The organism is Allobrachymonas denitrificans DSM 15123 (assembly GCF_900110225.1).
GTDB classification, from domain to species: Bacteria; Pseudomonadota; Gammaproteobacteria; order Burkholderiales; family Burkholderiaceae_C; genus Brachymonas; species Brachymonas denitrificans.
The window spans coordinates 621,129-678,799 of record NZ_FOCW01000001.1; the positions used below are offsets into that span (position 1 = coordinate 621,129).

Sequence of the window (57,671 nt, forward strand, 5' to 3'; positions counted from 1 at the left end):
CAGCCATGTCCAGCACCAGCATCAGGTGCTCACCCGTATCCACTTCCGGATGCGATTCGGCGCGCTGCGGCACGCCCCACAGCGCATGCACTTCGGGCAGGATGCGCGCCAAGGCGCCGCAGGCACGCAGCACCTCGAACATGCGCGAAGGGCGGTTTTCCATCAGCCCGCGTGACAGCTCCTGCCACACGCGCTCGGCCACCAGGTGGTCCACCTCGCCGTTGTGCACCATCTGGCTCATCAGTTCCAGCGTTTCCGGTGCCACGGTAAAGTCCGAAAATCGCGCCGCAAAGCGTGCCACGCGCAGGATGCGCACCGGGTCTTCGGCAAAGGCTTCGGTCACGTGGCGCAGCACCTTCTGCTCCACATCGCGCCGGCCGTGGTAGGGGTCGACCAGTGCGCCGTGTTCGTCCAGGGCAATGGCATTGATGGTCAGGTCGCGCCGGGCGAGGTCTTGCTCCAGCGTGACATCCGGCGTGCTGTACACGGCAAAGCCCTTGTAGCCGCGCGCAGTCTTGCGCTCGGTGCGGGCCAGGGCATGTTCCTCGTGCGTTTCCGGATGCAGGAAGACCGGAAAATCCTTGCCCACCGGCAGGTAGCCGTTCTGCACCATCCGTTCGGGGGTGGCGCCGATCACCACCCAGTCGTGGTCCTGCACCGGCAGGCCGAGCAGGCCGTCGCGTACGGCGCCGCCCACCATGTAGACGCTGGCGCCGGGGATGCGGGCATGGATACGTCGGGTCATCGCTGCAGCCGGTAGGGTTCTTCGAAATCCAGAAAATCCTGTTCGGCCAGGGCTTCGTCCATCCATTGCTGCACGGACGGCAGGGCGCGCACGCGCTCCACATAGGCCGCGGCTTTGGGTGAGACAGGCAGCTGGTAGCTGTGCAGCCGCATGCAGACCGGTGCGAAGAAGGCATCGGCGATGCTGAAGGCGCCGAACAGCAGGGGGCCGCCGTGCTGCTGCAGCAGCGCCGTCCACATCTGTTCCAGCCGGGCCACGTCGGCGCGCAGGGCGGCGTTGTCGCGCCAGTGCAGGGCGCCGGTATCGGGCAGGCTGGCCTCGATGTTCATGGGGCAGGCACTGCGCAGGGCGGTGAAACCGCTGTGCATTTCGGCGCAGACGCTGCGGGCCTGGGCGCGTGCGGCGCGGTCCTGCGGCCAGAGCGCGTGTTGCGGGTACTGCTCGGCCAGGTATTCGGCAATGGCCAGCGTGTCCCAGATGGCGAGGCCGTCATCGACCAGCACCGGCACCTTGCCGGTCGGGCTGATGGCTTCAAGCGAGTGCTTGAAGCCGGAGCCGGGCGCAAAGCTGTCGAAGCGGTGCATCACTTCCTCGAAGGCAATGCCGCTCTGGCGCAGCAGCACCCAGGGCCGCATGGACCACGAAGAATAGTTCTTGTTGCCGATATGCAGTTGCAGCATGAGGTGCACCTCGCAGGTAGGAAAGGGAATGCCCTGACTGTAACCCAGGCACGGGCGTGCTGGTTTGAACCGATGCCTTCGGCAGGGTTTTGCGACTATGCTTGAGGCATTCCAGTCTTTGGCCGGGGGCGTTGGCGTAGGCTTTCCCCGGCAGGTGTGCACGCGCGGCAGCCATGCGCGCGTGCCTTGTTTTTTTATGGCGATAAGGGGCGCGCGCATGTCTTCCAGTGATTTGTCTTCCAGCAGCAGCGTGGATGAAGCCTTTGTGCAGGTCGGGCAGCAGGGCGGTGTACGCACGCTGTGGCTGAACCGTCCGCGTCAGTTCAACCCGCTGTCCGAGGGCATGCTGGACGCGCTGGATGCCGCGCTGGCCGATGCGGCTCAGGATGCTTCGGTGCGCTGCATCGTGCTGGCGGCGCACGGCAAGGCCTTCTGCGCCGGCCACGATCTGCGCGAAATGCGCAGCCAGTACCGCAAGGACTATTACCTGGAGCTGTTCAACCGTTGCGGCCGCACCATGCAGTCGCTGCAGCAGCTGCCGGTGCCGGTGATCGCGCGCGTGCAGGGCATTGCGACGGCGGCGGGCTGTCAGCTGGTGGCGAGTTGCGATCTGGCGGTGGCGGTCGACAGTGCGCGCTTTGCGGTTTCGGGCATCAATGTGGGCCTGTATTGCAGCACGCCGGCCGTGGCGCTCACACGCAATGTGTCGCGCAAGCGCGCGTTCGACATGCTGGCCACCGGCCGCTTCATCGATGCCGCTACGGCCGAGGACTGGGGCCTGGTCAACCGCGTGGTGCCTGAGGCCGAGCTGGATGACGCTGTGGCCTTCTACACCGACAGCATCTGCGCCAAGAGCCCGGCCGCCATCCGCCACGGCAAGGCCATGTTCTACCGCCAGCGCCAGATGCCGCTGGCCGATGCCTATCCCTATGCGGCCGATGTGATGGCCTGCAACATGATGGAGGAGGATGCGGCCGAGGGCATCGATGCCTTCATCGAGAAGCGGCCGCCGGTCTGGAAAACCTGATAACCACGAAAAAGGAGGAGAGTCCCATGTCCCAGAGTTCCCTGATGCAGTCCGTCGACGCCCGCAGCGCCAGCGCGCTGGCCAGCGGTGCCCTGCAGCCCGTGCAGTCCGAGCAGATCCGGATCGAGCAGGAGGGCCTGCCGTTTGTGGTGCGCTGGGTGTCGTCGCTGGCTGCCAAGGATGCGAGCAAGCCGGCCGCAATCCCCGGCGGGCCGCGGGATCCGAATTTCAATCCCTTTCTCAACCCCGATCCGGAGCTGACGGTGGGGCCGCTGGGCGATACCCATGTGGCGATCCTGAACAAGTTTCCGTTGAGCGTGCAGCATCTGGTGCTGGCCTGCCGCGAGTTCGAGGAGCAGCTGCTGCCGCTCACGGCGGCCGATTTCACCGCGCTGGCGCGCGTGATGACGGAAGCGGGCGGACTGGGTTTATACAACGGCGGTACGGCCGCCGGTGCCAGCCAGCGGCACAAGCACGTGCAGTGGATTCCCTCTACCGATGACAATGCCGGTCTGGCGCTGTTCAGCGCCGGTCTGCCGCAGGATCTGCCGCCCCTGGGCGTGGCCCGCCACCCGGCGCTGTCGATGCAGCACTGCTTTGTGCGGGTGCACAGCGGCCCCGGCATGGCCGTGGAGCAGGCCGCCGCCAATCTGCAGCAGGCCTGGGAGAAGGGCTGCGCCGAACTGGGCCTGCAGCCCGGCGCGGACCGCCTCATGCCGCCCTACAACATGCTGGCCGGTGATGGCTGGATGCTGCTGATCCCGCGCAGCCAGGAGCAGTACGAGGGCATTTCGTTGAGTGCGATCTGCTTTGGCGGCACGCTGTACACCCGCACGCGCGAGCAGGTGGATCTGGTGCAGCAGGCCGGGCCGCTGCAGGTGCTGGCGGAGGTGGGTTTCGGGCGGTTGTGACCCTGGCGCCGCAGCGCGCGTGCGCCTGCCGCAGGGCCGTGAAAATGCGGGTGTCCACGCCGCAAGGATGCTGCTAGCATGCCTCCATGCACGCTACCGTTGTGCCAGTCTGGCACGGGGCGGTGCGAGGGAGCGGATCATGGCGCTTGCAAACGGAACAACCCTCGGTCTGGCACTGTCGGGAGGCGGCTTTCGGGCCACGCTGTTCGGCCTGGGCAGCCTCTGGCGCCTGAATGATGCCGGCCTGCTGGGGCGGCTGGACCGTGTCACCAGCGTGTCCGGCGGCTCGATCATGGCGGGTATTCTGGCCAGCCGCTGGCACGCGCTGGATTTTCATGATGGCAGGGCGCGCAATTTTCGCGAGGAGGTGGTGCAGACGGTGCAGCAGTTCTGCGCGCTGACCGCCGATGTGGAGGCCGGCCTGCTCGGCTGGATCACCCCTTTTCGCTCGGCGGCTGATTATTTGTGCCGCCACTACCGCGACGAGCTGTTTGGCGACCTGCGCATGCATGATTTGCCGGCGCGGCAAACCAGTCAGGTGCCGCTGTTCGTGTTTTATGCCACCAACCTGCAAACCGGGCGCAGCTTCCGGTTTCGCCAGGACATGCTGGCCGACTACCGCCTGGGAACCAACCGCGTGGCCAATCCCTTGCTGGCCACGGCGGTGACGGCTTCCAGTGCCTTTCCGCCGATCTTTTCTCCAGTCACCCTGGATACCGACCCGGCTGACTGGCAGGATGCGGATTGGGAACTGGACAGTGGCTTGTTGCGCGACTTGCGTCGCGAGATCGTGTTGGCCGACGGCGGCATTTACGACAACATGGGCCTGGAATCGCTCAATGAGGGCATCCAGCTGGTGAGCGACGCCGGCGCGCCGTTCACGATGGAGGCTTCGGTACGGTCCGACTATTTCAGCCAGCTCTCGCGTATCCGGGATATCTTCATCGACCAGGGGCGGGCCTTGCGCAAGCGGCAGCTGGTGGAAGAGTTTGCGCAAGGCCGCCGGCGCGGTGCCTACTGGGGAATTGGCACACAGATTGCGGATTACGGTGCGAGCGGGGTGCTTTCTGGCGACAACCCCATGACACGCGGACTGCAGACCGTGCCCACGCGGCTGGCCAGTACGGATGCGGCTACACAGGGGGTGCTGATCAACTGGGCCTATGCGTTGGCGGATGCAGCGCTGCGCACTCGCGCACGCCTGCCGCTGGCGCCCGCCTCGGGCTGGCCGCTGCCGGAATTTGCACCGCATTGACGCAGGGAGCCGGCCATGTCGTTGCACGGGAGAGATCGCCTGTTCCTGAAGGCCTGGGGGCTTGGGCTGGCGGATCTGGATTTTGCGCGTTGTCTTGCGGTGGCCGGGATGGGGTCTGCGGCGCCAGCGGGCGATGAGGGGCGGGGCGGTGGTCCGGACCCGTACCGGCTGGAATGGGCCTGGCCGGGCGTTGCAGGCGTCCTGTCGCGCGGGCGCTCTGAAAGTCCCAGCGAGGCCTGGCAAGCAGCGGTACTGAGAGCTTTGCCGGCGCCGGAGCGCTTGCTGGAGCGCTGGCATGCCCTGGTGCGGGAGCATCGGCGGCTTGCTTTCAGGATCGTGCGGCAATCGATCCCCCGAGGGCATAAAGTAGCGTACGCAGCCCTGCCCTGGGCGCAGGTGGCCATCCTGGCACAATGGTTGCTGCTGCCGGACGAGGTGGCAGGGGTACACATCCGCGGCGGGCCGGGCTGGGCCGAGATGCAGGCCCTGCGCTTTCCCTTGACCGTGTCGGCATTGCCCGATGATCCGGCGGCGGCGCATCTGGGGCGCCTGAATGATTTTCAGCCGGCGCATTGGCCTTTCCGTTATGTGCCGGCGGCACCGGATGCCGAGCGGCATGCATTGCTGGTGTTCGGACAGCCGCTGGAGCGGGCGCTGGCAGGCTTGCTGCAATCGCCGCTGCAACTGAAAGCCAGGCTGGTGCTGGTCAACGGTCATGACGCGGGGCGGCCGGGGGCCGCAGCCCTGGTGCAGGCTTTGGTGTCCCGCGTGTCTGCCAGCGGCATCGTGCTGCTCGCGGAGCCCTTGCCGCCAGGCGAGCTGGCTGAGCGTGTGCGGGAGGCATGCCTGCAGATGATGCAGGATCGCCCGCTTGATCTGGTGGTCCGCGCGGTGTTCGGTCACGCTGCGCTGTTGGCCGCCGGAGCAGGCTTGCTGCAGCACTGGCGCATGCGCGCGCAGATGGCAGAGCTGTCCGCCAGGCTGGTGCGACAGCCAAGGGGCGCCAGCGTGAAGATGAGCACGCAGGCCATGCATCAGCTGGGAAGCGCTGATCCCGTTCCGGTGGGGGGAGCGCCTGATGCCTTGCAGACGGAGGCGCATGAACTGGGCAAGGCCATCCGGCGTGCCAGTGTGCGCCATCGTTATGCAGGCGAGGCGCATGAGGCGAGTGCCATGACCGAAGCCGCTCAGGCATTGCGGCAGGAGGCGGCGCAGGCGCAGGCCGAACAGGTGGCAGCTCGCCATCTGCAGCAACAGAGTTGGGTGAAGTCCAGGGACGGCCGGCTGCGACAGATTCGCAATGCCTATGTTCTGGGCGAGCCGGTGCTGCTCAAGGTGCGGATCGGCAGCCAGCAGGCCAGCGGCTGGCAAAGCGGGAGCCATGCTTTCCCGGATCGGGAGTTGCCGCCGAACGAGGGCAGCCACCGGCTCACCGTGCTGTTCCACGAGCCCGGTCAGCTTGATGCGCCGCTGCAGCAGGACATTACCCTGCCTCGCACCGGCGAAAGCACGCAGGCCTTGTTCGACTTTGTGCCGCGGCGCGAAGGGGCGTTCCTGGCGCGCATTGCCGTTTTGCACCGCAACCGGGTGCTGCAGACGGCCCAATTGCGGGCACAGGTGGTGCCGTCGCGCCAGGCTGCGGGACGCAGGCGGATCATACTGGAAACCGAAGCCGAGGTGCGCCATGACTGGAGCAGCCTGGACGCACGCAGGCGCTTTGATCTGGCGCTGGTGGCAGGTGCACCGGATGCAGATGGCACGGCCCGCGCGACATCGGTGAGCGGTGGCAAGGCCTGGGCCACGGACCTGACCGGCGTGCAGCAGGTTGCGGGAGAAATCGGGACCCTGCTCTCGGCGGTGGCGCACAACACGCAGGGTCACGGTCAGGGGCTCGATGCCGAGGACAATCCGCAGTTGTTGCTTGATTTGGCATTTTGCGGGCGGGAACTGTATGCGCAACTGGTACTGGATCAACTCGCGCAGAACCGGGAAGGTGCACTGGATGTGCGTTCCGATCAGGTGGGCCACATCCAGTTGGTGCAGACCCGCAGCGATGCCGTGATTCCGCTGGAGTTTGTGTACGACTACGAGCTGGGAACCGGATCCGGGGCCAGTGTCTGCCCGCAGCATCGGGAGGCGCTGGCGCAGGGGCGTTGCAATCCCGGCTGCGAAGGGCAGCGTCATCCGGGCCGGCATGTCTGTCCGATGGGCTTCTGGGGCTTGCGCAAGGTGATCGAGCGCCACGTGCAGGATGCGCCGGCGAAGGCCGATGCAGGGCACCCGCTGGTGGTACTGAGCGAGCCGACGCAGGCGCGTGAGAAGCTGCAGTTGCAGGCAGGTGCCGTGGTGGGCCATAGCGGACGCGTGGCGCATGGCAGCGTGGACGGCTTGCTGCATGAGTTGCGGACGCATCTGCAAGGCAGTGTGGAGCGGGTGAAGGACTGGGACGAATGGGCGACTGCCGTGCAGGCCCATGCGCCGCAATGGCTGGTGGCCTTTCCGCACAACACCGGCAGCGGCTCCACCCGCGAACTGGAACTGGGCAACAGCACCATCCGCACCCGTGGCATCCGCTTCTACCCGGTGGGCTCGGTAGAGGGGGCTGCTGCGCATGGGCCGTGGCATGTGCGCCGGCCGGGGGGCGATCCGCCGCTGGTACTGCTGCTGGGGTGTGACACGGCAGGCAGTACCGAACCCTTCTCCTCGCACGTGAGCGCCTTCCGCCAGGCCGGGGCGGCGGTGGTGGTGTCGACGATTGCCACGGTGCTGGGAGCACATGCCGTGCAGGTGGGAACACGCATCGTGGCGGACCTGCTGGAGCAAGTGGCTGCAACTGGCGGACAGCCGCATCTGGGCGAGTTGCTGCGACAGGCCAAGTGCCGGGCACTGCTGGCGAGCCAGCCGATGGCGCTGTGCGTGGTCGCCTTTGGCGATGCCGACTGGAGGCTGTGAAGATGGATCCCTATTTCCTGCAGATCGAGATGCTGCCGGCCATGCACGGTGATTGTCTGTGGATTGAGTACGGCCGTGGTGCGGTGGCGCGGCGCCTGTTGATTGATGGGGGCCCGATCGGTGCCTACGCTGCACTGCAGCGTCGCATGGAACAGTTGCCGGAAGGGGATCGCCTGTTCGAATTGATGGTGCTGACGCATGTGGATACCGATCATGTCGACGGTCTGGTGCGGCTGTTTGCACAACCGCGTCCGGCCTGGCAGTTCGATGTGCGGGATGTGTGGTTCAACGGCTGGAAGCATCTGGAGCAGCAGACCCTGGGGGCGAACCAGGGGGAGTTCTTCAGTGCGCTGATCGAGAACCGGCTTGGCGCAGGACGCTGGAACAAGGCCTTTGGCGGCGATGCCGTAGTGGTGCCGGAGGAGGGACCACTGCCACGCATCACGCTGAAGAACGGCCCCACACTGACGCTGTTGTCGCCGACACGGGCCAAACTCGACCGCATGCGCGAGATGTGGCGCAAGACGCTGACCCGGTTTGCGCCGGGTGATCTCGAGGCAGCCTGGGCTGCCTTGGCAACCCAGAAGAAATACCTCACCGACAAGACCTTGCTGGGCTCGACGCCGGAACTGGATGCACGCCTGTTGCGCCAGGCGTTGCCGGATCGCGCGGTGCCCAATGGCGCCAGCATCGCCTTTCTGCTGGAGTATCAGGGCATGCGCCTGTTGCTGCTGGGGGATGCCCATCCGGGGCTGATCGTCGCTTCGCTGAAGCGCCTGTTGCGCGAGCGTGGGCAGCGGCGCCTGAAGGTGGATGCCGTGAAGGTCGCGCACCATGGGAGCAAATCGAATACCAGTGATGCGCTGTTGGCACTGGTCGAGTCCCCCCGTTTTCTCATCAGCAGCAACGGGGCGATTTTCCGGCATCCGGATGACGAGGCGATTGAGCGCATCATTGCAAGGTCGGTGGTGCAGCCGCCGGAGCTGCACTTCAATTACCGGTCCGAGCGGACGGCACCCTGGGATGACGAGGTGCGCCGCGCGGAGCTGGGTTATCGCACCTGCTACAACCTCGAGCCGGATGCGCCTATGGTGTTGCGTCTGGAGCGGGCTGACTGACTGGTGCGGACGGGAACGCTTTCAGGCATCCGGCCCAAGCAGAGAGGCAAACAGGGGCAGGAAATTGCCGGTATCGACGCCATCCGGATCGGCCACCGCTGCGGTTTGTGGCAGCACGCTGTCGTCTGAAGGGCCTTCCCAGAGTGGCTCGATGACACCCAGGCCGCCCTGATCCAGCATGTCCTGTACGAGGGCAAAGGCGCTGCGGGGGCGTTCGAGGCGGATCCACTCGGCGCTGAGCGGCGTGGCCGGGCCTGCCGGCGGTGCGATGCCCAGCCGGCGTGCCATGAGCCGGCGGCGGAAGGCGCGGATGCGTTGGCTGTAGCCCTGATCGAGGGTGCGGTCCAGCGTGGCCAGGTCGACAGCACCGTCAAACGTGAGTCCGCGCCGGCGGAAATGGCTGGAACCGGTGAGCGCGTAGACGTCGTCGACAATCACGGTGCTGCCGCGCAAGGCGATGGCACGGCCGGGAAATCCGATGGGGTGGAACAGCGCAAAGCGCCTGGCGACAGAGGCGTTGGCTGCGAACGCCAGGGCAGCCTCGCGCCGTGCTGCCAGCGCCTGCCGCACCCAGCCGCCGTGAGAGGGCTGCATGTCGGTCATGCGCGGAACACAGACGAGCACACACAAGGCGGGATGCTCCGTCATGCTGTCCAGCAGCACGTTCACCAGATCAATGGCATGGGCACCTGCTTGGCCTGGTTGAGCGGTACGGGCAAACTGCGCGCTCTCGATGTAGACGAGTTCGCGTGCATCGGCGAGCACCCTGCGCAGCGACCAGAGGGCGTCGCGTCGCCCATTGCGTGAAACCCAGTATTCGCGCCGGACCTGCGCCAGCTGCCGGTCGGCATTGCGCATGTCGAGAGTGGGAGCAGGGCTGCCAAGGCGGCTTGCCAGGTCATCGGCCATGGCCTGCAGGCTGGGAGTCGGGTCGGTGAACAGGCTTTCTGGTGCCAGCGAGAGTTCGGGCGTCTCGCTTTGCGGCGCAGCCGTCTGCAGCAGGGCGCCCATGCCGGTCGGGCTGCCCGCTCCGGCGGGTTCAGGTGGCAGGTTGAAATTGTCTCCGGAGCCAAACAGCAGCCATCCATCCAGGCCGCCGGGAGACCCGGGCAGGGGCAATAGGGGGCGTGCCCGGCGCAGGGCGTGCCATGCGAGGTCATGAGCGAGCTGGCCATCCACGCGGATGCCGTTTGTATGCACATCAGGGCCAGGCGGATTGCCGGGATTGCCCAGAAGGTGCATGGCCGAACGGGACTCGTCCATCCAGCGGGCTCCGGTACACACGGCCTGCCATGCAAGTGCACCATCCTGTGCGGCGGGGCCGATGGCGCTGGCGACAATGGTTTCGAAACGTGCCTGCATCGGCAGGCGCGGACCGGTGCGCGGTGTGGTTTCGGAAGCGAACTTGTGCAATAACTCGGTCACACTGCCCGGCGAACCGGAAGGGGGCACAGCATCCGGCTTGAGGCCGAACAGGGGAACCGGGCAGATGCCCCGCATGTTGAGCGGCACAGCGTCCAGCATGCTCAGCCCGCCAAGGGCAGCCGGTGCGGGGGCGGCACCGGGGGCACCCACTGGCGCACTCAATCCCCCAAAAAGGCGGCGTTGCCCGTTGGCAGCTGCCAGCACGACATCCATGACCAGCGTCGGATCAGGAGGCTGGTTTGCACCTTCTGCCAGCCCGAAGGGATTGGAGAGCAGGACTTCGGTGGGGTTGGTGCCATCGGCCAGCGCAGCACCGCCGTCGCCACGCAGGAATGAGGGTTCTGCGGCGATGGTGACGATTTCCTGGAACAGACGCGGATAGATGCGGATGCCGGTGCCGGCTGGCGTTGCTGTCGCTGCCAGTGTCACCACCACGTCCGCAGAGTTGGCTGCTGCCCAGCGCGCTGTCAGTCCGGTGGCGGGAGACGGCAGCCCGACATTGAACGTTGCAGTGCTCATGGAGGGAAAGACGGGCCAGTGTGCCTGTGCCCCGGGGGCGGGCGGCAGTCCGGTGGGTTGGAACTGGGGGGAGCAGGCCATGACCAGCCCGGTTGCCTGGTTCATGAAGCGCTCTACCACCTGGCGTGTGGCAGCCAGGATGTCGGGACCATCCGTCAGGTAACCCAGTGTGATGTGGTTCCGTACCGGTGGCCGCAGATCGGTGGGCGTATTGCCATCGTCTCCGGGAATGCCGCGAATGTCCTCCTGGCTGCGGTTGCCCAGCAGATGCCATTCGCCATCCACCACAAACACGCGAAAGAACCTGCGTGTCAGGTTCGGTGCGCCAGCGCCGCTGAAAAGGGGCGGCGGGTAGCTGGTGGGCAGGGCCGGCAGTTGCAGGGGCAACTGGTCCAGGGTGCCGTTCGGGGCCCAGCCCCAGTGCAGGCGCTGCTGGCTTGTGCTGCTTGCCTGCAGCTGCTGGCCGGGGGACAGGGTAATGTGCCCGGCGTTTGCATTGCCGGGACTGCCTCCGCCCTGCACCATCATGCCCGTACCGGGAAGTGGAGTGAACAGTGCACCATGCAGATCGCAGAGCATCACATGGTTGCCGCTGGCCAGCGCTGCCAGGGACGCCAGTCCGTTGACGTCTCCCGGATTGCCCGCAGCTGCCGGATGATGCAGGGCAGGCAATGCCGTGAGCAGGTCGGCCAGCATGGCCGCCACAGCCACCGGGCAGATGATCATGCCGCGCGTGTCGTGGAAGGAGACTTGCGGGGATGGGGGAATGTCCCCACCCAAGGCTTCGCCTGCCTCCACGCGTTGCGGCGTGCGGTCCGGCTGCTCTGCGAGGCGCACCACGAAGGTGGCTGGAACGGGTTGCACCAGCACGCCATCAGTGGTGAAGCGTGCTGCAGCCAGTCGCTCGAGCCGTTGTGCGGCATGGGGGTGCAGGCGCACCACCGCAACGGGGTCCGTGACCGGCGCTCCTGCGGCGTCGATGAATTCGCTGCCGGATGCCAGCCATTCCAGGGTGCCGCTGAATGGCGCACAAGGTGCGGGCAAGGCAAGTGCCAGTTCGCCGGAAAGATAGGTGGCGCTCTGGCTGGAGCTGGACCAGCGCATGGCGCACAAGGGTGCGGTCAGGCCCAGGGCGGCCAGACCATCTTCCTGCAGGCGCTGCTGGGCGAAGAGGGTGGTCAGCGTGGCAATTGTGGCGGACATGGCATCACCTCGGTGCAAAGGGGTTAGCGGCTGGCCTGGGCATGGCGTCCGTCCGGCGCGGTGATGCTCACGGTGACGCGCTCCAGGCTGTCGGCATAGAACAAGGTGTAGCTGACGAGGCCGTGGAGACCGGCATTGCGCTCCAGCCGCCATGCGCGATCAGACTCGCCGGGATGCAACGGAGACCCCGCGAGCGGAACGTCCGCCAGGTTCATGGCGATCACGACCGGCTTGGGCTTGCCGGTGACCGATTCGATATCCGGGATCCTGGGTGGACGCAGGATGCTCGGATCGACCGTGCGCTCCACAGGCCAGGACTTGCGCAGCAATTCTTCGGGCGTGAGGCGGCCGGGGCGTGACGGGCGTGGATTGGGCAGGGGCCGCCTGATCACCGGCGGTTTCGACTTGGGAGTCAGGGTGATGCTCAAGCGGTAATGACCGCTGCTGCGTGGCTCTGTCGGCGCATGGCTTTGCCAGCTGATCAGCGTTCCGCGGCCGCTGATGCCGAAGGCGTCCAGCCCGAGCACGTCAGGATCGGGATCGATTGGCCCGCCAGGGATGTCCAGCAGCCGTTCCGTGGAGCGTCCCAGCGGGTCGACCAGATGGACGGAAACGGCAACGGGTTGCTCGATGTCTGCGCGGCGCAGCAGCAGGCGGTACTGTGTCACGGCGCTCTCCGGCAGCGCAATGCGCCATGCACCGGAATCGGTCGCGGGCACCGTTGTGGGAAGGAGATCCAGTGACTGCTCCACGGAGAGCAAGGTGGTCTTGCCGGCTCGGGCATGGACGCGCAGTTCGTGCGGTCCGAGTGCGGTGGGCTGCCAGGGGGCCGGGCTGGAGAACTGCACCTCCACCAGGTCGGGCGTTCGCCCGGGCCAGACAGCCGTGAGCGGTGACAGCTCGGGTGCGGTTGCAGGCGGGATGATGACCGAGACGGCAGCCGACGGCGGCGAGCGTCCGGCGAGCGTACCTTCGTCTTCATCCGCGGTTCCCCACGCGACGGCCCGATACCAGACCCGCCTCCAGGAGCCGCCTGGGACATCCTGCCCGCTGGCGCGTTGCAGGCTCAGGCCATCGGGAGACTGCAACGGCCCCATGGTCCAGTCGCCGCCGCTGTCGGGGATTGTGGCGACGGATGGGCCCATCGCATCCAGCGGCAGGACTGCTGCCTCCACACGCGTACGAAACAGTTCAAATCGCGCCACCTGTGCGCCGGGCTGGCTGCGGATATCGACATGGGTCGCCCAGGTATCGGGCGTGCCTGTCGCAATGCGCCGCACCTCCAGCAAGGGGGGGGCCGGGATGTTGACCAGCGGTGCCACGAAACGCTGCACCTGATTTGTCAGCTCGTTGCCCGTGGGCCATGCCGATTCGACGTTGCCCGCATTGACACCGATGAGGACGAAAAAGTGGATGTCGCGGCTGCCGCGGGGCAATGCGATGTCGATGCTTGCGGTCTGGACGAGAGGGCTTGCGTTGCGTCGGGTGAAGACCTGGCGCACGGACTGTTGGCGCATCAGATCCAGCACACGGTCAAGTCGCTGGGGCAGGCCCTGCTGCATGTCCGGGCCCTGCACAACCCCGGGAGACGGGCCCTCTTCGATGCTGAGCAGTTGACTCTCGCTGGCTTCGTAGACGAAGTAGCCGCTCAAGCCACTGACTCCTTGGGGTAACAGCAGACGCACATGGCATTCGCCAGCTGCATCGGGGAGGCTGGCCAGGGCAGGTGTGGGCAAGTCGAGGATCGGGGGAATCGGGTCGGAGGCAAAGGCCAGCGTGGGGCCTGCGGGTGCAATGGTCGGCCAGGCAGAGACGCGCTGGGGCGCGGCACGTTCACGAACGCGGCACCACACGGCAATACCGATATGCCGGTGTGCACCGTAATCCAGTGCGAAACCTTCGATGCGGATGCGATAGCGGCGCGTATCCTGCTGCGGGTCGTTGTCTACCGGGCCGGGTGTTACCAGCTTCTCGCCCTGCAGGTCGTAGTACGTCACGCTGACAGGGCCTGCTGCCGGCAGGGTGTCTGCATCGCCGCTGAAGGGAATGGAGACCGGGGCTGCGACGGCGCCTCCGGGCTGCCATTGCATGCCGGAGGGGACGGAGCTGTCGGGCAGGGCGGTGTCACCGAGCAGGGGGGCATCGAACAGGCGGCAGACAAGTTCGATCGACTGCGGCCTTCGCACTTTCCAGTCCACTGCCAGATCCAGCGTCAGCACGCCGTCGCAGATTCGGCCGGTTTGCCGGGGGATGGCCTGCAGCTGCATGTGCAGCACGCGGGGCCGCTCCAGCGGAGGTTGCCCACGCTGGAAATCCGTTACGGACCAGGCACTCCACTGCCCCCAGATGTCCTGTAGGGTGATGCCATAGCGCGCCCACGCAGGTGCTGTGCTCAGGGGCAGACCCAGGCCGGAATCGAGCGCATGGAGGCGATGCGGGGCGGGGTCCTGCGCATGGGCGGCGACCAGAGCCAGCGGGATGACGCCACCGCTGGGGCGAGGCGACATCAAGGCCTGCGCACGCTGCGCGGGCTTGGCGGGATCGCCGCGCGCCACGGCATGGCTGCAGGGGCGCAGCAGGCGCATCTCGGGCAGGCGATCCCACCCGATCTGTACCCCGGCGTTCCAGCTGGTGTCCGGTTGCGGCGGGCGGTTCAGGCTCTGCTCCAGTGCCTGCATGTGCTCCGGAGGCGGTACGGCGAATGGCGGGCGGATGCGGATCGCCAGTGCTGCCAGCTCAAGAGGGTCGGATTGGCCATCCAGCCCCTTTTCCCAGCGGGCCGTGACCATGAAATCCGGAAACGGGTAGCCCGCCTCCTTGCTTGTCTCGCGCTCCACCGGCGGCAGGGCTGCCATCGACAAGGATTCGTAGGCCGTGCCAAAACCGCAAGCCAGCGCCAGCAAGGGGTCCGTGCTCACTCCCATGAGCAGCATGGACATCGGGGCGTACATGGCGGTGGAGTCTTGCGGCATGGTGCCCGAAGCACCCTGGGGCGATTCCACCTTGCGTTCCAGCACAAGGGAGCTCTGCTCGCGGGGAGGCAGTAGCATCGCCTGGTACAGGTCCTGCAGCAGATCCTGCTCCACGTCGGACAGCAACCCCTTGAAGTCGGGGCGTTTCCAGTGCGGTGCCTGCAGGTTCCCCATGGCGGACGGCCAACCGAAGGGCGCTGCACCGCGGCGCAGGCGATCAAGTGCGGCCTCCACCGGAGGCAGCGGGTGTGCCGCCAGACCTTGCTGCCCGGCATGCGCCTGCCACTGCGGCCCTTGGACCGGCAGCCCCACCAGCTCCTGCAATTTCCAGTCGTCGCTGTTGGCATAGTCCCATGCGCTGATGCCCTGGATGGACTGCACGGTGCAGGGGGAGCCGGACTGCGTCACGAACTGCACGGCGACGATATGGCTGGCTCCCAATACCACGCTGGTGGAACCGGCGGGAACTGCCACAAAGGCCTCGATGGACTCCAGACCGGGCGGGCCTGACAGTGCCAGGGCCAGGGCCGGCTGTCCGGCCAGATCAAAGCTGATCTGCACGTAGGCCTGGGGTGGAGCCTTCAGGCGAACGACTGTCCCCCGGGGTGCGGTCACTGGCGGGAAGAAGTCCAGCGTTTTCGTCTTCTTGAGGGAGGGCCGACGCGTCCAGACCCGGAAAGGCTCTGTCGGCATGCCCAGTGTGGGATCCGGATCGCCCTCTTCGCTGGAGGCGGCGCGCAACATCCAGCGCAACTGGATGCTGCTGCCGCTTTCGATGCCGCGGTCACGCAGGTCATCCATCCAGTCGGAGTTGTCATCCTTGCGGCGGCGGGCGATGCTGACCCAGTCCAGCACCGCTGCATCCAGCAGGAATTGCCGGGGAGCTACTTGACGCATCATGTTTCCTCCCAAGGGGCCGCATGCAAGCCGACGAAGCCCAGTTTGTAGCTTTCATCCACCGCGTCCATGCCATCCAGATGGGGATATCTGAACCGGGTGCGGCTCAGGCCAAGCTGCAGCGCCTTGCCGCGGCTGTCCGGCTTGAGCAGCACGATGGCGCGTTGCCCTCCGGGTGCATAGATGACCCGGTCGAACACATCGTCGGCAGGCATTTCGTCCGGCCGGGGCTGATAGGCGTCCAGGGCCAGCCAGACCTGGGATTCCAGTTCCCAGCGCGAGGGCCGGTCGGGTGTCTGCTCCTGTTTCCGTGTCGGCAGCATGCGGGTGCGATACAGGGGTTCGGGCGCGTCCACCAGCACGGCCAGGGGTAGCGGCAGGTCATTGCCTGCCTGCTCCCACAGGGCCACCACACGCGGTTGCGTGGGCGGGAGACTGGGCTCGATGCCGCAGGCTTGCAACGCATTGTCGAAATCGGCTCCTTCAGCCTGCACGCCTGTTCCTGAAGCACCTGGAGGGAAGGTGCTGGCCAGACCCGCAATGCTTCCTGCCCTGACGCAACGATGCTCCGGCCTATATCCCAGAAAGGCCGTGGACAGGGCTTGTGGCGATGCATAGGCACCGGTCGAAAAACCGCGTCGCCACACTTCCACCGGAGTGCCGGAAGCGCCTGCCTGGGTGTCGACCATCTCCACCACCACCAGATAATCGGTGAAAGGATCCAGAGCGAACGGAATGTCCACGCGCGAGTGGCGAATCCGTTCTTCGTCTACCGCAATGCAGGGCAGGCCGGCCCCGGATGTGTCGGTAGAACTCATGCCCAAGCCCGGCACCTGCTTCTGGCCCGGGGCCGTTCTCCTGGCGTCGGCCAATCCCAGCGAGCCCGGAGGCAGCTTGTTGCCACTGGCCAGTTCGGACAGCACCTCTTCGAAGGGCGACACAATGCTCGCCGCCACCGGCCTGACGGTGGCCATGGTGATCGGGAAGGGATGCGGTACCGCGACAGTCGATGGCGGATGCCTGAACGAAGCCGCCTTGATCCGTACCTGCAGCGTCTTGCCGTAGGCTTCGTACAGACGCATGACGGACGGAGTGGCGAAGACCAGGCTGAGCGGGTCCCCCGTGAAGCAATGGCGTTCATCCGGTGTGGGCAGGCTGATCAGCACCCAGGGATCCAGGCGCAGCGGGGGCTGCCTGTCGGTGCGGAACCAGAAATGGCTGCGGTGCTCGGTAGCCTGCAGCGTTGCGGCCTGTTCCGCCGTGGGGCGGGTGTCCTGATACACCACCTTGCCGCTCCAGCGCGCCTCCACGCGGTACAGGGTATCGGGCAGCAGCAGCGCTTCGTTGGCAGAGTCCGGGCCCAGCACCGCGGCAGCGGCATCCCGGTTGCGCGTGACGGTGGTTTCGTCGTAATCGTGGCGCTCCATTTCACCGGTGCGCATCATTTCGATGGCGCACAGGTAGAAGGGACGTACCAGCTGCACCGGCATGTCCAGCAGGTAGTTGCCCCGGCGCAGGCCGATTTCCACCCGGTGGCAAGCCGGATCACCCTTGAGATCAACGATGACACTGACATAGCCCCCCAGCTTTCCTTCGGCGCCCGAGGGCATGAACCGGGCGGCCAGCCAGATCGCGTCGTGCCAGGGTGATTGCGGGTCGGTCCATTCGGCGGGCCAGCCGCGCACGGTCACCAGGTCGGAATTGGTGACATCGCGGTAACCCAGCGTCTTGCCATCCTTGTCGAGCAGGCAGATGCGCAATGCCTTGATGCGAAGCAGGTAGGAACTGACCAGGAGCAAGGCGCGCCCGGCCACGATGGAACCGGAGTGGAGGGTCAGGGCATGGCCGAGTTCTCCAGGTTCGAACCCGGTCAGCTTCCATGCGCGGACGATGGCCTCTTCATCGTACGGATTGCCGAACACGACCGGAGCCTTGTCGTCCGGCATGGCGGCACCAAGGGCGCGGGCCGAGCACAGTTTTTGGGAGGTCCGCTGTTCTTCGGCTGGAATGTGCGTTCCTGTCTGCGATGTGGCCAGGGTACCGGCATGGGTGAGAATGTCTGCACGGGACAGCGATTGCCCTGTCTGCATGCGGGCCAGCACGTCGGAGAGGGAAAGGGGCTGCTCGGGCAGCAGTTCGCGCAGCTGCTTGGGGCGCCATTCCTTGGCAGGTGCCTTTCCCTGGGGCTCCTTCCGGCGTGGGGGAGGGCAGACGCTGGCCACACCGAGCACGTTGGCGGCAATGATGCCACGCAGCTGGTCGTAGTGCTCCATGCCGCAGCGCCAGCGCTCGGTGATGCGCAACGCCGCATCGGGCTCGCGCGACCGGACGGTGTCAGGCGGGTCAGGCCATGCCTGGCCGGTCAGGTTCCAGCCGTGGGCCGAGGTGCCCAGCGGCGTATCGCCGAAAGTCCAGAGTGTGGATGCCGCCGGTGCAGCCGGGTGACACACTGTGCCCCAGCGCTGCACGATGGTTTCTTCCTGAAAACGCCCGCGCGTGAAGGCCTTGGGCGTGGCCACCGGCACCCAGGAAAGCAGTGCCAGCTGCACGTCGGCATTTTCTTCCGTTGGCTTCAGGGCCGTCCACCAGGCGCTGGGCGCCGGACCGGGGCCGATGGGCTGTTCCACCAGCACTTTATGCAACTGGTAGTGGTACCAGTTGCTGCCACGGCGCGTCCAGCCGTCGCTGCTGCTGCCAGAAGGGGTCGTCGGCGGCTTGCCCCAGATCTCGAGGGTGTCAGCCTGCGGTGGAGCACTCATCATCAGGACCGGAATCGCATCGATGGGCACTACAGGGATGGCGTCGACATCCACGGGCGGCTGCTCGCTATCCGTGCGTACTCCGGTGCCTATGCCGGTATCCACTCCCCGGTCGACACCGGTTCCAACCACCAGTGCAGGCGAGCGGGACACAAGCTTGAGGTCGCGTACCAGTTCTGGCGCCACAGGGGATGGAGTGCTTGTGCTTCCCAGCCGGAAGTGGACGCAGCCTTTCACGCTGAAGAACACGAACTTGACCTTGCCGCAGATTTCCCCGTCGATGCTGGTGAGCTGGCGCAGCAGGCCGTTCACCATTTCTTCCCCAGAGTTGATCGTCAGCCGGGCCCAGGCGCTGATGCTGACAATGAACAGTCGCAACTCGCCGCGTACCTCCATCGTGCCGCTGAGGCGGAAGGGCTCGAAACCAACCACCGCATTGAAACCTCCGGCAATGCGCGCATACAGCCGCGCGGGGACGCTGCCCCAGGTGAAGGAGGCATACAGACCGGTGCCGATGGAAAAGCCCTGCACGGCAGGCAGATTGCCGTGGGCCGGAATGCCGTTGCCGGACAGCATTAGGTAGCCCGATCCCTCGATCACGCCGAACAGGCTGGCGTGCACCGGGTCATCGTAGCGGCCCAGATACAGGTGCCAGTCCTTGCTGTCGCCGAGATTGAAGAAGGCCTCCACCGGAAGGCGCAGCTTGATCAGCGGATCGATGGTGTAGTCGGCCACCAGCCCGACGGTCAGTGTGCCCTTGGCTGCATCGACATCGATCACCGCCAGCAGGTTGCCTTCGGCATTCTTGTCGCCAAGGGCGGGCATGGTCTGCAGCATGCGCGCCTTCATCAGCAGCAGGATGCGTGGTCCCGGCAACTCGAGCAGCAGCACCCCCTTGAGGTTGAGCAGCACACTGGTGCCCACGGTACCCAGAATGGCGCCCACGCCAAAGGCCCAGCGGTCGATCTCCGGTTTCCAGGCGCTCAGATTGGTGGGGTTGCCTTCCGCCCGGTCCTTGAGCCATGCCAGCGCGGGCACAGCCGAGTTTTCCAGGCCGCTTTCGTTGCGGCCGTAGTGCATCGCGAACAGGCCGAGAAAGCCGTAGATGCCCAGGCCGGAATTGGCCAGGGGAATGCAGACCGGAAGCTCCACTTCCAGAGTCACGATCACGCCGGTGGCGGGGCCGCCATCCTGCTCGGGAATCTGCGCGATCTTCAGGCCGGCGCACACGCGGGTGCTGATCGGAACCAGCGTCAGGTCGATCTGGCCGCCGATTTCCTGACCCAGCTCCATGTAGCCTTTGCCGACCAGGGCGCCAGGAATGTCCACGCTGGCCCCGAAGGCAGTGAGCTCCACTCCGAAGTCGGGGCTGGCTCCATCCGTGTTGGCTGTCATGCGGATACGGGCGCGGTCGATGGATACCACGCCGAGGTCGACGCCGAATCCCAGATCGAATTCGAAGGAGAGGGGGTTGGTCCGCGCAATGCGTGCGCCCAGAATGCGCACGATCTGGCCCAGCGGGTCGGGAACGCGAATGGCGCCGGGACTGGACAGGTCGATCGTGTAGCCCCTGGAAGAATCGAAGACGGGCCGGAACTGGAAATCACGCTCGCCCGGCTGGCTGCCGAAACGCATGCCGATGGCCTTGTAGCGCACCACCATCGGCTGCTCGCGCGGAATGGTCAGCAGGGTGACCCCAGCCAGGGAAACGTCGGCAGACAGCGCGGTTTCCACATCCAGCAGCAGGGCAACGCCAGTGCCGGTGCCCTGGGTTTGCCTGATCACCAGTTCGCCGCCATACCAGATGACGCGTTCGACCGTGAACCATCCGGCTTCGGCCAGGGCGGTGGCAACCCCGATGGCTGCCAGCGACAGCGCTGCAGGAGCCAGATTGCCCGCGCTCGGATTGGCGGGTGCAGTGGCATCCAGCAGGGGCCAGAACAGCACCGTCATGCCCAGCAGGTTGCGGCCGAAATCGGAAGATTGCAGCGGTTGGCCGGGCAGCTGCCCGAGCATGAACAGGCCATTGCGGTCCGCCGGGTCGGCCCCCAGAAAGGCTTGTGCCGACCAGTTGCCGGTGGCGTTGTCGATCTGGAAGATGATGCGGGCCTTGAGGATGCCGTCTGCCGGGTTGCCCCCCAGGCCTGTGAGCGCGGTGTTGCCGGCACCGCCGTGTGCCTGCAGGTAGCTTTCCGTCGGGGTCTGAATGTCGAATTCGCCGCAGATTTCAACGGCCACGAACTCGTCGCGCACGATGCGTACCTTGGTGCACAAGGCGCGGAACCAGTCGGGGGTGGCAGGCTGCTTGGGTGCCGGATCGCGCGGATACTCGATCACGGGCTGGGGCTGGTTCTTGCCGCGTGTCACGCGACCCTGAATCAGGGTCTCTGGCTGGGGCGGCAGCGCCGCACGTGCCACGGCCCGCCAGTTCTGGCGCCGTGATTCCAGTGAGGCATCCCCATGCTCCCCCTTGCCCGTGATGGTGTAGCTGAAGGATTTGCCCGGCGCAGCAGCGCGGATCAGTTCGGCAAAGGCTTCGGCACGCCGTCGCGATAGCAGCAGGTTGTAGCTGCCATCGTTGGGATCGGCTTCGGTGCTGGCATAGCCTTCGATGGTGACATTCGCCGACGCCGGCAGGCTTTGCAGCACAGGCCCATAGGCCTGGACGATGCTGCTGCCACCGGGAAAGCCGGCATCGTTGCGTGTGGAGGCAGCCGGCCGCGTGGCGCTGTTGCCGGCATCAAGGCAATAGGAATGCCCTGCCGGGGGCAGTGATCCTGCGAGCCCTGCGGCAGTGGCTGCGCTGACGCCGGACTCGCCGTCGTGCGGATGCTGAACAGGCGTGGGGCGGTCAAAGCGGAAGAAGCATTCGAGTTCTGTCATGCCGCCTGCCGGTCCCGGCACGGTGGCCTTCACCTGCGCACTCTTTCCCGGAGCCACTGGTACCTGCACGCTGATGGAGGGGCCACTGGGGGTGCCGTTGACGGTCCATTGTGTCTGGGCATGCGGAGGCTTGAGTGCCACCACCGCATACTCCGCGTTCTGGGCAATGATGGTCAGCTCATGCGTGCTGACGGCCGTGCCTCCCATGGTCACCGTATCGGTGTGGATGTCCATGCCGGGCTGTGCCAGTGCTCCTCCGGCCACGGTTTGCGCCAGTTCGCCGCGTCGCGTCAGCTTCAGGGTCAGCGTGGCGCTCGAACTCCCGGCGCTGGCCTGCAGCATCAGCGTTGCACTGTTGCGGGACCCGAGATCGATGTCGAAAACGTTGGGCTCACCGACTGCTGCCAGTGCGTTGCCGTCCAGCGTTGCCTGGTAGACATACGGAGGCCTGGCACCTGTTGCATCGATGCAGACACGTGTCTTCTGCGGCAGGGCGGCACTGGCGCTTCCATCCGCATGGGAAGTAAAGCCGATGACGCGGTTGCCGGCAGCAAAGAAGCGCGCCGATACCGACATCGCTCCGCCCTGGTTGATGATCGAAAGATCGAAGTCGCCCGTGACGCCAGGAGTGTTTCCCAGGCCGATCAACAGATTGCGGGCGCCAGCGGACACCGCCAGGTCGCGCATGCCGTGCGGGGCCACGAACAGGCGGATCTCAGGCAGATAGAGGCCTTTCCAGCTTTCGTCGTAGCCGAACTGCTCCAGCACTTCCGGCGGCGTGGACTGCTCGGAAAGGTCCAGCACCGCGCGCCTGAAGCCGAATCCGACCACGCGCGAGTCGCCAATGAAGGCATAGGGAGGCTCCATCCGGATCATCTCGGCCACGCCCAGATCGCCGGCGTCATCCAGTCCGGAGCTGCCCACGCTCAGCAAGTCCAGCGTGAGCACGCCGGCCGGATTCTGCTGCAGACGCAGCTTCAGGCGAGGCAGCCAGAAAACCACATCCGGGTTGGCCTCGTCGGGCTCCAGCAAGCCGTCATCCGGCCGCAGGCGGGCGCCGCGCAGCAGGGGAGGGCGCAGCGCCAGGGAGGTCAGGACCATGTCGAGCGTGAACTCGGTGCTCACGTAGTCGCTGAGCACATCCAGAGGCGGCGGATCGAATGCTGCCAGGACATTGGCCAGCGGTCCGGGCGACATTGCTGCTGCAGCCACGATGGGCGAGGCCCTCCGGGGGGCATGCAATTCGAAATCGATCCCTGCATCGCGCAGGTCCAGCCAGGGATCGCGCCGGGAAGGATCGTCATGGGGGTGTGTCCCCCCGGTCTTGGCACGAAAGCCGATGCGGCCGCGCGCCGGGTCGATGTAGGGTTGCGCGGAGAGGTCGAACCGGGCCCGTCCCCGCAGGGCAACCCCTTCCGTGGCCATGGCACTTTCATGCCAGTCGACCATGATGGCACCCAGGGTCGCATGCCAGGGCCCCAGGCCTTGTCCGGACAGCATGTAAGGCAACACCAGATCCAGCAGAGACAGGTTCGTCATCGTCCTTCTCCTGAAGCGATTGCGTTCAAGGTGTGTCCAGAACTGCCCGGGACACGAAAGACGCCCACAGCCTTTGCAGCAGGAGCGTCCTTGGGTATGGTGCGTGAACTATTTCACATCCGGATTTCAAGCGCAAGCACTTTTCGACTGCATGGAAACCCTGATGTGGCCCTTCTTGCGTAATCCGGGAGGGAGAAAGTCATCAAGCAATAAAAAAGAGCCCATGCTGCGGTCAGCATGGGCTCTTTCTATCAGTCTATCCGGTTATAAAACCAGACTTCTTGGGGCAGCGTCGCTCAGTAGCGGGCATCCGCCGGCTTGCCCCCCTTCGGCCAGTCCTTCACCTTGTCGGGGAAGTCCGGGCGCGGCATGTGGCTGAAGTATTCGGCCACGTCCACGGCTTCCTGATCCGTCAGGCCGCCTTGGCCGAGCGGGAACTTGCCATGGAAGCCGATCGGCATGTTGCGCTTCACGAAGGCAGCGGCCGTGTAGGTGCGGGCCATGCCGGCGCCGATGTTGAAGGACATGTCGCCCCACAGCGGCGGGTACACCCACTTGCCGGCAGCATCCTTGATGCCTTCACCGTTGTCGCCGTGGCAGGCGGCACACTGGTTGGCGTAGATGCGCTTGCCGTTGTCCACGTTCGGCTTGATGTCGCGGCTGACCTTGCCGACGCCACGGCCCTCGACCTTGTCCTCGGGTTTGGTTTCGCGCTTCATCCAGTCAAAGTAGGCCACCATGGCTTTCATTTCGTCGGACTGCAGTGGCAACGGCTTGCCATTCATCGAGCGGCGGAAGCAGCCGTTGATGCGGTCTTCCAGCGTGATGTTCCGGCCGGCGCGTGCGCCGTAGCTCGGGAAGAAGGCAGACACGCCCACATACGGAGAACCATCGGCCACGGTACCGGCGTTCATGTGGCAGCTCGTGCAGTTCAGCGCGTTGCCCACGTTCTTCGGCAGCAGCTCATGCGTCTGGATGTTCAGGCGCGCACCCTGCACCAGCTGGTCGGCATTCTTTTCCTTGAGCATGTCGGCCAGTCGCGGCGTTTCGAACTTGCTCTGGTCCACTTTCACGTCCAGGCTCTTGCGCATGGAGGCCACGTCCCTGGCGGTGATCTCCTTCGAGGCCTGGCCCCAGCTTGCGCGGGTGAAGTTCAGGATCTCGGCGATTTCATCGTCGTTCAGGCGGGCGAAGCCGGGCATGGTCCAGACGCGGGAATGCGCCATGGTCTGTGCCGACTTGGAGCCGGTCAGCATGATGTGGATCAGCGTGGAGGCGTCTTCCGACTGCAGCGTGCCGTTGCCGGCCAGCGGCGGGAACACATTGGGCACGCCGTTGCCGTTGGTGCGGTGGCAGTCCACACAGAATTGCAGATAGCCGAGGCCGCCGCGCGTCGTGTAGATGGAGGCGGGAATCGCGGCAGCAGCCACGGCAGACGCCGCGGGTGCCAGTGCAGATGCGCCCGATGCGCCGGCAGAAGCCGGGGCACCCATGCCACTCACGGCGCCGCCAGCGGCCACCACCATCGGCTTGTCATGCTCGCCGGGCGGCAGGGCCTTCAGGAAGGTGCCGATGGCGCGCAGATCCTCGTCCGTCATGTACTGCGTGCTGTGCTGCACCACATCGACCATGTTGCCCGACACGGAGCCATAGCTGTTCTGGCCAGTCTTGAGCATCTTGACGGTTTCGTCCACGGTCCACAGGTTGCGCAGGCTCAGGGCACGCCAGCCTTCCACCGTTTCGCCCGCCAGGAAGTACGCGCCCTTGGAGCCGGTTTCGGTCATGGTCTTTTCCTGAAAGCCCCAGCCGCGTGGTGTGTGGCAGGCACCGCAGTGGCCCAGACCCTGCACCAGATAGGCACCACGCTGGTAGAGCAGATCCTTGCTGGTATCAGGCTGGTACGGCGTAGCGTCCAGGAAGGCCCAGTTCCACAGCTTCAGGCCCCAGCGCTGGTTGAAGGGAAAGCCCAGTCCCAGCGGTTCGTTGGGCTGGTTGACCGGAGCCACACCTTTCATCAGATAGGCGAACAGGTCCTGCATGTCGTCCTGCGTCATCTTGGCGTAGGAGGGGTAGGGCATGGCCGGGTACAGGTTGTGGCCATCGGCCGCCACGCCCTTGCGCATGGCGCGGTCGAACTGCTCGAAGGTGTACTTGCCGATACCGGTTTCCGGATCGGGCGTGATGTTGGTTGAATGCAGCTGGCCGAACGGAGTTTCCAGTGCGAGACCGCCAGCCATCGCCTTGCCGCCCTTGGCGGTGTGGCAGGCCACGCAGTCGCCCAGACGCGCCACATAGCGGCCGCGCTCGACCTGGGCCTTGGTGGCGGCGTCCATGTCCGCAGCGTAATTGGCGGGCAGATCGTCGATCACCTGATGGGGCAGGGCGTTGGCCGTTGGCGGGGTGGAAGCGGCGGGTGCCGGAGCGGTCGCCACGGCAGACGCGGCGGATGCAGCTGCTCCTGCCGGGGCCGCAAGGCCGGCTGAGGCAGGCGCCACGGCGGCAGAAGCCGCGCTGGCAGCACCTCCCGGAGTGGCTGGCGCGGAGGCGGTGGCACCGACTCCCTGCGCTGCGAGAACAATTCCGCCCAACGCCAATGGCAGGGCGGCCCAGGTCATGCGTTTCATGAAAGCTCCTATCTAGAACTGCAATAGGGAGCCCCGTGGCTCTCCGCGAGGCACATCAAGAGGATGTGCGCTCAGCATACGCCGCAATAATCTGTTTTTTGTGTAAGAGAAATGCTTTTCAGGCGACTTTCTGAGATACCTCAAACATCGGGTGCCGGATCTGGCCGCCGAGTGCGTTTGCGGCGGGGCGTTGGCACCGAATGCTGCAGAAAATCATGCGGCCCCTGCAGGATGGCCTTTACCCCCGGATGGCTGATGCGCCGGTCCAGCGTGATGACATAGACTTCTTCCATCAAGCCCGCCAGTTCGCCGCCATGCACTAGGCCGAACTGCCGCTCCAGGTCGGGAGCCAGCGTCGAGGGGTAGAGCATGGCGGCATGGCCTTCCCGGGCCAGCTCCAGCCCCAGTGCGGGGTCGTCGCATTCGGCCACCACGGCCGGCTGCAACTTGTGATGGTCCAGCCAGGCGTGCAGGCGTGCAGAGAGCAGCGCATCCTCGCCCGGCACCACCATGGGCAGTCCGTCCAGCCCTTGCGGCAGGCTGCGCCCCTGCAGCAGTTCCGGTCGTCCCACCAGCGCCACCGGCAGTTGTCCCAGCAGATGGCTGCGCGCCTTGACGCTGACCGATGCCGGCATGGGGGCATCCGCAATCACCAGATCGATGCGGTGCAAGGCCAGGTCCGCCAGCAGCAGTTCATGCCGCCACTCGCGGCACACCAGCCGCACGCTGTTCGGATGCAGCTTGAGCGCCGGGCCCAGCAGCCGCATCACCAGCGGCTTGGGCACGGCATCGGCCACGCCCACGCGCAGTTCCAGCGGCCGGCCGCTGCCGGCGCGGCTCTTGAGGCTGGCCTCCATCTCGCGCCCGAGGGCAAAGATGTCGCGCGCATAGTCCAGCGCCAGCCGGCCGAACTCGGTCAGCGCCAACTGGCGCCCCTGCCGCACGAACAGGGCGTTGCCCAGTGCTTCCTCCAGTTGCTGGATCTGGCTGCTCAGGGTTTGCGGCGTGAGATGCAGTTGCTCGGCCGCGCGCGTGATGCCGCCAGCTTCGGCCACATGCAGAAAGTACTTGAGGTGCTTGTAGTTCATCACGGGGGCGTCGAAATTATCAGATTTATTCGAAGCATATTTTAGATATTTTCAGATTTACACGAAGCGATACGGCCACTAGAATCGGCGCTCCCCGCAGTATCACGGTGCCTACCGCCGTGATTCATACAACATTGGAGCCTATTTCGCGGCATTTGCGGCGATGTGGCCAGTGGTGCAGCCCCCGGCTGCACCCGGTGTGTTCCTGATTACCAAAAAGACGACTCCATGAATCCGACCAGCTTCCAGTTGGCAGCGGCCGCAATCTTTGCGCTGGCCGTGCTGCACACCTTTTCCACCAAGTGGTTCGAGCGCCTCGCGCATCGGCACCCGCGCCATGCCGGCATCTACCACCTGCTGGGCGAGGTGGAGGCGGTGTTCGGCTTCTGGGCCATGATCCTGACCATCGTCATGGTGATCATGCTGGGCGCACCTGCTGCCATGGAGTATCTGGAAACGCGCAACTACACCGAACCGCTGTTCGTGTTCGTGGTGATGGTGATTGCGGCCACCCGTCCCATCCTGCAGACCGCAGGCAAGGTGGTGCAGCTGCTGGCGCGCCTGCTGCCGCTGCCACGCACGGTGGCCACCTACATGGTGGTGCTCATTGTGGTGCCGATTCTGGGCTCCTTCATCACCGAACCGGCTGCCATGACGCTGGCCGCCATGATGCTCTCGCGCGAGTTGTTTGCCCGCGTCAACGTGTCGCCGCTGCTCAAGTACGCCACGCTGGGTGTGCTGTTCGTCAACGTCTCCATCGGAGGCACGCTCACCTCCTATGCCGCGCCGCCGGTGCTGATGGTGGCCCAGGCCTGGGGGTGGGATACCGCCTTCATGCTCAAGACCTTCGGCTGGAAGGCCGCGCTGGCCGTGACGGTGAACACGGTGCTGGTCACCATGGTATTCGGCCGCCAGCTGCTCAAGCTGGACCGCAACGGCTTTGCGCAGGATGAGGCCGTGCAGCCGCCGGTGCCGCTGGCGCTGGTACTCACGCACCTGGCCTTTCTTGTCATGGTGGTGGTGCTGGCGCACCATCCGGTGCTGTTCATCGGCCTGTTCCTGTTCTTCATGGGGGTGGTCACGGCCTATGCCCGCCACCAGGATCGCCTGATCCTGCGCGAAGGGCTGCTGGTGGGCTTTTTCCTGGGCGGACTGGTGGTGCTGGGCGGCCAGCAGCAGTGGTGGCTCAAGCCGGTTCTGACGAGTCTGTCCAGTGATGCTGTATTCTGGGGGGCCACGGGCCTGACGGCATTTACCGACAACGCAGCGCTGACCTACCTGGGTTCGCTGGTCGAAGGTCTCAGTCCCGAGTTCAAGGTGGCCCTGGTAGCAGGTGCAGTGACTGGCGGCGGCCTGACCGTGATCGCCAATGCACCCAACCCCGCCGGGGTGGCCATCCTGCGCCGGTATTTCGATGATGGCGCGGTCAACCCGGGCATTCTTGCCCTGGCGGCGGCCGTGCCGACGGCGGTAGCAGCAATGGCGTTCCAGCTGCTGTAAGCGGCGGGAACAGTCTGCCTGGCCAAGCGCCCGGCCCATCCGATAGGAGGAAACATGAACAAGAAAACCCTGCGAGTAGGCATGTTTGGCTTCGGCCGTACCGGACGCGCTGTTGCAACCGTGCTGTTCAACACGCCGCATGTGGAGCTGGAATGGGTGGCGCGCCGCTCCGTAGGCGGCAGGCACCGTTCGGTGGCCGAGGTGCTGGGCGTCGATTCCGACACGCCGGCACCGTTCCATGCCACCGATGCCCAGGACGCCGATACCCTGCTTGATCAGCATCCGGTGGATGCCATCGTCGACTTCTCCGGTGAAGATGGTGTGCTGTATTACGGCGAGGCTGCTGCCCGTCGCGGAATCACCATCATCTCGGCCATTTCCGACTACTCCCCTGAGCGTCTGGAGCTGTTGCGAGAACTGGCAGAGCGTACCGTGGTCATGCACAGCCCCAACATCACCGTCGGCATCAACTTCCTGCTGATGGCGGCCAAGGTGCTGCGCCGCATTCTTCCGGACATCGACGTGGAGGTGTTCGAGGAGCATTTCCGCAGCAAACCCGAGGTGTCGGGCACGGCCAAGGTGATTGCGGGCGAGCTCGGCATCGAGGAAGAGCGCATCCGCACGGTGCGTGCCGGCGGCATCATCGGCGTGCACGAGGTGCTGTTCGGCTTTCCGTACCAGACGGTGCGGCTCAAGCACGAGTCGATTGCGCGCGAGGCCTTCGGCAACGGCATCCTGTTCGCCCTGGACAACCTGCGCGACAAGACGGCCGGCTTCTACACCATGGAAGACCTGATGCGGCCGTACTTCCAGATGGATGGCGATGCGTGCAAGGGGCAGGAGACCACGCATCCTGCGGAGGCTGGCTGAAAACACGCCTGAACCTCCTGCTGCAGGGCAACGGCGGCGGGTTTTCAACTAAAATACAAACGAGAATTGTTATCGTTTGTCGAATTTGGCTAATCTGGATCATTTTTATTGCAACTGAGTTGCGATAATGTCGAGCTTTTCGACTTTGAACCAGAAAACCATGACTCTCCTGTCGACGTCTTCCGTCTCCCGTTTCTGCGTGGGCACCAGCCTCTGTCTTGCCGCAACTGCCGCCATGGCCGCCCACCCCCTTGTTTCCGACGACACGGGAACGCAAGGCAGGGGCCATAGCCAGTTCGAACTGAGCACCGACCGCGACCGCACCCGCACCCGCACGGACGCCGGAGTGGAACGGGCCCAATCCACCGCAGCCACCTACAGTTACGGCGTGCATGACGATGTCGATCTGGGCATCAGCGTGCCGCATGTGTACCAGCGTGCGCCGGGCGAAGCGCATCAGCAGGGCCTGGGCGATGTGGCGCTGCAGGCCAAATGGCGATTCCATGCCGGTGAGCGCTGGTCGCTGGCGCTCAAGCCGGCCGTGACGCTGCCCAGTGGCAGCCACGGCAAGGGCCTGGGCAATGGCCGCGCCACGACTGCGCTGCACCTGCTGGCGCAATACGAGGCTGAACCTGTCACCTGGCTGGTGAATGTGGGTGGTACGCACAACAACAGCCGCGACGGCCAGCGCAAGGCCCTGTGGAGCGCATCCACGGCGCTGCTGTACACCCCCCATGCCGACTGGACGCTGGCGTTCGATATCGGCGCCAACCGCAATCCCGACCGCGAGGGGCCGCGTACCCAGTCCTATGCCTTGTTGGGCGGCATCTACCACCTGAACAAGGATGTCGACCTGGATCTGGGCTATCGCCGCAGCCTGCAATCCGGCCCGGTGACGCATACCGTGGGTGCCGGCCTGACGGTGCGCTGGTAAGCAGGCGTGTCCTCCCGGCATGCTGTCATCCGGGCGGGGTAGACTGGCCCTGAGCTTCAACGGAAAGGAAGGGTCGTGACAGTCGCCTGGATCGTGTTTCAGTTGCTGGCCTGTGCCGTGGTGATTGCCTGGGCGGGCTATTCGCTCAGCCGCAGTGCCGACCGGCTGGCCGAGATTTACGGCTGGGGGCGTGGCTGGGTCGGACTGGCGATGCTGGCCACAGTCACCTCGCTGCCGGAACTGGCCTCCGGCATCAGTGCCGTGACGGTGGTGCAGGCGCCCAACCTGGCCGTGGGCAACGCACTGGGTGCCTGCGTGTTCAACCTGCTGTTTCTGGTGGTGGTCGACTTGCTGCAGCGCCGGGAGCCGCTGTACCGCCATGCGAGCGAAACGCATATCCTGTCCGCGGCCTTTGGCGTGGTGATGCTGGGCTTTGTGGCGCTGAACCTGCTGGTGGGCGAGCTGCTGCCCGACGTGCTTTACATCGGCGTGTTCAGCCCCTTGCTGCTGGGCCTGTATCTGCTGGCGCTGCGCAGCGTGCACCGGCACGAGCGGCGCCTGCTGGAAGGCCTGGATGGGATTGCCCTGCCGCCGGAAACCTCCAGCGCCGAGCGCCGCCAGACCTGGCGCAATTTTGGCCTCTCGGCCATCACCGTGCTGCTGGCTGGCAGCGCGCTGCCCTGGGTGGCGGATGCGCTGGCCGAGCATGCCGGCTTGTCGCGCAGTTTTGCCGGCACGGTGCTCATGGCGCTGGTCACCACGCTGCCGGAAATCGCCGTCACCCTGTCTGCGCTGCGCATGGGGGCGCTCGACATGGCGCTGGGCAACCTGCTGGGCAGCAACCTGTTCAACGTGCTGATCCTGTCGATCGACGACGCCTTCTATGTGCCGGGGCCGTTGATGGCGGCCGCATCGCCGGCGCACATGGGCACCATCGTGGCCGCCATCCTGATGACGGGCATGGTCATCATCGGCCTCGTCATGCGGCCGCAGGGCAAGGTGCTGCGGTTGGTCAGCTGGATCAGCGTCGGCATTGCAGCGGTGTATGCGCTGAATGCGATCTGGATTTTTATGGATGCGTCGGGATGAGCGCCCCGCGCTGTCGCTCAGCCCAGTTCCCGCACAAACTCCGCCACCAGGCGCACCACGTCCTCTTCGCGTTCGCGGTGCGGCATGTGGCGCGTCTCCGGCATGATTTCCACCTGCGCCGGCCCGCCCGCAAGCTGGCCGATCTGCTCGGGATGGGCGTGCGAGCCGTATTCGTCATCGCTGCCGTGGATGACCAGTGCCGGGCTGCGCACTTCCGGCAGCACATCACGCAGATTCCAGTGTTCAAACTCGGGATGCAGCCAGGAATCGATCCAGGCATCCAGCACCCAGCGTGCCTTGTCGCCGTGGTACTTGCCGAGGCGCTCCACCTGCACCGGATCCTGGAACAGCTCGCGCGCCTGCTCAATGCCCTGCACCGTGCGGTCTTCACGGAAGGCCTGCGCCGCCACCGTGATCAGCCCGAGGCACTGCTCCGGATAGCGCGCCGCACAGTTCACCACCATGCCGCCACCCACACTGTGGCCGAACAGGATGAACTGCGTCAGGCCGATATGCGTGATCAGGGCCGCAAAATCATCCGTGGCCTCGCGTGCGATGAAGTCCAGCGGCAGGGTCGCGGGGTAGGCATCCGAGCGGCCGAAGCCCAGCCGGTCATAGGCGATCACCGTGCGGCCGGTTGCGGCGCACAGCGCTTGCGGAAAGCTGCGCCACAGCTCGACGCTGCCGAGCGAATCGTGAAACAGGATGATGGGCGCCTTGCTGCTGGCAGTTTCAGACGTCCAGGTGCGGACAAACAGGCGGCCCTGCGTGCCGGGAATATGCTGGTCGTGTACGGAAGAAGTCATGGCGCGGGAGTGGTTAAGGCCTTGTAAACCAGGTTGATGCAGTTCGGCGGTACGTCGTTGGTGTAGCACGCCCGCTCATGGCGACTGCTTTCCGATTCTGGAGTATGTGGTCATGCACGCGGATGCCGGACGAAGCTGATCCACAGGAATAGAGCCTGTCGGGGCTCTCCCTCTGAAGGCGTACACGTTTAGAACGTTACTCTACCCTGTCGGGCACCCCCTTTGAAACGGGGGGTGCAATGGTGCTTTTGGAATATTCCCTGTCGAGACTGCCTCTTGGGTCAAATTCCAGCAGTTTTTGCTCAGCGAGGCCAATGGTTTCGAAGGAAAATTTCCACATGGGACTCCTCGATTCACCCCTCAGATCATCTTCGCTCGACTGTGGGGTATGCATGAGCGCCGTCACCTCGGTCGCTGCCGGCGCGCATGGTGTGCCATGCTAAGCGAAGGCTTGGATGGAGGCGCGAACAGTCGGGCGATCTCGGGGAAAAGGAGACTCTCGACGTGACGAGCCTCGTGCTGGTTATCGATCTCGAGGCGACGTGCTGCAATCAAGGCTCAGTACCGCAGCAGGAAATGGAAGCTATCCAGATCGGTGCAGTAATCGCCACCGTTTCGGGTGAGGTACTGGGGGAGTGGAGCTCGCATGTGCGCCCAGTCCGGCACCCCGTGCTGACGACGTTTTGCACCCAGTTGACGGGTATCCGCCAGAGCCATGTCGACACTGCTGACGCCCTCCCTAGCGTGATCAAAAGACTGGGACAGTGGATCGACGATACGCGCTCAACCATTGACTGCTGGGCGTCGTGGGGCGCGTACGACCGTCATCAGCTACAACAGGACCTCACCTTCCATGGTGTACCCTGGTGCCTACCGCTAACTCATCTGAACATGAAGGCGGTGTTCGCCAAAAAATTCAAGCTGAAAAAGCGTCCAGCGCTAAGTACGGCATTGAGTCTCATCGGGCTGGAGTTTTCTGGCACGCCTCATAACGCTCTGGATGACGCAAGAAATGCCGCCAGGCTGCTGCGATATACAGGGATTTGAAATCCCGCGACGAGAGACTCCGGGAAGAGCGCCGCGGAATCTGGCCCTGGAGAGCTTTCGGCAGCAGAGGCTTCCAACGCCATGGTGCAGCGCGCTCTTGCTTTGCTTGACTGGGCTGTCCAAAACGGCATTTCCGTTGACCGCGCACGCTTGGCTGAAGTGTTGGGAGCGCGCTGGAGCGTGATGGCACAGGAACGATCTGTCGCAGCGACTGACGCTGAACTGCACAACTACATCCTTGAGCAGTTCCCTCTGACTTGGCTGCGGGCGTGGATCAGCACGCAGAAGTTGGAAGCAGGTGTGACTAGAAGCTTTGTCCGGCAGTTGATCTGGACTGACTTGGGGCACTTGACTCTTCTGGAAGTTATGGTGGCGGCTGTTGCTCTTTTCGACACCGACGCATCAGCGCGTGCCGCTCTTATGGCTGCGATGCCACCTTTGACTTTGGATGTCGCACTGGACACAAGGGTTGAGCCAGTCCGAGCCTGAACAAACAGCCACCTCGGATATCTGGAGCATGGTGGATGAGTTTCACTCACTGACTCGCTACAAACACCTGCTCCAGTGTCGCCGGGATCAGTGCGGCGTTGGCTTGACGAATGGCGGCGTGTTTGGCCTTCAGGGCGGTGATTTCGGCTTGAAGGTGGTCAAAGGTGTGCTGGACCGCCAGCGAGGGCATGGGCACTTCGATGGCCATCAGCTTCTCGAGCCCAAGCGTGCGGTTGCGGCCAGCACCTCCGGGGGATGCGTCGCCAATCTTGAGCAGCCCCTCGTCGGTCAAGAAGTAGTAACGCAAGAATTCAGCTGTCGTCAATTCCGGGTTGGCGTTGCAGGTGATGAAGCGGTGTGAGCCGAAGCGGCCCGCGTCTTCTGGCTGTGCGATGGCGATGGCACCTTCCCAGGCGAACACGTTGGAGAACAACAGATCGCCTGGTTCGATGCGGTACAGGCGCTTGGTGCCGACCTCACTGCCGGAAAGCGGCGGCTTGTGGAAGGTGCCTTTACCGAACGAACGGATGCCAAGTTCCGGATAGCTGCCTTCCAGGTCGATGGACTGTTCACGTCGCACCAGTGGTGCCACCTCCGCCATCGGCCGCAGCGGTGCGTCGGCAATGGCATCGCGGAACCGCAGCGCCAGCAGATGTTCGGCGTCGCGCTCGACGGCATCCAGATGCGCTTCAACCTGCCGGGTTTTCTCGGCCAGCGCGTCGAGACGGGTGACTATGGTTTGTTGTTCAGCCAGCGGCGGCAGAGGGATTTCAAGGCTGAGGAATTGATCCGGGCTGACGGATTCGCGCCGCGCGCCCATTCCCTTTGCCTTCCCTTGAAGCTGCCGCCAGACAGCATCACGCTTGCAGTACCAGTCAAGAAAGCGCGTATCAAGCGCTTCCGAATTCGCTCGAAAAGTCGGGAATACAGGTGACAGAAACCAGCCGTCAAACTCCTCCGGGATTCGCGCAACTGCGCCTTCCCACGCTTTGGGTGAGCTAATGACGAAGTCGCCAGAGTTCAAACGGTGAAAGGATTTGTAGGTCGTATCTAATGGCGAAATGGGACCGCGTTGAAACAATCCTCGCCCGAAGCCATACACACCAGCCAGATTTACGGTGTCAAGCTGAATACTCGGTACAGCGTCAATGTACGAACGAAGCACCGACCGGAGGGGAACAATGGGCCACGCCTTCATTCGTCACCCTCAACGCCAACCAGGGCCTCGATCTCACCCAGCAGTCGCATCACCTCAACCTCGTGGCTGCGCATCGCGGCGATCAGGTCTTTCGGATCGGCATGTTCCAGCCCGGCCTTGGCATTCGGGTTCTTGAGGTCCAGGTTGTAAATGGGCCAGTACAGCGCATCGCCTTCGGCCTGGGCGGACTTGGCAGCCTGTTCGTGGGCCTGTTGCTCGCTCTTGAGCGCCTTCAGGCGGTCTTGCAGTTCAGCCTTCTGGCCGTTGGCGGCGGCCTGGATGGTTTGCTCCAACTCCCGAATGGGCTTGCCCAAGGCAATGGCGGCATTGCGCTCGGCCTCGGCCCGCTGCCAGTGCGGTGTGGCGGCCTCGACGGCGGCGGCACGTTTGGCCGCGAAATCCACCTTCCAGGCCTGCGGGCCTTCTTCGCGGGCGTTCCACCACGCCAGGGCGGGAGCGAATTCCTCAAACTGCAGGGGCGCTGTCTTGCTGTACTTCTTGCGCCCTTCGGGCAGCGGCAGTTCGTAGTACCAGATGGTGTCGGTGGGACCGCTACGTTCAAAGAACAGCAGGTTGGCCGGAATATCGGTGTAAGGCGCGAACACGCCTTGCGGCAGACGCACGATGGTGTGGAGCTTGAACTCCTTGAGCATTTCCTCCTTGATGACGGCGCTGATGCCGTCGCCAAACAGGGTGCCATTGGGCACGACCACGGCGGCGCGGCCACCGCGATCAGCCGGTTTGCCACCGGGCACGGGCGCACCGGCCACGCGCAGCTTGCGCATGATGTACTGCAGGAACAGCAGCGCGGTTTCCGCCGTTTGCATATTGGGCGGGAAGTTGGCCTTGATGCCGGCCTCTTCCTCGCCGCCGAAGGGCGGGTTGGTGAGGATGACGTCCACCCGCTCGCTGTGGCCGATCTCATTGACCCGGCGCTCGAGCGTGTTGCCATAGGCGATCTGCGGAGCCTCCAGTCCGTGCAGCAGCAGATTCATCTGCACCAGCATGTAGGGCAGCGGCTTGGCCTCCTGACCGAACAGGGTGTCCTGCTGCAGTACCCGACGTTGGTCAGGTGTACTGACCTGCGGCACGATATGGTCATAGGCCTCGACCAGAAAGCCGCCGGTGCCGCAGGCTGGGTCGAGCACCGTCTCACCAAGGCGCGGGTCGGTAACCTGCACCATGAAGCGCACCACAGGGCGCGGGGTGTAGAACTCACCGGAATCGCCAGCGGCATCGCGCATTTCGCGCAGCATCGACTCGTACAGGTGCGAGAGGGTGTGGATTTCCTCGCTCGCGCTGAAGTGGATGCCGTTGATCTTGTTGATGATGTCGCGCAGCAGATAGCCGCTGACCATGCGGTTCTGCACGCCCTTGAACACGTTGGCAATGACTTCGCGCTGGCTGCCTTTTTCTCCGTCTCCAGCCAGGCCACGCAAGTAGGCAAACAGGCCCTTACCGACCGTGCCATCGACACGGATGGCCGCTTCCTGGCTAATGAACGCCAGCAGCTCATCACCGGTGATGCCGTCATCACGGGCGGCCCAGTCGCGCCAGCGGTAAGGCGATTCGATGATGGGCTGGTAACGCTTACCGTCGAGTTCGGCTTCTTCCTCATGGACCGCTTCAAGGTCGTCGAGGAACTTGAGGAACATTACCCAGGTGAGCAAGGGCAGACGATCCACGTCGCCATTTAGGCCCTTGTCCTTGCGCAGGATCTTACGGGCGCTGCCGATCAGGGCCGACAGGTTTTCACGGGTGGTGAGCGGTGCCTTGGCTTTGCGTGGCGCGCGGGTCTTTTTCTCGCCCGTGGTGGCAGATTTGGCCATTGGATGCGGTTCTCGTTATTGGTATAGCGCGGTCTGCAGCCGGGAGACAGCGTCCTTCATGCCGCGCACACCGCCGAAGTGACGGGTGGCGATCTCGGAAGGACTGCCGTATCGGTCGAAGGGCTGGACCTTCATCAGCTCGGACAGCGCATTGAATTGCAGGATGCCGCGCTCGATGTAACGATCGAGCAGCAGCGTGAGGATTTCGCGGGCTGTGTCACCGTGCTGGGCAAACAGGTCTTGCGTCTTGCGCTTGGCGGCTTCGGCACGCTGGCGGCGGGTTAGTAGTGGGGCATTCCAGGCCAGATGGCACAGCAGGTCAAACGGATCTGCGTCAGGCTGCTCACTGCTGCTGGCCAGTTCCGCGAAGCTGATGCCGCGCTCGGTCAGCTCGCGCAGCACTTCCGCCCGGGTATCGGGGTTGGCCCAGGCCGATTGCAGTGCCTCGCGCGTGGGATAAAGCGTGCGCACGGCGCGGCCGGAATAGTCGGTGTACTTCACCACCTGCAGCTTTTTGCCATCGGTGTCGAGGTCATAGACCAAGTGGCCGATGACTTCGACTTCGCCGCCGTCGATGTAGAACTTACGAGGCTCGACAGGTGGCTCGGTGATGATGATTCCGGAGTCTGGGCCAATCTGCTCCTCGGGAAGCTCGTACTCCACCGGTACATCTTCCTGCGGCGCTTCAACTTCGGCCTCAGTGATGCCCACCTGCTCCCCGGCTTCATCGATGATTACTTCCTCAATACGCGCCGGATCACCATCAAAGTCCGGATCGGCAAAGTGGCTGGTGGCCGTGCCGGTGAAGTCGATGATGTTGAAGTATTCCTTGCCGTAATCGACCTTGAGTCGCGTGCCGCGACCAACGATCTGCTTGAACTCGGAGCGGGAACCCACAACGCGCGCCAACACCACGTTCTTGACCATCTCGGCATCAACGCCAGTGGTCAATAGTTGCGATGTGGTGAGGATGACCGGCGTGGGCTTGTCCACGTCCTGGAAGTGCGACAGATGGGTAAGCCCAATGGCGCCTTCATCGGCCGTCACACGGCAGACGTAATCAGGGTACTGCTTGACGAGGTCGCTGTTCAGGTTGAGCAGTTCCTGGCGCATTTCGGCCGCATGTTCCTGATCAACGCAGAAAATCAGGGTCTTGGCAAAACGATCGGTGCCCTTGAGCAAGTCCGTCAGATGCCTCGCCATCGCCCTTGTGCGGGAACGAAGGGCCACAACACGCTCGAAATCCTTGGTCTGATACTCGTCGTCGGGCACTTCACGGCCATAACGGTCCAACTCATCCTTGCTGGGCCGCCAACCTGCAGCATCGACCGTTGTAATCACGCGATGCACACGGTACGGTGCCAGAAATCCATCTTCAATGCCTTGACGCAGGCTGTAGGTGTAGACCGGGTTGCCGAAGTATTCGTAGCTGTCGCGAGACTCTTCGCGCAGTGGTGTGGCCGTCATGCCGAACTGAACTGCAGGCTCGAAATAGTCGAGCACCGCGCGCCAGGCACTTTCGTCACGGCTGGAGCCCCGATGACATTCATCGATGATGATGAGATCGAAGAAGTCAGGGCGGTATTGCCGGAACACATCGGCGCTGGCGGTGGTCAGCGCCTGGTAGATGCCGAAATACATGTCCCGGCTTTGGCTGGTATCGCCACCCGCGATCTTGTGCCGAGCGTCACCAAAGGGGGCGAACATCTTGGCCATCGGGTCGTCCACCAAGATGTTACGGTCAGCCAAGAACAAAATCTTTGGTCGGCGGTATTCCCCGGTCCTGTTCCAGCGGCTGTTCCACAACTTCCAGCAGATCTGGAAAGCGACACAGGTCTTGCCGGTGCCAGTGGCCAGCGTGGCCAGAATGCGCTTCTGCCCCAACAAGATCGCTTCGATCACCCGGTCAATGGCGATCTGCTGGTAATAGCGCGGCACCTTGCCTGAGATCAGATTGAACGGCTCCAACACATGTGCAGCGGCGTTTTGCGGCAGATGGACGGCGGCTGAGAGGCGGGCAAACAGTTCATCGGGCGTGGCATAGCGATCCACTTCGCGCTCGGTGCCGGTGGTGTAGTCGATCTCGATGATGCGGTGGCCGTTGGTGGCGTAGGCAAACTTGAGGCCCAGGATCTCAGCGTACTCACGCGCCTGCTGCACACCGGATTCGGCGGGTAGCCCAATTTCCTTGGCCTCAACAACGGCCAGGGGATAGTCCCGTCGGTGGTATAGCAAGTAATCTGCACGCTTCTGTTTGCCGCGCCGCACCTTACCCCCGGCCACAATGATTCGGCCATTTGTGAAGGTCCGCTGCTCGCCAATGACGTGTGGTGCTGAACCCCAGCCGGCCTCGACCAATCGGGGCGTGATGAACTCGCGACAGGTATCTGCTTCGGTGATTACGCCATCTCGCATTGCCTCCCCCTTCTCCGTGTAATTCCTCAGTCGATCAGAATCTTGAAACTTGTTGCCAATGCGACCGGCTCAATTTCGCGCACATTCTTTTTCAACTCGACCAGTCCGTAACCCTCCATCATTCGCAGTGTGCGTGACAAGTTAGGAACTTGCCGCCCGGTCAGCTCAGCGAGCTCCGTCAGCGACTTGGGCCGCCGGTCACGGATAAGGCGCAGCAGGGACTGGTTATCCTCCGACAACACCGCCGCCATCGTGGCCATCGAAGGAAACCAAACGGTAGGAGCATCTTTGGCTGTGCACCCATCCGTTTCTCTCGTCCGACGAATACCGACAACGCAGCGTTTCATCTCGGGTGTCCTGATCGGCTTGGAATAAGGGAATGATCTTATCAGTGTGACACAACTGCAGCCAGCGCTTGATTAGCAAACTGGCTCCCCAATCGTTAAGGGGCAGCTGGAATGGATTGGGGCGCGTGAACACGCCCCAATCCTCGGCCGACTTGTTGCGGGCCACTTTCCGACAGGGAATATTCCAAGCCCGACAGGCTCTATTCCTGCAGATCAAAGCCGGCTCCGCCTGCTGCGCTTACTCCACCGTCACACTCTTCGCCAGGTTGCGCGGCTTGTCCACATCCGTGCCCTTGGCGCAGGCGGTGTGGTAGGCCAGCAGTTGCAGCGGCACCACGTGCAGGATGGGGCTCAGGCTGCCGTAGTGCTCCGGCATGCGGATCACGTGGATGCCTTCCTCGCTCTGGATGTTGCTGTCCGCATCGGCCAGCACGTACAGCACGCCGCCGCGCGCGCGCACTTCCTGCATGTTGCTCTTGAGCTTGTCGATCAGCTCGTCATTGGGCGCCACCACCACCACCGGCATGGCTTCGGTTACCAGCGCCAGCGGGCCGTGCTTGAGCTCGCCGGCCGGATAGGCTTCGGCGTGGATGTAGCTGATTTCCTTCAGCTTGAGCGCGCCTTCCAGCGCGATCGGGTAGTGCATGCCACGGCCCAGGAACAGGGCGTTGTCCTTCTTGGCAAAAGCCTCGGACCACTGGATCACCTGCGGCTCCAGCGCCAGCACGGCCTGCACGGCCAGCGGCAGATGGCGCATGCGCTGCAGGTACTCGTCCTGCTTGTCTTCCGGAATCGTGCCCTTCACCTGTCCAATGGCCAACGTCAGCAGGAATAGGCCGGCCAGCTGGGTGGTGAAGGCCTTGGTCGATGCCACGCCGATTTCCACGCCGGCGCGCGTGATGTAGGCCAGTTCGCATTCGCGCACCATGGCGCTGGTGGACACATTGCAGACCGTCAGCGTGTGCGTCATGCCCAGAGCCTTGGCGTGGCGCAGGGCTGCCAGCGTGTCGGCGGTTTCGCCGCTCTGGCTGATGGTCACGATCAGCGTCTTCGGATTCGGAACGCTGGTGCGGTAGCGGTACTCGCTGGCAATTTCCACATCGGTCGGGATGCCCGCAATCGCTTCCAGCCAGTACTTGGCCGTGCAGCCGCTGTAGTAGCTGGTGCCGCAGGAGAGGATCAGGATGCGGTCGATTTCCTTGAACACGCGGTAGGCGCTGTCACCAAACAGCTCGGGCACGATGCCTGCCACGCCTTCCAGCGTATCGGCCAGGGCGCGCGGCTGCTCGAAGATTTCCTTCTGCATGTAGTGGCGGTAGGGGCCGAGTTCGGCAGCGCCGCTGTGGGCGTGCACGGTCTTGACGGGGCGGTCTTCAGCCGTCAGGCGCTGGCCGTCATTCTCGATCCAGTATTTGCCCAGCTGCAGGTCGATCACGTCGCCTTCTTCCAGATAGATGATCTGGTCGGTCACGCCGGCCAGGGCCATGGCGTCGCTGGCCAGGTAGTGGGAGCCGTCGGCACCCAGGCCCAGAATCAGCGGCGAGCCGGCGCGACCGCCGACGATGCGGTTGGGTTCGTCACGCGCGATCACGGCCACGGCATAGGCACCATGCAGGCGGGCCAGCGCCTGCTTGACGGCATCGAACAGGTCGCCGTTGTAGAGCGAGTCGATCAGGTGGGCGATGACTTCGGTATCGGTCTGGCTGGCGAACACATAGCCCTTGGCCTGCAGCTCGGTGCGCAGGGCGTCGTGGTTCTCGATGATGCCGTTGTGCACCAGCGCGATGCGGCCCGGCTTGTTGGCTGCGTTGGCGGCATCCACGTTGGGGCCGTAGCTGAAGTGCGGATGCGCATTGTGCACGGCAGGCGCGCCATGTGTAGCCCAGCGCGTGTGGGCAATGCCGGTATAGCCGTCCACCTTGTCGTGCTGCACCTGCTCCAGCAGTTCGGCCACGCGCGCAGTGCTGCGGGCGCGTTTCAGGCCATCGTTCCACACGGCCACGCCGCAGGAGTCATAGCCGCGATACTCCAGGCGCTGCAGGCCCTGCACCAGCACTGGCACCACGTTCTTGTTTCCGACTCCGGCCACGATTCCGCACATATTCTTGCTCCTGAAAGAAGGTAATCAGCCATGATAGGAAAACGAGATGGAAATTTGATATTGAAATATATGCCGTAACGAAATAAAATTTCTTTCCATGTTGATGGTGGATAAAAATTTCATATCAATGAGGTTTTTGAAATGAAAGATGGAGTAGAGGCTTCGGTTGAACTCGATGCAGCCGATTGGCGCCTGCTGGAACAGCTGCAGCAGGACGCGAGCCTGACGAACCAGGCGCTGGCCGAGCGCTGCCACATCTCGCCCCCCACCTGCCTGCGCCGCGTACGCCGCCTGCAGGCACTGGGGTTGATTGAGCGCACCGTCAGCATCCTCGGTAGCGATGCGCTGCGCGCCGTCACCGGAGCCGGGCTGACTGCCATCGTCGAAGTGACGCTGGACGTGCAGGCCGAAGAAGAGCAGCAGCAGTTCGAGCAGCTGGCGGTGGCGGAAGCCGCCATCCAGCAGTGCTACCGGACCTCCCCGGGGCCGGATTTCATCCTGATCGCCACCGTGGCCGACATGCCGGCCTTCATGGCGCTGAGTCAGCGCCTGTTCACGCGCAACGCCAATGTGCGCAATGTGCGTTCCTTCTTCAGCGTGAAGCGGGGCAAGTTCACCACGCAGATTCCATTGCCACGGAAAGAGGCGTGATGGAGCAGGCGCCGAATACTGCGCTTGATTTCCGGCTGCCCGTTCCTATATGTCCATAATGGCAGCGAACACGTCCGCCAGACGGCGGGCGGCTTGCAGTCCACTCACAGGAGCCGTCATTCATGGAGTTCAAGGACTACTACAAGGTGCTGGGCGTCGACAAGAGCGCCACGGCCGATGACATCAAGAAGGCCTTCCGCAAGCTGGCCCGCAAATACCATCCGGACGTGAGCAAGGAGCCGGATGCCGCTGCACGCATGGCCGAGGTGAACGAGGCCAACACCGTGCTCTCCGATCCGGAAAAACGTGCCGCCTACGACAAGCTGGGCGCCAACTGGCAGGCCGGCATGGGCCCGGACGGCAATTATCAGCCGCCGCCCAACTGGGATGCAGGCTTCGAGTTTACCGACGGCGGAGGCGGCTTCCAGGGCTTCTCCTCCGGCGACGGCAACTACAGCGACTTTTTCGAGCAGCTGTTCGGCCAGGCTGCGCGGGCGCAGCGCGCCCAGCGCGGCGGAGCCGGCCGCGCCCACGGCGGCAGCCACAGCATGCGCGGCGAAGACCATCATGCCAAGATCGAACTGGAACTGCGCGATGCCTACCTGGGCGCGGAGCGCACCATCACGCTGCAAAGCGCGCGTCTGGACGAGCAGGGCCATGTTATCCCCGAGCAGCGCAGCCTGCAGGTGAAAATTCCCAAGGGTGTGCGCGAAGGCCAGATGATCCGTCTGGCCGGGCAGGGCAGTCCCGGCTTTGGCGGCGGGGCTGCGGGCGACCTGATGCTACAGGTGGTGTTCCGCGAAGATGCCCGCTGGCGCGTGCAGGGCAAGGATGTCTACCAGCGCGTGCGCGTGTCGCCGTGGGAGGCAGCCATCGGCGGTGCCGTGGAAGTCACCACGCCTGCGGGCGGCACGGTGGAAGTTACCGTTCCCGCAGGCTCCGGCAGCGGCCGCAAGCTGCGCCTGAAAGGCCGTGGCATCCCGTCTGCCGAGCCCGGCGATCTCTATCTGGAACTGGAGCCGGCCATCCCCAGTGCCATCACCTCTGAGCAACGTGCGGCCTGGGAAGCCCTGGCCAAGGCCTACCCCGGTTTCAACCCCCGCCTGGCCTGAGCCCGCGACTGATTGAAAGGATTGACCATGGCAAGCTTGCACACCACCGTGAGCGTTCCCGCCGACCTGACCGAGCTGCTCAGCGACCATTCCATGACGCTGGAAGAACTCGCCCGTGCCTGCCGCATGGCTCCCGACTGGGTCAGCGCGCGGGTCCAGGAGGGGGTGCTCTCCATCACCCAGATCAGCGGCGACCCGCGCGTGCTGGCCGATGACCTCGGCACCTGGCGTTTCTCCTGCACCACCGCCATCCGCGCCCGCCGGCTGGCGGATCTGGAGCAGATGTTCGATGCCGACCCGCAACTGGCGGCGATGACTGTCGACCTGATGGAGGAAGTGGCGGAGCTGCGTCGTCGTCTGGCCATGCTTTGAAGAGCTGGCCGGACAGGGAGTCCTTCGGACTGCGCCATCTACAGAAACGCCTTGAAGGCACGCGATCGAGTGGTTTGCAGCGAGCAGGTCTTCTGACGACGATCCAGGGAGAACCAGCCGCGCCTGTCAGAGGCGCAGTTGCTCTGCCTGGGAGTCACAGCCCCACAACGCACAAAGGCCGCGCAATGCCTGCGCGGCCTTTGATTTGTGAAGCGCAAAATGCTTACTTCTTGATCTTCACCGGGCGCTGGTAGTTCTCTTTCTGCACCAGCTTGCCGCGCACCACGCTCAGCGCATTGGGGGGCGTATCGCGCCCGATGGTACTGCCGGCACCCACGGTGCCACCGGCGCCAATCGTCACCGGGGCCACCAGTACGCTGTTGCTGCCGATATGCACATCGGCCTCGATCACGGTGCGGTGCTTGTTGGCGCCATCGTAGTTGGCCGTGATGGTTCCGGCCCCATAGTTGACGCGCTCGCCCACGGTGGCATCGCCCAGATAGGCCAGATGGTTGGCCTTGGCGCCCTTGGCCATGGTGGAGTTCTTCACCTCGACGAAGTTGCCGATATGCACTTCCTCGCCCAGATCGGCGCCGGGACGCAGACGGGCAAACGGGCCAATCAGTGCGCCAGCACCCACGCGCACGCCCAGCTTCTCGCCGTCGACATGGGTGAAGGGATGGATCACCGCGCCATCGCCGATCTCGCAGTTGGCCAGCACGCAGTTGGCACCAATGCGCACATTGCTGCCCAGCTTGACGGTGCCTTCGAACACGCAGTTGACATCGATTTCCACGTCCTGGCCGCAGCTGAGCGAGCCACGCAGGTCGAAGCGGGACGGATCGCGCAGGCGCACGCCGTCCGCCATCAGGCGCTCAGCCTGGCGCTTCTGGTATTCACGCTCCAGTTCGGCCAGCTGCAACGGGCTGTTCACGCCGGCCACCTGCACGGCATCGCTGATCACATGGGCCAGCACCGGCACGCCATCGGCAGCGGCCAGCTTGACCACATCGGTCAGGTAGTACTCGTTCTGTGCATTGTCGTTGTCGATGCGGCCCAGCCACTGCTTGAGCAGGCGCGCCGGCGCCGCCATGATGCCGCTGTAGATTTCCTTCACGGCCAGCTCGTCCGGTGTGCCATCCTTCTGCTCGACAATGCGTTCCACGTTGTCATAGGCATCGCGCATCACGCGACCGTAACCGAAGGGATTGTCCATGCGCAGCGTGAGCAGGGCCAGCTTGTCGCCGCCACTCTGCTGCACCAATGCCTGGATGGTGTCGGCCTGCGTCAGTGGCACGTCGCCAGACAGGATCACCACGATGCCATCATCGTCCAGCACCGGCACAGCCTGCTGCACGGCATGGCCGGTACCCAGCTGCGGCATCTGGCGCACGAATTCGCGCTGGGGCTGCGCATCGCCCGCCGTGGCCAGGGCTGCTTCCACCTGTTCGGCGCCATGGCCGGTAATCACCACCACCTTGCGTGCCTGCAGCTGCGCGGCTGTGTCCAGCACATGCTGGACCAGACCCTGATGCGCCAGCTTCTGCAGCACTTTCGGAGTGGCACTTTTCATGCGGGTGCCCTTGCCGGCAGCCATGATGACGATGTCGATGGGTTGGGTCATGGAAATAATCGAAAGTGAATCAACAAGGATAACCCGGATGCATGACGTCAATGCGACGCATGACGCAGGGTGAGCATGCGGTGACCACCATTATCTCTTTCGCACCCGCCACAAAAGAGGGGGCGGCCAAGCGTACGTAGCAGCGTTGCAAGGGAGTGGTGGCCATCATTCCAGGCGATCTCCCTTGCGTTCAGCGCGCCTTGCGCACGCGCAGAATCTCGTCCAGGATCAGGCAGATCGCGCCAATGGTGATGGCGGTATCGGCAATGTTGAAGGCCGGGAAGTGCCCCTGATGGAACAGCGGGCTCAGGAAGTTCCAGTGGAAATCCAGAAAGTCCACCACATAGCCATGCCACACGCGGTCGATCACGTTGCCGATGGCGCCACCCAGCAGGCTGGCCATGGCAAAGCTGAACAGCTTCTGGTGCGGGTGGGTGCGCAGCATCCAGATGATGAAGGTGGCTGCCGCAACGCCGATGCCCATGAAGAACCAGCGCTGCCAGCCACCGGCATTGGCCAGGAAGGAGAAGGCTGCGCCGTAGTTGTGCACGCGCACCACGTTGAAGAAGTTGGTGACGAAGGTGCTGTCGCCCAGCTGGTAGTTCTGGACGATCAGCACCTTGGTGAACTGGTCCAGAATCAGCCACAGCGCCGCCACGGCCAACCACAGGCCGAGGCTGCTGTCACTGCTGCGGGCTGCGGTCTTGCGGGCGGGGGCGTTGCGGGTGCGGGTGGAACTCGCCATTTATGCAAACTCCCGTGCTTCGCCGTCGCCATGCAGGTTGCTGTCGCAACGGCCGCAGAGGGTCGGATGCCCGGGGTTCACGCCCACATCATCGCGGTAGTGCCAGCAGCGCTCGCACTTCTGCGCGGAAGAGGGCGTCACGCTGATGGCCAGCGCATCGCCGGCCTGCAGCGTGACCTGCGAGGTGATGAAGATGAACTTCAGGTCCTCGCCCAGACTTTGTAGCGCAGCGAGATCGTCGGCCGGAGCCGTGATCGTCATGTTGGCCTGCAGCGAGGAGCCCACCTGGCCCTGTTCGCGCACGGCTTCGATTTCCTTGTTGGCAGCAGCGCGGATGTCCAGCAGGCGCTCCCACTTCACGGCCAGCAGGTCGTCGGTGGCGGGCAGTGTGCTGTAGGTCTCGATGAAGATCGAATCGCTGCTGCCGATGATCTCCCACGCCTCTTCGGCGGTGAAGCTCAGGAACGGCGCCATCCAGCGCAGCATGGCGTGCGTGATGTGGTACAGCGCGGTCTGGGCGCTGCGGCGGGCGCGGCTGTCGGCCTTGGTCGTGTACAGGCGGTCCTTGAGCACGTCCAGATAGAAACCCCCCAGGAATTCGCTGCAGAAGTGCTGCAGGCGCGCCACCACCGGATGGAACTCGTACACCTCGTAGTGCGCCAGGATGTCGGTCTGCAGCGCAGCCGCACGGCCCAGTGCATAGCGGTCTACTTCGAACATCTCGGCATCGGCCACGGCATCACGCTGGATGTCGAAATCGCTGATGTTGGCGAGCAGGAAGCGCAGCGTATTGCGGATGCGGCGGTAGGCGTCCACCACGCGCGCCAGGATCTTGTCGTCGATCGCCAGATCGCCCGAGTAATCGGTACTGGCCACCCACAGGCGGATGATCTCGGCGCCCAGCTTGTCGCTCACGCTCTGCGGCGCGACCACGTTGCCGACCGACTTGCTCATCTTGCGGCCCTGACCGTCCACGGTGAAACCGTGCGTCAGCAGGCCCTTGTAGGGCGCGCGGCCATCGGTGGCGCAGGCGGTCAGCAGCGAGCTGTGGAACCAGCCGCGATGCTGGTCATGGCCTTCCAGATACAGGTCGGCCGGGAACTGCAGGATGTCCGCATGGCTGCCGCGCAGCACGTGCAGGTGCGTGGTGCCGGAGTCGAACCACACGTCCAGCGTGTCGTTCACCTTGGTGTAGTGCTGTGCTTCGTCCGCGCCCAGGATCTCCTCGGCCGTGACCTTGCTCCAGGCTTCGATGCCGCCTTGCTCCACCATGCTGGCCGCCTGGTCGATGATTTCCATGGTGCGCGGGTGCAGCTCGCCGCTGTCCTTGTGGATGAAGAAGGGCAGGGGCACGCCCCAGTTGCGCTGGCGCGAGATGCACCAGTCCGGACGGTTGGCGATCATGTCGCGCAGGCGCGCCTTGCCGTTCTCGGGGTAGAAGCTGGTCTGCTCGATCGCGTCCAGCGCCACCTCGCGCAGGCTGCGCGGCGCCTTGTCGGTGGTGAACACGCCTTCACCCTCGTCCATGCGCACAAACCATTGCGCGGCGGCGCGGTAGATCACCGGCGTCTTGTGGCGCCAGCAGTGCGGGTAGCTGTGCATGATGTCGTGCGTGGACAGCACACAGCCGGCATTCTTCAGCGCCTCGATGATGACGGGCACGGCCTTCCAGATATGCAGGCCGCCGAACAGCGGGAAGCCTTCCTCGTACTGGCCGTTGCCCTGCACCGGGTTGAGGATGTCCTCGTACTTCATGCCATGGGTGACGCAGCTGTGGAAGTCATCCAGGCCATAGGCGGGAGAGGAGTGGACGATACCGGTACCGTCCTCGTCGGTGGCGTAATCGGCCAGATAGACGGGCGAGAAGCGCGCGTAGCCGGGGTCCACGTCGTACAGCGGGTGCTTGAAGTGAATCAGGCCCAGTGTCTCGCCCTTGGTGGTGCCCACCACTTCGCCCTGCAGGCCGAAGCGCTCCAGGCAGCTCTCCACCAGCGAGGCGGCCAGCAGCAGGTAGCCGCGCTCGGTTTTTACCAGCGCGTAGTTCAGGTGTGGGTTGATGTTCAGCGCCTGGTTGGCAGGAATGGTCCAGGCGGTGGTGGTCCAGATCACGGCAAAGGCGGGCGCGTCCAGACCCTGCAGGCCGAAGGCCGCTGCCAGCTTGTCCGGATCGGCACATTCGAAGGCGATGTCCAGTGTGGTGCTCTTCTTGTCCTGGTATTCGATCTCGAACTCGGCCAGCGAGGATCCGCAGTCAAAGCACCAGTACACGGGCTTGAGGCCACGGTAGATGAAGCCGCGTTCCATGATCTTCTTGAGCGCGCGGATCTCGTTCGCCTCGTTGGCGAAGTTCATCGTCTTGTACGGATTGTCCCAGGCACCGAGCACGCCCAGACGCTTGAAGTCGGCCATCTGGCCGGCGATCTGCTCGGCGGCGTAGGCGCGGCTCTTGGCCTGCACCTCGTCGCGCGGCAGGTTGCGGCCGTGCAGCTTCTCGATCTGGTTCTCGATCGGCAGACCGTGGCAGTCCCAGCCCGGCACATAGACAGCGTCCAGGCCCTTGAGCTGGCGCGCCTTCACGATCATGTCCTTCAGGATCTTGTTGACGGCGTGGCCGATGTGGATCTGGCCGTTGGCATAGGGCGGGCCGTCGTGCAGCACGAACTTTTCCTGGCCGGCTCGGGCGGCACGCAGCTTGTCGTGCAGCTTGCCGTCTTCCCATTTCTTCACCCAGTCGGGCTCGCGCTTGGGCAGGTTGCCGCGCATGGGAAAGGGCGTGTCGGGCAGGTTGAGGGTTTTGCTGTAATCGATGGTGTTCTGGTCGGACATGGCGGCGGAAACTTGGAAAGAGGAGGCAGGGGCCGCATCAGGCGGCGGGCAGGACGAGGCAGACAGTGACATGCGTGCTTCGTGCGCTGCGGGAACTGGATGCCGCCGCAGGGCCGGGCGCGCATGGCAGGCCTGCCATGCAGGGGCCGTCAAATTCGGTCGCGCGTGGTCTGGCGTCGGGTTTCGCTGTGGCGGGCAGCAAACCATGCGCGCGCGTCGGCGCAGTCTTGCGCTATGCCCTCTTGCAGGGCGGCCAGACCGTCGTACTTGCGTTCGTCGTGCAGTTTGTGCAGCAGTTCCACGCGGATGATTTTACCGTAGCCGCCTTCGCGACCCAGTTCCTGCGGCCATTCGAGGCAGAATGTCTCCAGCAGCACGCGTCCGCCGTTGACGTCATTCGGGTCCAGCGAGGGGCGGATGCCCATGTTGGCCACGCCCGGAAGTGGCCTGCCATCCTGTGTCAGGCCATGCACCTGCACCACGAAAATGCCGCTGGCGGCGGGCTTCCAGTGCGAGAAGCGCAGGTTGAGCGTCGGGAAGTCCAGGCTTCTGCCCAGCTTGCGCCCGTGCACCACATGGCCGCTCACGCTGTAGGGACGGCCCAGCAGGCGCGTCACCTCCTCCATGTCGCCGAGCGACAACGCCTCGCGCACCTCGGTGCTGCTCACGCGGATGCCGGGCTGCGCAGGCGCGGCCTCACCGGGAAGCGTCAGGCGCGAAATCTCGTAGCTGTTCATGCGCGAGACTTCGAAGCCCTGCACGCGCCCAGCCGCATCCAGCATGGCGTAATCACCGGTGCGACCGGCACCGAAGCGGAAATCATCGCCCACCAGCACATATTGCGCGCCCAGCCCTTCCACCAGCACCTGGCGAATGAACTCCTCGGCTGGCAGCGATGCCAGCTGTTCATTGAAGGGGATGATCACCGTCTGGTCGATGCCATTGTTGGCCAGCTCGGAGAGCTTGTCGCGCAGGGTGGCGATGCGTGCGGGTGCGAGCTCGGGCTTCTTGAACTTCTCGGCAAAGAAGTCGCGCGGATGCGGTTCGAAAGTCAGGGCGCAACTGGGCAGGCCGCGATGGCGGGCCTCGTTGCGCAGCAGGGCCAGCATCGCCTGATGGCCGCGATGCACGCCATCGAAGTTGCCGATGGTCAGGGCGCAATGCGGGGCGAGCTGGGAATGGCGAAAGCCGCGGAAAATCTTCATGGAGCGGTATTATCGCCGCTCGGGACAATCAGCGCGAAGGCTGTGCTGCCGTCAGCAGGCGCTGGTAGTCATCGGCCACGCGCCTGCAGCTGTCGCTGGTGCCGTCGCGGCGCGCCAGCAGGAGCAGGGCGCGGTCCCAGCCCGCGGTGTATTGCGCACGCAACTGGCGCACGTCATAGCCCTGGCGCAGCGCAGTGTTGGCGGCTTCCTCGAACAGCGGTGTGTTGCCCGGAGCGCAACTGGCCAGCATGGCACGCAGGCGCAGCAGATGGCGCGCGGTGTTCTCGGTGGTCTGTTCCTTGATGGCAACCGGCTGCGGCACGGCCTGCTCGGCCAAGGCCAGCCACCGTTCGGCTTGGGCCGCGTCGTGCTGGCGGGTTGCGAACATGGCCAGGGTTTCGGCCACCCGCAGGCGCTGCAGGGGCTCCAGAGCGGCAGCCGACGGGGCCTGCAGGGTGGCAGCCAGCTGCTGTTGCAGGCGGGGCGCGAGGGCTCCCAGCGTTCCCGGCCAGCGATCGAGTCGCACCAGGGTGCCCAGCATCTGCTGCTGTGCCTGCAGGCGCAGGGAGTCGATGCTGCCGTCTGCATTCAGCGGCGACTTGTCCAGCCAGGATTGCAGGCGGAACTGCAGGCGTTCGGCGCGCTGCAGCATCTGGGCCGTATCGGCCAGCTCCGCACCATCGCGGTGCTGGTGGTAGGCCACGGCGAGCGCAGTGCGGGGCACATCCACCAGCGCGGACATGCCGGGCAGCATCACCGCCCAGTAAGCGAGGTTGAGCGCCAGGCCGCTGGGCTCACGGCCTTGCTCCATGGCCTGCACGCTCTGGCGCGCGCCATACCAGGGGCCGGCAATCAGCGCGGCCAGCACCAGCAGCGCAACAAGCAATTTGCGATTCATGGGGCTGCATTCTAGTCCTGCGGCGGGGCTGGCGCCGGCACATCCCTGGAACGCCGCCTGCACGCTTGCAGCGCCGATGGCGGATAATTCCGCCCATGACATCGCAGAAAAACATCGTGATCCTGATCTCCGGCGGCGGCTCCAACATGGCGGCCATTGTCCGGGCTGCCCAGCGCGAGCACTGGCTGCGCCGCTTCGGCGGCCGCATCGCTGCCGTGATCAGCAACAAGGCGGATGCAGGCGGGCTCAAGTTCGCCAAGGAGCAGGGCATTGCCACCGAAGTGCTCGACCACAAGGCCTTCCCCGATCGCGCCAGCTTCGACACTGCGCTGGCCGAACTGATCGACCGCTACGAGCCCGCGCTGGTGGTGCTGGCCGGCTTCATGCGCATTCTCACGCCGGAGTTCGTGGCCCGTTACGCAGGGCGCATGCTCAATATCCATCCGTCGCTGCTGCCGGCATTCCCCGGCCTGCACACGCACCAGCGGGCGCTGGAGGCGGGCTGCCGCTTTGCCGGCGCCACCGTGCACATCGTGACGGCCGATCTGGATCATGGCCCGATTCTGGCGCAGGCGGTGGTGCCGGTGCTGCCGGACGATACGCCCGACACGCTGGCCGCCCGCGTGCTCACGCAGGAACATCTGATCTATCCGCAGGCCGTCGCCCGCTGCCTCGAGCGTCAGGCCGGCCTGCAGCAGGAGGCAGCATGACGACCCAGCCCGGCGATGCCATTCCCGTCACCGTGCCCGCGCCGCACGACCTGATCACCTCCTGGCCCGAACAGCCGCAGCAACTGTTCCTGCTGTTCCACGGCGCGGGTCAGAAGCCGTCCGACATGCTGGACATGGCCCAGCGCCTGTCGCGGCAGTTCCCGCAGGGGGTGGTGGCCTGTGTGGCAGCGCCGCACGCCTACGACGAAGGTGAAGGTTTCCAGTGGTACTCGCATCGTGGCGAGAGCGACGAGAACCGACCCGAGCGGCTGTTGCCGGCGCGGCTGGAACTGTCGGCCACGGTGCGTGCCTGGCAGCGGCATACCGGCCTCGGCCCGGAACGTACCGCGCTGCTGTGCTTTGCCCAGTCGGCCACGGTCGCGCTGGAGGCGGTGGCGGCAGAGCAGGATCTGGCAGCGCGCCTGTTTGCCGTGGCCGGTCGTTTCGATCGTCTGCCCGAGCAGATGCATCAGCACACCTGCATCCACTGGATGCACGGCAAGGATGACGAGGTCATGCCTTACCAGGCTGCGGTGGAGGCGGGCTACCGTCTGCGGGATCTGGATGCGGATTTCTCCGTAGATGTGTTCCCGGAAACCGGCCATTGCGTGACGGAAGAGATGGAGCAGCGCATCTTCCACCTGCTGGCCAACCATGTGCCGCTGCGCCTGTGGCGTCAGGCCATGGCCGAGGCGGGACAGCCGGATACGCCACCGCCTTCGTCCCTGCACTGAGAGAAGGCCATGGACACGGTAACAGCATGTAGGGCTATTGACTTTTGACGCGCAGCCGTCACTATGGAAAGTATCGCAACATCGGCCGCAAGGCCTTATAGATTCCCTGCATGCTTGATTCCTTTTTTGGCGTTCTCACCCGCATTCTGATGTGGGGCGTTGCTGCTGTCTTCACTACCAGCATCCTGATTGCCGGCACCTTCGCGGTCGCCGTCGGCGGGGTGTGGATGTTGCTGACCGGGCGCAACCCGCTGACGATTTACCGTGGCTATACCGACATGGCGCGTCGCATGCGTAGTGGCGCCAGTTTCGGCTGGGGTGTGCCCGGCGCGGGCACCGGTTTTGGCCAGGAACAGGCCGCCGGCGGTGCAGAAGTGCAGCAGCCGGCGCGCAAGGCACCGGGCAAGGGCCGTTTCGGTGGTTCCGGCGATGTGCAGGATGCCGTCGTCAAGGAAATCCGCTCCTGAGAGCGTATCGCAGCCCGGCAATCTTCAGATGAAGCTACGTGCTTCATGTCCAAGCCAGGACGATGCAGCGTGCGCTTGATGCACTGACCTTCGTAGCGGCAAAACAATGGGCGGCAAGCCAATGCTTGTCGCCCTTGTCGTTTGTGCAGCGCCCATGCAGGCGCTTTTGCTCCGGTCAGCTTTCCACGAAAGCGCGTTCGATCACATAGTCGCCCGGCGTGGTGGTATTGCCTTCGGCAAAGCCGCGTTTCTCGCAGATGTCCTTCAGGTCGCGCAGCACGGTCGGGCTGCCGCAGATCATCACGCGGTCGGTTTCGGGGTTCAGCTCCGGCAGGCCGAGTTCACGTGCCATCTGGCCGTTCTCGATCAGCGTGGTGATGCGGCCCTGGCGCTCGAAGGGTTCGCGCGTCACGGTGGGGTAGTACACCAGTTGCTCGCGCACCATCTCGCCCAGGAACTCGTGCTCGGGCAGCTCCATGGTCAGGTAGTCGTGGTAGCACAGCTCGGCCACATGACGCACGCCGTGCACCAGGATGACCTTCTCGAAACGCTCGTAGGTTTCCGGATCACGGATGATGGACAGCCATGGCGCCAGACCGGTGCCGGTACCCAGCAGGTACAGGTTCTTGGCCGGCGTCAGGTAGTCGATCAGCAGCGTGCCGGTGGGCTTCTTGCCGACGATCACGGTGTCGCCCACCTTCAGGTGCTGCAGCTGGCTGGTGAGCGGGCCGTCCGGCACCTTGATGCTCAGGAACTCCAGATGCTCCTCGTAGTTGGGGCTGGCGATGCTGTAGGCGCGCAGCAGCGGCTTGCCGTTGGGCTGGCGCAGGCCGATCATGGTGAAATGCCCGTTGGAGAAGCGCAGGGCGGTGTCACGCGTGGTGGTAAAGCTGAAGAGGCGATCGGTCCAGTGGTGGACGGAGAGAACTTTTTCTTCGAGGAAGGCGCTCATGGTGCTATGCGGTCGGGTGTTGCCGCGCCGAAGGCGGAGGGCACAGAGGAAACAAAGGCACTAGACGCCCCAATATGGAGCGGCTATCGGTATAAACCCACATTGTGCGACGTGGGCGGCAGGCTTGGCAAAGAAAAGTCTTTCATTAGCTCATAACCCTGATCTCGATCAGAGAAGCTTGCCATGTGATGTGGTTGAAATGTGGCACTGCACGCTTTCCGGGCCATGTCGCAGCAGCCTGCGAGCGGCACCTGGTCGAGCAGCAAGGCTGGCCCATTGCCTGCCCGCCTCCGCACCGTCACGCGCGAAGACAGGCATGCGCTCACAGACCGGCTTCGCGGCGCAGCGCCGGGAACAGGATCACGTCGCGGATGCTGGGGCTGTCGGTCAGCAGCATCATGAAGCGGTCGATGCCCACGCCGCAGCCGCCGGTGGGAGGCATGCCGTATTCCAGCGCGCGGATGAAGTCGTGGTCGAAGAACATGGCTTCGTCGTCGCCGGCGTCCTTGGCATCGACCTGGGCCTGCAGGCGTGCGGCCTGGTCTTCGGCATCGTTCAGCTCGGAGAAGCCGTTGGCCATTTCGCGGCCGGTGATGTAGAGCTCGAAGCGCTCGGTCACTTCCGGACGGGCATCGTTGGCACGCGCCAGCGGGCTGATCTCGGTCGGGTGCTCCATGATGAAGGTGGGCTGCCAGAGCTTTTCTTCCACGGCTTCCTCGAAGTACATCACCTGCAGGCTGGGCAGGCTGCGGCTGCTCAGGCGGTGCTCCTCCTCGCTCATGCCCAGGCGCTTGAGCGCGCTGATCAGCCAGGCCGGGTCGTCCACATGCGCACCGGCTTCGGTGTGGGCGTGGATGGCCTCGCGGATGGTCATGCGCTGGAAGGGCTGCGACAGGTCGATGGCGCGGCCCTGGTAGCTGATCTGCAGCGTGCCCAGCGCCTTCATGGCGACATGGCGCAGCAGCGATTCGGTGAAGTCCATCAGGTCCTGGTAGTGCCAGAACGCCGCGTAGAACTCCATCATGGTGAACTCGGGGTTGTGACGGACGCTGATGCCCTCGTTGCGGAAGCTGCGGTTGATCTCGAACACACGCTCGAAACCGCCCACGATCAGGCGCTTGAGGTAGAGCTCGGGCGCGATGCGCAGGAACATTTCCTGGTCCAGCGCATTGTGGTGCGTGACGAACGGCTTGGCGTTGGCACCGCCCGGAATCGGGTGCAGCATGGGCGTCTCGACTTCCAGGAAGCCGTGGTTGACCATGAACTCGCGCATGCTGCTGATGGCCTTGCTGCGCGCGGTGAAGCGCTGGCGTGCGGATTCGTCGGTGATCAGGTCGACGTAGCGCTGGCGGTACTTGATTTCCTGGTCGGCCACGCCGTGGAACTTGTCGGGCAGCGGACGCAGGCTCTTGGTCAGCAGGCGGATCTTCGTCGCGTGCAGTGACAGCTCGCCGGTGCGCGTCTTGAACAGATAGCCCTCGGCAGCCACGATGTCGCCCAGATCCCAGTGCTTGAACGCAGCGTAGATGTCTTCGCCCACGTCATCGCGCGTGACGTAGATCTGGAAGCGGCCGGTGGCATCCTGCAGCGTGGCAAAGCTGGCCTTGCCCATGACGCGCTTGAGCATCATGCGGCCGGCGATGCTGGCGGTGATCTTCCTGTCTTCGGCGTTGGCCTGGTCCAGCTCTTCCTTGGTCTTGCCATCGACGGCAGCCAGCAGGTCGGCAGCGCGGTCGGCCGGTTTGAAGTCGTTGGGGAACGCCACGCCCTTGCCCTCGGCCTGGGCGGCGCGCAGCGCCTTGAGCTTCTCGCGGCGCTCGGCGATCAGCTGGTTGTCATCAACGGCGGGGGCTGCGGGAGCCTGGGCGGGGTTCTGTTGTTCGGACATGGGTGGGTGTAATGGCGAGGCAATACCTGCCTCAGGCTGGCAAAAACCCTTATTTTAGGCCGTGCCGCGGGCTTGCGGCCAGTCCGGGGCACCGGGTTGTTGTCGGTGGCCGACTGGAGGGGTGGTGAAACGTCTAGAAAAGCCGGAGCCTGGCCGCGGTAACATGCAGGCAGCAGCCGGGCCGATGGGGTTCGCGCCGAACTTTGGAGAACATGCATGACGCCGCATCTGCGCCTTTCTTCTTCCAGTCTGGTCCGGGGCCGTGCGCCTGTGATGGCTGCAGCGCTCGCGGCCTTGCTGCTGGCAGCCTGTGGCTCGCCATCGACGGCTCCCGGCGGTGCCAGGGACGCGGTGGCGGAGAGCAAGGCCGGTGCGCTGGCCACGCGCGCGGCGGTGCGTCCGATGGCGCCCATGGCGGTCGGAGGCAGCGTGCTGTATGCGCCTTCGCCGACCGCCATCGAGGTCATGCGCCCGCCGGCCAATACCGAAAAGTATGGCGAGATCAGCACCAACCCCGTGCATGAAGTGGCGAAGGAGCCGGTTTCCACCTTCAGCATCGACGTGGACACCGGCAGCTACGCCAATGTGCGCCGTTTTCTGAATGATGGCCGCCTGCCGCCGGTGGATGCCGTGCGGGTGGAAGAGCTGATCAACTATTTCCCCTACGATTACCCGCGTCCGGCTGCCGGCAGCCCGCATCCGTTTGGCGTGAGTACGGAAGTGGCGCATTCGCCCTGGAAGGCAGACGCGCAGCTGGTGCGCATTGCCATCCAGGCGGCCGACCGGACGCTGGGCAGCCTGCCGCCGGCCAACCTGGTATTTTTGGTGGACGTGTCCGGCTCCATGCAGGCGCCCGACAAGCTGCCCCTGGTGAAGCGCACGCTGCGCCTGCTGACCGAGCAGCTGCGCCCGCAGGACCGTGTGACCATCATCACCTACGCCAGCGGTGAAAAGCTGGTGCTGCCACCCACGCCCGGCAGCAACAAGGAGGCCATCCTGTCCGTGGTGAATGCCTTGCAGGCGGGCGGCTCGACCGCCGGGGAAGCGGCCATCCAGATGGCCTACCGCGAGGCGCAGAAGGCCTGGCAGCGCAACGGCATCAATCGCATCCTGCTGGCGACGGATGGCGATTTCAACGTGGGCATCACCGATTTCAACACGCTCAAGGGCATGGTGGCCGAGAAGCGCAAGTCGGGCGTTTCGCTCACCACGCTGGGCTTTGGCTCCGGCAACTACAACGAGCGCCTGATGGAGCAGCTGGCTGATGCGGGCGATGGCAACTACAGCTACATCGACAGCGAGCAGGAAGCGAAGAAGGTGCTGCGCCAGCAACTCACTTCCACCCTGGCCACGGTGGCGCAGGACGTGAAGGTGCAGGTCGAATTCAACCCGGCCACGGTCAGCCAGTACCGCCTGGTGGGCTACGAGAACCGCCTGCTGCGCAAGGAAGACTTCAACAACGACCAGGTGGATGCCGGTGACATCGGTGCAGGCCATGCCGTGACTGCGCTGTACGAGGTGATTCCGGCAGGCAGGCCGGGCTGGGTGAACGACAGCCGTTACCAGCCCAGGGCAGCGCCTGCGGGGCATGGCAATGAACTGGCGTTTGTGCAGTTGCGCTACAAGCCCGTCGGCAAGAGCGCCAGTGTGCTGATGAGCACGCCGGTGGCGGTGGGTGCCAAGCCGCTGGCGCAGGCCAGCACCGACATGCGTTTTGCTACCGCAGTGGCCAGCTACGGCCAGTTGCTGCGCGGCGGGCAGTACACCGGCAGCTTTGGCTGGAACGATGCCATCGCATTGGCGCGTGGGGCGCAGGGCGCCGATCCCTTCGGGTTGCGCAAGGAGTTCGTCGATCTGGCGGGGGTTGCGCGCAGCCTGAGCAGCAAGCCAGGTGCGCAGGCGCCGCTGCAGATCAGCCGCTAAACGGGTGCACCGATCTTGCTCTGAAAATACCCGGCGTGCCAGAAGGAGAGGGTGTCGACACCAAATCGATGCCCCTGCCCGACGCGCTTCCACCCTCGTCATTCCCTATCCGAACACACCATGTCAGGCATTCTCATCCGCGATGCAGGCGTGCCCGATGCCGCAGGCATCCGCACCATCTACAACGACGCCGTGCTGAACACGACAGCCATCTGGAACGAGCAACTCGTCGATGAAGCCAACCGCGTCGCTTGGCTGCAGGCGCGTCAGCAAATGGGGTATCCGGTGCTGGTGGCCGTGGACGAGCAGGACAGCGTGCTGGGCTATGCCAGCTTCGGAGAC

At 64.5% G+C, this 57,671-nt stretch carries 39 protein-coding genes (2 of these 39 cut by a window edge); 19 read left to right on the forward strand and 20 right to left on the reverse strand.

Going from position 1 to position 57,671, the window contains the following annotated elements; translation table 11 throughout:
• Both BMW28_RS02885 and BMW28_RS02890 read right to left on the reverse strand, forming a co-directional pair.
• Positions 1 to 745: the 5' portion of a multifunctional CCA addition/repair protein gene (locus tag BMW28_RS02885; RefSeq protein WP_234969952.1), read on the reverse strand. Its footprint begins 548 nt before the window's first position; only the first 745 of its 1,293 coding nucleotides appear in the window; its start codon is at positions 743 to 745; the stop codon falls past the left edge of the window.
• A complete protein-coding gene (locus BMW28_RS02890; protein ID WP_091813587.1) occupies positions 742 to 1,425 on the reverse strand; it encodes a glutathione S-transferase family protein in 684 nt (227 codons plus the stop codon). Before BMW28_RS02890 ends, BMW28_RS02885 begins: the two co-directional genes overlap by 4 nt.
• A gap of 217 nt (positions 1,426 to 1,642) precedes the next feature.
• On the opposite strand from BMW28_RS02890, the gene BMW28_RS02895 reads away from it, so the two are divergent.
• The 5 genes from BMW28_RS02895 (at position 1,643) to BMW28_RS02915 (ending at position 8,688) form a co-directional block, all read left to right on the forward strand.
• Positions 1,643 to 2,452, forward strand: a complete 810-nt coding sequence (locus BMW28_RS02895; protein WP_091813589.1) for an enoyl-CoA hydratase — start codon at positions 1,643 to 1,645, stop codon at positions 2,450 to 2,452.
• 26 nt (positions 2,453 to 2,478) lie between these two features.
• On the forward strand, positions 2,479 to 3,363 hold the full coding sequence (locus tag BMW28_RS02900; protein WP_091813592.1) for an ATP adenylyltransferase family protein: 885 nt from the start codon (positions 2,479 to 2,481) through the stop codon (positions 3,361 to 3,363).
• A 139-nt stretch (positions 3,364 to 3,502) separates the two neighbouring features.
• Positions 3,503 to 4,618, forward strand: coding sequence for a patatin-like phospholipase family protein (locus BMW28_RS02905; protein ID WP_091813595.1), 1,116 nt, complete (start codon positions 3,503 to 3,505; stop codon positions 4,616 to 4,618).
• 396 nt (positions 4,619 to 5,014) lie between these two features.
• Entirely contained in the window at positions 5,015 to 7,570 is a 2,556-nt protein-coding gene (locus tag BMW28_RS02910; RefSeq protein ID WP_091813598.1) for a hypothetical protein, read from the forward strand.
• Between the two features lie 2 nt (positions 7,571 to 7,572).
• Positions 7,573 to 8,688: a ComEC/Rec2 family competence protein gene (locus BMW28_RS02915; protein WP_091813601.1), complete on the forward strand. Its 1,116-nt coding sequence runs from the start codon at positions 7,573 to 7,575 to the stop codon at positions 8,686 to 8,688.
• A 21-nt stretch (positions 8,689 to 8,709) separates the two neighbouring features.
• On the opposite strand, the gene BMW28_RS02920 is transcribed toward BMW28_RS02915, so the two are convergent.
• The 5 genes from BMW28_RS02920 to BMW28_RS02940 all read right to left on the reverse strand — a co-directional run bounded on the left by BMW28_RS02920 (position 8,710) and on the right by BMW28_RS02940 (position 26,597).
• A complete protein-coding gene (locus tag BMW28_RS02920; protein ID WP_091813604.1) occupies positions 8,710 to 11,835 on the reverse strand; it encodes a phospholipase D-like domain-containing protein in 3,126 nt (1,041 codons plus the stop codon).
• A gap of 23 nt (positions 11,836 to 11,858) precedes the next feature.
• Positions 11,859 to 15,707: a hypothetical protein gene (locus BMW28_RS02925; protein WP_091813607.1), complete on the reverse strand. Its 3,849-nt coding sequence runs from the start codon at positions 15,705 to 15,707 to the stop codon at positions 11,859 to 11,861.
• Positions 15,704 to 22,885, reverse strand: a complete 7,182-nt coding sequence (locus BMW28_RS02930) for an OmpA family protein (RefSeq protein WP_091813610.1) — start codon at positions 22,883 to 22,885, stop codon at positions 15,704 to 15,706. The genes BMW28_RS02925 and BMW28_RS02930 overlap by 4 nt, the downstream gene beginning before the upstream one ends.
• A gap of 296 nt (positions 22,886 to 23,181) precedes the next feature.
• Complete coding sequence (locus BMW28_RS02935; RefSeq protein ID WP_234969954.1) at positions 23,182 to 25,509, reverse strand: c-type cytochrome; 2,328 nt, start codon at positions 25,507 to 25,509, stop codon at positions 23,182 to 23,184.
• A gap of 140 nt (positions 25,510 to 25,649) precedes the next feature.
• Positions 25,650 to 26,597, reverse strand: a complete 948-nt coding sequence (locus tag BMW28_RS02940; RefSeq protein WP_200785707.1) for a LysR family transcriptional regulator — start codon at positions 26,595 to 26,597, stop codon at positions 25,650 to 25,652.
• A gap of 228 nt (positions 26,598 to 26,825) precedes the next feature.
• Between BMW28_RS02940 and BMW28_RS02945 the strand changes: the two genes are divergently transcribed.
• The 4 genes from BMW28_RS02945 to BMW28_RS02960 all read left to right on the forward strand — a co-directional run bounded on the left by BMW28_RS02945 (position 26,826) and on the right by BMW28_RS02960 (position 30,990).
• Complete coding sequence (locus BMW28_RS02945) at positions 26,826 to 28,097, forward strand: putative Na+/H+ antiporter (RefSeq protein ID WP_091813617.1); 1,272 nt, start codon at positions 26,826 to 26,828, stop codon at positions 28,095 to 28,097.
• 54 nt (positions 28,098 to 28,151) lie between these two features.
• Complete coding sequence (locus BMW28_RS02950) at positions 28,152 to 28,967, forward strand: 4-hydroxy-tetrahydrodipicolinate reductase (RefSeq protein WP_200785708.1); 816 nt, start codon at positions 28,152 to 28,154, stop codon at positions 28,965 to 28,967.
• Positions 28,968 to 29,127: 160 nt separating this feature from the next.
• Positions 29,128 to 29,901 carry a transporter gene (locus BMW28_RS02955; RefSeq protein ID WP_159430690.1) on the forward strand — a complete coding sequence of 258 codons (774 nt, stop codon included), beginning with the start codon at positions 29,128 to 29,130 and terminating at the stop codon, positions 29,899 to 29,901.
• A 75-nt stretch (positions 29,902 to 29,976) separates the two neighbouring features.
• Positions 29,977 to 30,990, forward strand: coding sequence for a sodium:calcium antiporter (locus tag BMW28_RS02960; RefSeq protein WP_091813622.1), 1,014 nt, complete (start codon positions 29,977 to 29,979; stop codon positions 30,988 to 30,990).
• A gap of 17 nt (positions 30,991 to 31,007) precedes the next feature.
• On the opposite strand, the gene BMW28_RS02965 is transcribed toward BMW28_RS02960, so the two are convergent.
• Positions 31,008 to 31,796, reverse strand: coding sequence for an alpha/beta fold hydrolase (locus BMW28_RS02965; protein ID WP_091813625.1), 789 nt, complete (start codon positions 31,794 to 31,796; stop codon positions 31,008 to 31,010).
• Between the two features lie 504 nt (positions 31,797 to 32,300).
• On the opposite strand from BMW28_RS02965, the gene BMW28_RS02970 reads away from it, so the two are divergent.
• Positions 32,301 to 32,843, forward strand: coding sequence for a 3'-5' exonuclease (locus BMW28_RS02970; protein ID WP_159430692.1), 543 nt, complete (start codon positions 32,301 to 32,303; stop codon positions 32,841 to 32,843).
• Positions 32,844 to 32,924: 81 nt separating this feature from the next.
• Positions 32,925 to 33,332, forward strand: a complete 408-nt coding sequence (locus BMW28_RS02975; RefSeq protein WP_091813633.1) for a hypothetical protein — start codon at positions 32,925 to 32,927, stop codon at positions 33,330 to 33,332.
• Between the two features lie 46 nt (positions 33,333 to 33,378).
• Here the strand turns inward: BMW28_RS02975 and BMW28_RS02980 are convergent, their stop codons facing one another.
• The 5 genes from BMW28_RS02980 to glmS all read right to left on the reverse strand — a co-directional run bounded on the left by BMW28_RS02980 (position 33,379) and on the right by glmS (position 41,222).
• The gene (locus BMW28_RS02980; protein WP_091813636.1) at positions 33,379 to 34,530 is read right to left on the reverse strand and encodes a restriction endonuclease subunit S; all 1,152 of its coding nucleotides are present in this window, start codon (positions 34,528 to 34,530) and stop codon (positions 33,379 to 33,381) included.
• Positions 34,527 to 36,359, reverse strand: coding sequence for a class I SAM-dependent DNA methyltransferase (locus BMW28_RS02985; protein WP_091813638.1), 1,833 nt, complete (start codon positions 36,357 to 36,359; stop codon positions 34,527 to 34,529). Before BMW28_RS02985 ends, BMW28_RS02980 begins: the two co-directional genes overlap by 4 nt.
• A gap of 15 nt (positions 36,360 to 36,374) precedes the next feature.
• Positions 36,375 to 38,774: an EcoAI/FtnUII family type I restriction enzme subunit R gene (gene hsdR / locus BMW28_RS02990; protein WP_091813641.1), complete on the reverse strand. Its 2,400-nt coding sequence runs from the start codon at positions 38,772 to 38,774 to the stop codon at positions 36,375 to 36,377.
• Positions 38,775 to 38,800: 26 nt separating this feature from the next.
• Complete coding sequence (locus BMW28_RS02995) at positions 38,801 to 39,121, reverse strand: HVO_A0114 family putative DNA-binding protein (protein ID WP_234969956.1); 321 nt, start codon at positions 39,119 to 39,121, stop codon at positions 38,801 to 38,803.
• 238 nt (positions 39,122 to 39,359) lie between these two features.
• Positions 39,360 to 41,222, reverse strand: a complete 1,863-nt coding sequence (glmS, locus tag BMW28_RS03000; protein ID WP_091813646.1) for a glutamine--fructose-6-phosphate transaminase (isomerizing) — start codon at positions 41,220 to 41,222, stop codon at positions 39,360 to 39,362.
• Between the two features lie 141 nt (positions 41,223 to 41,363).
• Between glmS and BMW28_RS03005 the strand changes: the two genes are divergently transcribed.
• From BMW28_RS03005 to BMW28_RS03015, 3 genes are all read left to right on the forward strand, one after another.
• Positions 41,364 to 41,873, forward strand: coding sequence for an Lrp/AsnC family transcriptional regulator (locus BMW28_RS03005; RefSeq protein WP_091813649.1), 510 nt, complete (start codon positions 41,364 to 41,366; stop codon positions 41,871 to 41,873).
• 122 nt (positions 41,874 to 41,995) lie between these two features.
• Positions 41,996 to 42,985 (forward strand): DnaJ C-terminal domain-containing protein, encoded by a 990-nt coding sequence (locus tag BMW28_RS03010; protein WP_091813653.1) that lies wholly within the window; start codon positions 41,996 to 41,998, stop codon positions 42,983 to 42,985.
• A 27-nt stretch (positions 42,986 to 43,012) separates the two neighbouring features.
• Positions 43,013 to 43,357, forward strand: a complete 345-nt coding sequence (locus BMW28_RS03015) for a chaperone modulator CbpM (protein ID WP_091813656.1) — start codon at positions 43,013 to 43,015, stop codon at positions 43,355 to 43,357.
• 223 nt (positions 43,358 to 43,580) lie between these two features.
• Here BMW28_RS03015 and glmU read toward each other — a convergent pair whose 3' ends face one another.
• The 5 genes from glmU to BMW28_RS03040 all read right to left on the reverse strand — a co-directional run bounded on the left by glmU (position 43,581) and on the right by BMW28_RS03040 (position 50,655).
• On the reverse strand, positions 43,581 to 44,981 hold the full coding sequence (gene glmU, locus BMW28_RS03020) for a bifunctional UDP-N-acetylglucosamine diphosphorylase/glucosamine-1-phosphate N-acetyltransferase GlmU (protein WP_091813659.1): 1,401 nt from the start codon (positions 44,979 to 44,981) through the stop codon (positions 43,581 to 43,583).
• Between the two features lie 190 nt (positions 44,982 to 45,171).
• Positions 45,172 to 45,726 (reverse strand): signal peptidase II, encoded by a 555-nt coding sequence (gene lspA / locus BMW28_RS03025; RefSeq protein WP_091813662.1) that lies wholly within the window; start codon positions 45,724 to 45,726, stop codon positions 45,172 to 45,174.
• Positions 45,727 to 48,552 (reverse strand): isoleucine--tRNA ligase, encoded by a 2,826-nt coding sequence (gene ileS / locus BMW28_RS03030; RefSeq protein ID WP_091813665.1) that lies wholly within the window; start codon positions 48,550 to 48,552, stop codon positions 45,727 to 45,729. It abuts the gene before it with no gap.
• Positions 48,553 to 48,701: 149 nt separating this feature from the next.
• Positions 48,702 to 49,757 carry a bifunctional riboflavin kinase/FAD synthetase gene (locus BMW28_RS03035; RefSeq protein ID WP_091813667.1) on the reverse strand — a complete coding sequence of 352 codons (1,056 nt, stop codon included), beginning with the start codon at positions 49,755 to 49,757 and terminating at the stop codon, positions 48,702 to 48,704.
• Between the two features lie 28 nt (positions 49,758 to 49,785).
• Positions 49,786 to 50,655: a hypothetical protein gene (locus BMW28_RS03040; RefSeq protein WP_091813669.1), complete on the reverse strand. Its 870-nt coding sequence runs from the start codon at positions 50,653 to 50,655 to the stop codon at positions 49,786 to 49,788.
• 95 nt (positions 50,656 to 50,750) lie between these two features.
• On the opposite strand from BMW28_RS03040, the gene purN reads away from it, so the two are divergent.
• The 3 genes from purN to BMW28_RS03055 all read left to right on the forward strand — a co-directional run bounded on the left by purN (position 50,751) and on the right by BMW28_RS03055 (position 52,566).
• Complete coding sequence (gene purN, locus BMW28_RS03045) at positions 50,751 to 51,365, forward strand: phosphoribosylglycinamide formyltransferase (protein ID WP_091813672.1); 615 nt, start codon at positions 50,751 to 50,753, stop codon at positions 51,363 to 51,365.
• A complete protein-coding gene (gene ypfH, locus BMW28_RS03050; RefSeq protein WP_091813675.1) occupies positions 51,362 to 52,099 on the forward strand; it encodes an esterase in 738 nt (245 codons plus the stop codon). The genes purN and ypfH overlap by 4 nt, the downstream gene beginning before the upstream one ends.
• A gap of 110 nt (positions 52,100 to 52,209) precedes the next feature.
• Entirely contained in the window at positions 52,210 to 52,566 is a 357-nt protein-coding gene (locus tag BMW28_RS03055; protein WP_091813678.1) for a hypothetical protein, read from the forward strand.
• A 175-nt stretch (positions 52,567 to 52,741) separates the two neighbouring features.
• Here BMW28_RS03055 and BMW28_RS03060 read toward each other — a convergent pair whose 3' ends face one another.
• Positions 52,742 to 53,518, reverse strand: a complete 777-nt coding sequence (locus BMW28_RS03060) for a ferredoxin--NADP reductase (protein WP_091813680.1) — start codon at positions 53,516 to 53,518, stop codon at positions 52,742 to 52,744.
• Positions 53,519 to 53,840: 322 nt separating this feature from the next.
• Entirely contained in the window at positions 53,841 to 55,406 is a 1,566-nt protein-coding gene (lysS, locus tag BMW28_RS03065) for a lysine--tRNA ligase (RefSeq protein ID WP_091813683.1), read from the reverse strand.
• A 216-nt stretch (positions 55,407 to 55,622) separates the two neighbouring features.
• Here lysS and BMW28_RS03070 point away from each other — a divergent pair, with 216 nt between their 5' ends.
• Positions 55,623 to 57,329: a vWA domain-containing protein gene (locus BMW28_RS03070; protein WP_200785709.1), complete on the forward strand. Its 1,707-nt coding sequence runs from the start codon at positions 55,623 to 55,625 to the stop codon at positions 57,327 to 57,329.
• Between the two features lie 129 nt (positions 57,330 to 57,458).
• Positions 57,459 to 57,671 carry the start of a GNAT family N-acetyltransferase gene (locus tag BMW28_RS03075; protein WP_407640938.1) on the forward strand. 297 nt of this gene lie beyond the right edge of the window, so only the first 213 of its 510 coding nucleotides appear in the window; its start codon is at positions 57,459 to 57,461; its stop codon lies off the right edge, out of view.

What these genes read in the sequence shown, in the direction of transcription:
- BMW28_RS02890 (WP_091813587.1), bottom strand. Translation starts at nt 1,425, where the DNA reads ATGCTGCAACTGCATATCGGCAACAAGAACTATTCTTCGTGGTCCATG.
- BMW28_RS02895 (WP_091813589.1), top strand. Translation starts at nt 1,643, where the DNA reads ATGTCTTCCAGTGATTTGTCTTCCAGCAGCAGCGTGGATGAAGCCTTT.
- BMW28_RS02900 (WP_091813592.1), top strand. Translation starts at nt 2,479, where the DNA reads ATGTCCCAGAGTTCCCTGATGCAGTCCGTCGACGCCCGCAGCGCCAGC.
- BMW28_RS02905 (WP_091813595.1), top strand. Translation starts at nt 3,503, where the DNA reads ATGGCGCTTGCAAACGGAACAACCCTCGGTCTGGCACTGTCGGGAGGC.
- BMW28_RS02915 (WP_091813601.1), top strand. Translation starts at nt 7,573, where the DNA reads ATGGATCCCTATTTCCTGCAGATCGAGATGCTGCCGGCCATGCACGGT.
- BMW28_RS02920 (WP_091813604.1), bottom strand. Translation starts at nt 11,835, where the DNA reads ATGTCCGCCACAATTGCCACGCTGACCACCCTCTTCGCCCAGCAGCGC.
- BMW28_RS02925 (WP_091813607.1), bottom strand. Translation starts at nt 15,707, where the DNA reads ATGATGCGTCAAGTAGCTCCCCGGCAATTCCTGCTGGATGCAGCGGTG.
- BMW28_RS02930 (WP_091813610.1), bottom strand. Translation starts at nt 22,885, where the DNA reads ATGACGAACCTGTCTCTGCTGGATCTGGTGTTGCCTTACATGCTGTCC.
- BMW28_RS02935 (WP_234969954.1), bottom strand. Translation starts at nt 25,509, where the DNA reads ATGAAACGCATGACCTGGGCCGCCCTGCCATTGGCGTTGGGCGGAATT.
- BMW28_RS02940 (WP_200785707.1), bottom strand. Translation starts at nt 26,597, where the DNA reads ATGAACTACAAGCACCTCAAGTACTTTCTGCATGTGGCCGAAGCTGGC.
- BMW28_RS02945 (WP_091813617.1), top strand. Translation starts at nt 26,826, where the DNA reads ATGAATCCGACCAGCTTCCAGTTGGCAGCGGCCGCAATCTTTGCGCTG.
- BMW28_RS02950 (WP_200785708.1), top strand. Translation starts at nt 28,152, where the DNA reads ATGAACAAGAAAACCCTGCGAGTAGGCATGTTTGGCTTCGGCCGTACC.
- BMW28_RS02955 (WP_159430690.1), top strand. Translation starts at nt 29,128, where the DNA reads ATGACTCTCCTGTCGACGTCTTCCGTCTCCCGTTTCTGCGTGGGCACC.
- BMW28_RS02965 (WP_091813625.1), bottom strand. Translation starts at nt 31,796, where the DNA reads ATGACTTCTTCCGTACACGACCAGCATATTCCCGGCACGCAGGGCCGC.
- BMW28_RS02975 (WP_091813633.1), top strand. Translation starts at nt 32,925, where the DNA reads ATGGTGCAGCGCGCTCTTGCTTTGCTTGACTGGGCTGTCCAAAACGGC.
- BMW28_RS02980 (WP_091813636.1), bottom strand. Translation starts at nt 34,530, where the DNA reads ATGAAGGCGTGGCCCATTGTTCCCCTCCGGTCGGTGCTTCGTTCGTAC.
- BMW28_RS02985 (WP_091813638.1), bottom strand. Translation starts at nt 36,359, where the DNA reads ATGGCCAAATCTGCCACCACGGGCGAGAAAAAGACCCGCGCGCCACGC.
- hsdR (WP_091813641.1), bottom strand. Translation starts at nt 38,774, where the DNA reads ATGCGAGATGGCGTAATCACCGAAGCAGATACCTGTCGCGAGTTCATC.
- BMW28_RS02995 (WP_234969956.1), bottom strand. Translation starts at nt 39,121, where the DNA reads ATGAAACGCTGCGTTGTCGGTATTCGTCGGACGAGAGAAACGGATGGG.
- glmS (WP_091813646.1), bottom strand. Translation starts at nt 41,222, where the DNA reads ATGTGCGGAATCGTGGCCGGAGTCGGAAACAAGAACGTGGTGCCAGTG.
- BMW28_RS03005 (WP_091813649.1), top strand. Translation starts at nt 41,364, where the DNA reads ATGAAAGATGGAGTAGAGGCTTCGGTTGAACTCGATGCAGCCGATTGG.
- BMW28_RS03010 (WP_091813653.1), top strand. Translation starts at nt 41,996, where the DNA reads ATGGAGTTCAAGGACTACTACAAGGTGCTGGGCGTCGACAAGAGCGCC.
- BMW28_RS03015 (WP_091813656.1), top strand. Translation starts at nt 43,013, where the DNA reads ATGGCAAGCTTGCACACCACCGTGAGCGTTCCCGCCGACCTGACCGAG.
- glmU (WP_091813659.1), bottom strand. Translation starts at nt 44,981, where the DNA reads ATGACCCAACCCATCGACATCGTCATCATGGCTGCCGGCAAGGGCACC.
- lspA (WP_091813662.1), bottom strand. Translation starts at nt 45,726, where the DNA reads ATGGCGAGTTCCACCCGCACCCGCAACGCCCCCGCCCGCAAGACCGCA.
- ileS (WP_091813665.1), bottom strand. Translation starts at nt 48,552, where the DNA reads ATGTCCGACCAGAACACCATCGATTACAGCAAAACCCTCAACCTGCCC.
- BMW28_RS03035 (WP_091813667.1), bottom strand. Translation starts at nt 49,757, where the DNA reads ATGAAGATTTTCCGCGGCTTTCGCCATTCCCAGCTCGCCCCGCATTGC.
- BMW28_RS03040 (WP_091813669.1), bottom strand. Translation starts at nt 50,655, where the DNA reads ATGAATCGCAAATTGCTTGTTGCGCTGCTGGTGCTGGCCGCGCTGATT.
- purN (WP_091813672.1), top strand. Translation starts at nt 50,751, where the DNA reads ATGACATCGCAGAAAAACATCGTGATCCTGATCTCCGGCGGCGGCTCC.
- ypfH (WP_091813675.1), top strand. Translation starts at nt 51,362, where the DNA reads ATGACGACCCAGCCCGGCGATGCCATTCCCGTCACCGTGCCCGCGCCG.
- BMW28_RS03055 (WP_091813678.1), top strand. Translation starts at nt 52,210, where the DNA reads ATGCTTGATTCCTTTTTTGGCGTTCTCACCCGCATTCTGATGTGGGGC.
- BMW28_RS03060 (WP_091813680.1), bottom strand. Translation starts at nt 53,518, where the DNA reads ATGAGCGCCTTCCTCGAAGAAAAAGTTCTCTCCGTCCACCACTGGACC.
- lysS (WP_091813683.1), bottom strand. Translation starts at nt 55,406, where the DNA reads ATGTCCGAACAACAGAACCCCGCCCAGGCTCCCGCAGCCCCCGCCGTT.
- BMW28_RS03070 (WP_200785709.1), top strand. Translation starts at nt 55,623, where the DNA reads ATGACGCCGCATCTGCGCCTTTCTTCTTCCAGTCTGGTCCGGGGCCGT.